Annotated in this window: 57 protein-coding genes and 1 tRNA gene (1 of these 58 running past the window's edge); 28 read left to right on the top strand and 30 right to left on the bottom strand. The window is 64.6% G+C overall.

Annotated elements, in window-relative coordinates; translation table 11 throughout:
• Positions 1-79: the 3' end of an EAL and HDOD domain-containing protein gene (locus ACP59X_RS00290; protein WP_428563469.1), read on the top strand. Its footprint begins 1,199 nt before the window's first position; 79 of the gene's 1,278 nt are visible here — the last part of the coding sequence; the start codon falls outside the window, past its left edge; the stop codon is at positions 77-79.
• Between the two features lie 29 nt (positions 80-108).
• Here ACP59X_RS00290 and ACP59X_RS00285 read toward each other — a convergent pair whose 3' ends face one another.
• Positions 109-519 (bottom strand): response regulator, encoded by a 411-nt coding sequence (locus ACP59X_RS00285; RefSeq protein ID WP_428563467.1) that lies wholly within the window; start codon positions 517-519, stop codon positions 109-111.
• A 182-nt stretch (positions 520-701) separates the two neighbouring features.
• On the opposite strand from ACP59X_RS00285, the gene ACP59X_RS00280 reads away from it, so the two are divergent.
• The 13 genes from ACP59X_RS00280 to ACP59X_RS00220 all read left to right on the top strand — a co-directional run bounded on the left by ACP59X_RS00280 (position 702) and on the right by ACP59X_RS00220 (position 14,308).
• Positions 702-778, top strand: a tRNA-Arg gene (locus ACP59X_RS00280).
• Between the two features lie 529 nt (positions 779-1,307).
• Positions 1,308-2,798: a DUF202 domain-containing protein gene (locus tag ACP59X_RS00275; RefSeq protein ID WP_428563465.1), complete on the top strand. Its 1,491-nt coding sequence runs from the start codon at positions 1,308-1,310 to the stop codon at positions 2,796-2,798.
• Positions 2,788-3,837: a GspE/PulE/PilB domain-containing protein gene (locus ACP59X_RS00270; RefSeq protein ID WP_428563463.1), complete on the top strand. Its 1,050-nt coding sequence runs from the start codon at positions 2,788-2,790 to the stop codon at positions 3,835-3,837. Before ACP59X_RS00275 ends, ACP59X_RS00270 begins: the two co-directional genes overlap by 11 nt.
• On the top strand, positions 3,834-5,252 hold the full coding sequence (locus tag ACP59X_RS00265) for a sensor histidine kinase (RefSeq protein WP_428563462.1): 1,419 nt from the start codon (positions 3,834-3,836) through the stop codon (positions 5,250-5,252). Before ACP59X_RS00270 ends, ACP59X_RS00265 begins: the two co-directional genes overlap by 4 nt.
• Positions 5,233-5,628, top strand: a complete 396-nt coding sequence (locus ACP59X_RS00260) for a response regulator (protein ID WP_428563460.1) — start codon at positions 5,233-5,235, stop codon at positions 5,626-5,628. The genes ACP59X_RS00265 and ACP59X_RS00260 overlap by 20 nt, the downstream gene beginning before the upstream one ends.
• A 141-nt stretch (positions 5,629-5,769) precedes the next feature.
• Positions 5,770-6,174 (top strand): hypothetical protein, encoded by a 405-nt coding sequence (locus ACP59X_RS00255; RefSeq protein WP_428563458.1) that lies wholly within the window; start codon positions 5,770-5,772, stop codon positions 6,172-6,174.
• Between the two features lie 206 nt (positions 6,175-6,380).
• A complete protein-coding gene (locus ACP59X_RS00250) occupies positions 6,381-7,112 on the top strand; it encodes a class I SAM-dependent methyltransferase (protein WP_428563456.1) in 732 nt (243 codons plus the stop codon).
• Positions 7,113-7,203: 91 nt separating this feature from the next.
• On the top strand, positions 7,204-8,469 hold the full coding sequence (gene hisS, locus ACP59X_RS00245) for a histidine--tRNA ligase (protein WP_428563454.1): 1,266 nt from the start codon (positions 7,204-7,206) through the stop codon (positions 8,467-8,469).
• A 191-nt stretch (positions 8,470-8,660) separates the two neighbouring features.
• On the top strand, positions 8,661-10,472 hold the full coding sequence (gene aspS / locus ACP59X_RS00240; RefSeq protein ID WP_428563452.1) for an aspartate--tRNA ligase: 1,812 nt from the start codon (positions 8,661-8,663) through the stop codon (positions 10,470-10,472).
• Positions 10,473-10,477: 5 nt separating this feature from the next.
• Positions 10,478-11,002 carry a peptide deformylase gene (gene def / locus ACP59X_RS00235; RefSeq protein ID WP_428563450.1) on the top strand — a complete coding sequence of 175 codons (525 nt, stop codon included), beginning with the start codon at positions 10,478-10,480 and terminating at the stop codon, positions 11,000-11,002.
• Positions 11,003-11,013: 11 nt separating this feature from the next.
• Positions 11,014-11,988 carry a methionyl-tRNA formyltransferase gene (gene fmt / locus ACP59X_RS00230; RefSeq protein ID WP_428570008.1) on the top strand — a complete coding sequence of 325 codons (975 nt, stop codon included), beginning with the start codon at positions 11,014-11,016 and terminating at the stop codon, positions 11,986-11,988.
• 128 nt (positions 11,989-12,116) lie between these two features.
• Entirely contained in the window at positions 12,117-12,962 is an 846-nt protein-coding gene (locus ACP59X_RS00225; protein WP_428563448.1) for a DUF116 domain-containing protein, read from the top strand.
• Positions 12,959-14,308, top strand: a complete 1,350-nt coding sequence (locus ACP59X_RS00220; protein WP_428563446.1) for a transcription antitermination factor NusB — start codon at positions 12,959-12,961, stop codon at positions 14,306-14,308. Before ACP59X_RS00225 ends, ACP59X_RS00220 begins: the two co-directional genes overlap by 4 nt.
• 181 nt (positions 14,309-14,489) lie before the next feature.
• Here ACP59X_RS00220 and ACP59X_RS00215 read toward each other — a convergent pair whose 3' ends face one another.
• From ACP59X_RS00215 to ACP59X_RS00205, 3 genes are all read right to left on the bottom strand, one after another.
• Positions 14,490-14,813, bottom strand: coding sequence for a DMT family transporter (locus ACP59X_RS00215; protein ID WP_428563444.1), 324 nt, complete (start codon positions 14,811-14,813; stop codon positions 14,490-14,492).
• 11 nt (positions 14,814-14,824) lie between these two features.
• The gene (locus tag ACP59X_RS00210) at positions 14,825-15,676 is read right to left on the bottom strand and encodes a hypothetical protein (RefSeq protein WP_428563442.1); all 852 of its coding nucleotides are present in this window, start codon (positions 15,674-15,676) and stop codon (positions 14,825-14,827) included.
• Positions 15,677-15,743: 67 nt separating this feature from the next.
• Positions 15,744-17,174, bottom strand: coding sequence for a diguanylate cyclase (locus ACP59X_RS00205; RefSeq protein ID WP_428563440.1), 1,431 nt, complete (start codon positions 17,172-17,174; stop codon positions 15,744-15,746).
• 207 nt (positions 17,175-17,381) lie between these two features.
• On the opposite strand from ACP59X_RS00205, the gene ACP59X_RS00200 reads away from it, so the two are divergent.
• Complete coding sequence (locus tag ACP59X_RS00200) at positions 17,382-19,436, top strand: methyl-accepting chemotaxis protein (RefSeq protein ID WP_428563438.1); 2,055 nt, start codon at positions 17,382-17,384, stop codon at positions 19,434-19,436.
• Between the two features lie 93 nt (positions 19,437-19,529).
• Here the strand turns inward: ACP59X_RS00200 and ACP59X_RS00195 are convergent, their stop codons facing one another.
• Positions 19,530-20,363, bottom strand: coding sequence for an XRE family transcriptional regulator (locus ACP59X_RS00195; protein ID WP_428563436.1), 834 nt, complete (start codon positions 20,361-20,363; stop codon positions 19,530-19,532).
• A 139-nt stretch (positions 20,364-20,502) separates the two neighbouring features.
• Between ACP59X_RS00195 and ACP59X_RS00190 the strand changes: the two genes are divergently transcribed.
• Complete coding sequence (locus ACP59X_RS00190) at positions 20,503-20,757, top strand: Mor transcription activator family protein (protein ID WP_428563434.1); 255 nt, start codon at positions 20,503-20,505, stop codon at positions 20,755-20,757.
• Between the two features lie 6 nt (positions 20,758-20,763).
• Here ACP59X_RS00190 and ACP59X_RS00185 read toward each other — a convergent pair whose 3' ends face one another.
• Positions 20,764-22,446, bottom strand: a complete 1,683-nt coding sequence (locus tag ACP59X_RS00185; RefSeq protein ID WP_428563432.1) for a response regulator — start codon at positions 22,444-22,446, stop codon at positions 20,764-20,766.
• A 235-nt stretch (positions 22,447-22,681) separates the two neighbouring features.
• Positions 22,682-23,032 carry a hypothetical protein gene (locus ACP59X_RS00180; protein ID WP_428563430.1) on the bottom strand — a complete coding sequence of 117 codons (351 nt, stop codon included), beginning with the start codon at positions 23,030-23,032 and terminating at the stop codon, positions 22,682-22,684.
• A 170-nt stretch (positions 23,033-23,202) separates the two neighbouring features.
• On the opposite strand from ACP59X_RS00180, the gene ACP59X_RS00175 reads away from it, so the two are divergent.
• The 5 genes from ACP59X_RS00175 to ACP59X_RS00155 are packed head-to-tail and all read left to right on the top strand — an operon-like array spanning position 23,203 to position 24,727.
• The gene (locus ACP59X_RS00175) at positions 23,203-23,448 is read left to right on the top strand and encodes a hypothetical protein (RefSeq protein WP_428563428.1); all 246 of its coding nucleotides are present in this window, start codon (positions 23,203-23,205) and stop codon (positions 23,446-23,448) included.
• Positions 23,445-23,684 (top strand): hypothetical protein, encoded by a 240-nt coding sequence (locus ACP59X_RS00170; protein WP_428563426.1) that lies wholly within the window; start codon positions 23,445-23,447, stop codon positions 23,682-23,684. The genes ACP59X_RS00175 and ACP59X_RS00170 overlap by 4 nt, the downstream gene beginning before the upstream one ends.
• Complete coding sequence (locus ACP59X_RS00165; RefSeq protein ID WP_428563424.1) at positions 23,674-23,943, top strand: hypothetical protein; 270 nt, start codon at positions 23,674-23,676, stop codon at positions 23,941-23,943. The genes ACP59X_RS00170 and ACP59X_RS00165 overlap by 11 nt, the downstream gene beginning before the upstream one ends.
• 39 nt (positions 23,944-23,982) lie before the next feature.
• Complete coding sequence (locus ACP59X_RS00160) at positions 23,983-24,105, top strand: hypothetical protein (protein ID WP_428563422.1); 123 nt, start codon at positions 23,983-23,985, stop codon at positions 24,103-24,105.
• Between the two features lie 46 nt (positions 24,106-24,151).
• Positions 24,152-24,727 carry a terminase small subunit gene (locus ACP59X_RS00155; RefSeq protein WP_428563420.1) on the top strand — a complete coding sequence of 192 codons (576 nt, stop codon included), beginning with the start codon at positions 24,152-24,154 and terminating at the stop codon, positions 24,725-24,727.
• Here the strand turns inward: ACP59X_RS00155 and ACP59X_RS00150 are convergent.
• Entirely contained in the window at positions 24,724-25,053 is a 330-nt protein-coding gene (locus tag ACP59X_RS00150) for a hypothetical protein (protein ID WP_428563418.1), read from the bottom strand. The two genes, ACP59X_RS00155 and ACP59X_RS00150, sit on opposite strands and share 4 nt — an antisense overlap.
• Before the next feature lie 118 nt (positions 25,054-25,171).
• Between ACP59X_RS00150 and ACP59X_RS00145 the strand changes: the two genes are divergently transcribed.
• The 4 genes from ACP59X_RS00145 (at position 25,172) to ACP59X_RS00130 (ending at position 28,452) form a co-directional block, all read left to right on the top strand.
• Complete coding sequence (locus ACP59X_RS00145) at positions 25,172-26,638, top strand: terminase large subunit domain-containing protein (RefSeq protein WP_428563416.1); 1,467 nt, start codon at positions 25,172-25,174, stop codon at positions 26,636-26,638.
• 229 nt (positions 26,639-26,867) lie between these two features.
• Complete coding sequence (locus ACP59X_RS00140) at positions 26,868-27,332, top strand: periplasmic heavy metal sensor (protein WP_428563414.1); 465 nt, start codon at positions 26,868-26,870, stop codon at positions 27,330-27,332.
• 63 nt (positions 27,333-27,395) lie between these two features.
• The gene (locus ACP59X_RS00135) at positions 27,396-27,644 is read left to right on the top strand and encodes an SHOCT domain-containing protein (RefSeq protein ID WP_428563412.1); all 249 of its coding nucleotides are present in this window, start codon (positions 27,396-27,398) and stop codon (positions 27,642-27,644) included.
• A gap of 193 nt (positions 27,645-27,837) precedes the next feature.
• Positions 27,838-28,452, top strand: a complete 615-nt coding sequence (locus ACP59X_RS00130; protein ID WP_428563410.1) for a tetratricopeptide repeat protein — start codon at positions 27,838-27,840, stop codon at positions 28,450-28,452.
• Positions 28,453-28,694: 242 nt separating this feature from the next.
• Here the strand turns inward: ACP59X_RS00130 and ilvD are convergent, their stop codons facing one another.
• A complete protein-coding gene (gene ilvD, locus ACP59X_RS00125) occupies positions 28,695-30,371 on the bottom strand; it encodes a dihydroxy-acid dehydratase (RefSeq protein WP_428563408.1) in 1,677 nt (558 codons plus the stop codon).
• A 230-nt stretch (positions 30,372-30,601) separates the two neighbouring features.
• Here ilvD and ACP59X_RS00120 point away from each other — a divergent pair, with 230 nt between their 5' ends.
• Positions 30,602-31,525, top strand: coding sequence for a glycosyltransferase family protein (locus ACP59X_RS00120; RefSeq protein ID WP_428563406.1), 924 nt, complete (start codon positions 30,602-30,604; stop codon positions 31,523-31,525).
• On the opposite strand, the gene ACP59X_RS00115 is transcribed toward ACP59X_RS00120, so the two are convergent.
• Positions 31,522-32,805, bottom strand: a complete 1,284-nt coding sequence (locus tag ACP59X_RS00115; protein ID WP_428563404.1) for an NAD(P)H-dependent oxidoreductase — start codon at positions 32,803-32,805, stop codon at positions 31,522-31,524. The two genes, ACP59X_RS00120 and ACP59X_RS00115, sit on opposite strands and share 4 nt — an antisense overlap.
• 104 nt (positions 32,806-32,909) lie before the next feature.
• Here ACP59X_RS00115 and ACP59X_RS00110 point away from each other — a divergent pair, with 104 nt between their 5' ends.
• On the top strand, positions 32,910-33,533 hold the full coding sequence (locus ACP59X_RS00110; RefSeq protein WP_428563402.1) for a TetR/AcrR family transcriptional regulator: 624 nt from the start codon (positions 32,910-32,912) through the stop codon (positions 33,531-33,533).
• Here ACP59X_RS00110 and ACP59X_RS00105 read toward each other — a convergent pair.
• From ACP59X_RS00105 to ACP59X_RS00075, 7 genes are all read right to left on the bottom strand, one after another.
• Entirely contained in the window at positions 33,511-33,900 is a 390-nt protein-coding gene (locus ACP59X_RS00105) for a DnaJ family domain-containing protein (protein ID WP_428563400.1), read from the bottom strand. The genes ACP59X_RS00110 and ACP59X_RS00105 overlap by 23 nt on opposite strands.
• An 11-nt stretch (positions 33,901-33,911) precedes the next feature.
• Positions 33,912-34,544: an ABC-type transport auxiliary lipoprotein family protein gene (locus ACP59X_RS00100; protein ID WP_428563398.1), complete on the bottom strand. Its 633-nt coding sequence runs from the start codon at positions 34,542-34,544 to the stop codon at positions 33,912-33,914.
• A 2-nt stretch (positions 34,545-34,546) separates the two neighbouring features.
• Positions 34,547-35,452 carry an MlaD family protein gene (locus tag ACP59X_RS00095; RefSeq protein WP_428563396.1) on the bottom strand — a complete coding sequence of 302 codons (906 nt, stop codon included), beginning with the start codon at positions 35,450-35,452 and terminating at the stop codon, positions 34,547-34,549.
• The gene (locus ACP59X_RS00090; protein WP_428563394.1) at positions 35,452-36,294 is read right to left on the bottom strand and encodes an ABC transporter ATP-binding protein; all 843 of its coding nucleotides are present in this window, start codon (positions 36,292-36,294) and stop codon (positions 35,452-35,454) included. Before ACP59X_RS00090 ends, ACP59X_RS00095 begins: the two co-directional genes overlap by 1 nt.
• Positions 36,295-36,450: 156 nt before the next feature.
• A complete protein-coding gene (locus ACP59X_RS00085) occupies positions 36,451-37,221 on the bottom strand; it encodes an ABC transporter permease (RefSeq protein ID WP_428563392.1) in 771 nt (256 codons plus the stop codon).
• A gap of 11 nt (positions 37,222-37,232) precedes the next feature.
• The gene (locus tag ACP59X_RS00080; RefSeq protein ID WP_428563390.1) at positions 37,233-37,565 is read right to left on the bottom strand and encodes an STAS domain-containing protein; all 333 of its coding nucleotides are present in this window, start codon (positions 37,563-37,565) and stop codon (positions 37,233-37,235) included.
• Positions 37,566-37,656: 91 nt separating this feature from the next.
• Positions 37,657-38,592 carry a ParB/RepB/Spo0J family partition protein gene (locus ACP59X_RS00075; RefSeq protein WP_428563388.1) on the bottom strand — a complete coding sequence of 312 codons (936 nt, stop codon included), beginning with the start codon at positions 38,590-38,592 and terminating at the stop codon, positions 37,657-37,659.
• Between the two features lie 269 nt (positions 38,593-38,861).
• Here ACP59X_RS00075 and ACP59X_RS00070 point away from each other — a divergent pair, with 269 nt between their 5' ends.
• Entirely contained in the window at positions 38,862-39,296 is a 435-nt protein-coding gene (locus ACP59X_RS00070) for a hypothetical protein (RefSeq protein WP_428563386.1), read from the top strand.
• A 122-nt stretch (positions 39,297-39,418) separates the two neighbouring features.
• On the opposite strand, the gene ACP59X_RS00065 is transcribed toward ACP59X_RS00070, so the two are convergent.
• From ACP59X_RS00065 to ACP59X_RS00005, 13 genes are all read right to left on the bottom strand, one after another.
• Positions 39,419-40,192 carry a ParA family protein gene (locus ACP59X_RS00065; RefSeq protein WP_428563384.1) on the bottom strand — a complete coding sequence of 258 codons (774 nt, stop codon included), beginning with the start codon at positions 40,190-40,192 and terminating at the stop codon, positions 39,419-39,421.
• Between the two features lie 85 nt (positions 40,193-40,277).
• Complete coding sequence (locus ACP59X_RS00060; protein WP_428563382.1) at positions 40,278-40,568, bottom strand: GAK system XXXCH domain-containing protein; 291 nt, start codon at positions 40,566-40,568, stop codon at positions 40,278-40,280.
• 76 nt (positions 40,569-40,644) lie between these two features.
• Entirely contained in the window at positions 40,645-41,652 is a 1,008-nt protein-coding gene (locus ACP59X_RS00055; protein ID WP_428563380.1) for an NAD-dependent epimerase, read from the bottom strand.
• 59 nt (positions 41,653-41,711) lie between these two features.
• Positions 41,712-42,572: a slipin family protein gene (locus ACP59X_RS00050; RefSeq protein WP_428563378.1), complete on the bottom strand. Its 861-nt coding sequence runs from the start codon at positions 42,570-42,572 to the stop codon at positions 41,712-41,714.
• Positions 42,573-42,602: 30 nt separating this feature from the next.
• A complete protein-coding gene (locus tag ACP59X_RS00045) occupies positions 42,603-43,934 on the bottom strand; it encodes an NfeD family protein (protein ID WP_465250186.1) in 1,332 nt (443 codons plus the stop codon).
• A complete protein-coding gene (locus ACP59X_RS00040) occupies positions 43,906-44,511 on the bottom strand; it encodes a hypothetical protein (protein ID WP_428563374.1) in 606 nt (201 codons plus the stop codon). Before ACP59X_RS00040 ends, ACP59X_RS00045 begins: the two co-directional genes overlap by 29 nt.
• Positions 44,487-45,707: a bifunctional phosphopantothenoylcysteine decarboxylase/phosphopantothenate--cysteine ligase CoaBC gene (gene coaBC, locus ACP59X_RS00035; protein ID WP_428563372.1), complete on the bottom strand. Its 1,221-nt coding sequence runs from the start codon at positions 45,705-45,707 to the stop codon at positions 44,487-44,489. Before coaBC ends, ACP59X_RS00040 begins: the two co-directional genes overlap by 25 nt.
• Positions 45,708-45,740: 33 nt before the next feature.
• Positions 45,741-46,622 (bottom strand): PilZ domain-containing protein, encoded by an 882-nt coding sequence (locus ACP59X_RS00030; RefSeq protein WP_428563370.1) that lies wholly within the window; start codon positions 46,620-46,622, stop codon positions 45,741-45,743.
• 208 nt (positions 46,623-46,830) lie between these two features.
• Positions 46,831-47,613 (bottom strand): tetratricopeptide repeat protein, encoded by a 783-nt coding sequence (locus ACP59X_RS00025; protein ID WP_428563368.1) that lies wholly within the window; start codon positions 47,611-47,613, stop codon positions 46,831-46,833.
• Positions 47,613-50,069: a DNA gyrase subunit A gene (gene gyrA, locus ACP59X_RS00020; RefSeq protein WP_428563366.1), complete on the bottom strand. Its 2,457-nt coding sequence runs from the start codon at positions 50,067-50,069 to the stop codon at positions 47,613-47,615. The genes ACP59X_RS00025 and gyrA overlap by 1 nt, the downstream gene beginning before the upstream one ends.
• A 235-nt stretch (positions 50,070-50,304) precedes the next feature.
• Positions 50,305-52,719, bottom strand: coding sequence for a DNA topoisomerase (ATP-hydrolyzing) subunit B (gyrB, locus tag ACP59X_RS00015; protein ID WP_428563364.1), 2,415 nt, complete (start codon positions 52,717-52,719; stop codon positions 50,305-50,307).
• A complete protein-coding gene (gene dnaN, locus ACP59X_RS00010; protein WP_428563362.1) occupies positions 52,716-53,906 on the bottom strand; it encodes a DNA polymerase III subunit beta in 1,191 nt (396 codons plus the stop codon). Before dnaN ends, gyrB begins: the two co-directional genes overlap by 4 nt.
• Positions 53,907-54,185: 279 nt before the next feature.
• A complete protein-coding gene (locus ACP59X_RS00005; RefSeq protein ID WP_428563360.1) occupies positions 54,186-55,517 on the bottom strand; it encodes a DnaA/Hda family protein in 1,332 nt (443 codons plus the stop codon).

Here is a 55,517-nt window from a genome sequence, read left to right as displayed (position 1 = left end):
CGCCAGCGAGGCCATGGCCTGGAGCGGCGCCTTTTTCGCCACCCAGTCCGCCGCCCCCGAACCGGCCAAACGCCGCTGACCCCAATGGCGACCCGGTCGCCTGCCCAGCTATTGCGGCCGCAACGGCGGGTCGATGAAGCCGAGCTTGGCCAGTTCGGCAAGCAGGATCTCGCGGCGCAGGGGTTTGGGCAGGTAGGCGTCGGCGCGGCCGTGGAAAAAGGATTCGCTGACGTTTTTCGTATCGGTCAGCACGGAAATCATGATGAGTTTGAAGGGGCTGGCCGATTTGGCCGCCTGCTCCATGCGGCGCAGGGCCAACACAACCTCGTTGCCGTCCATGCCGGGCATGAGGATGTCCATGAACACGGCGTCGAAGGGCTGTTCCTCTTCGAGGGCGGCCTCGAAGGCGGCCATGGCTTCCTGTCCGTCGCCGGCGGTGAGGCATTCGGCATAGGCGGACAGGAAGGTCCGCAAAAAGAGGATGATGCTTTCATCGTCGTCCACGATGAGAAAGCGCATGGGCAATGCTCCGTGTTGTGTCGCCTGGCCGCGGCCCGGACACCGGCGGGTTCACCGAACTCGAACCGGGGTATTTCGTTTTGGCCGGGGAGGCAAGCCTGGCGGCGGGCGCCGGGGATGGGGCGTTGCGACCGGCCGGGCGCCTTGACGGAAACGGCTCGAGCCATTTAGGGATGCCTGACGCGCCCGTAGCTCAGCCGGATAGAGCGTCGGACTTCGAATCCGCAGGCCGGGAGTTCGAATCTCTCCGGGCGCGCCAGTTAACTCTGAAGGGTTCTACGGCAACCCGAGGCTCGTCGGCAGATTGCCCAATCTCATCCCCCATGCCCTCCCCCACACGCACTGTTCAAAATAAGTCCTACCAGATAACAAAAGGGCGTTCCCGATAAGGCGCGATTCGGAGAGGATGCTCTCCGCTGAGCCCCCCCGCGCGACACAAAATTCTCCCCGGCCCCGGCCACCTCGCGGCGCAAATTGTCGCCGCCAGCCACGGCCGATCTCGCGCCGCAACATTGCACCGTCAGCCCGCCGCCCTTGCGGCCTAAAATGGCGTTCCGTGGCCGGCACCTTGCGGCGTATTGCGGCGAGGCTGGTCGTGACGCGCTCCTCCCTCTGGGTATCCCGACCTTGCCTTGGTAGAAAATGCCGATTACGAACGCACGGGCATCAAGCCGTAGGCAGGCGCGCCGTTTCGATGGCAAAAAGCATAACGTATCGACCTGTTAACGCGGAACTGGGTGTATGCGCATCCGCCGTTCGCCGCTGGACGCCGCTGTAGCGAGGGAAGAATGGGCGAAAGCGACTTGGCGCGGGCAATGGAAGCTGCCTCGCGGGACCCGGCGTTCGAGGTCCCTCGGACTTTTCGTAGTCGGGGGGCCTTGTCCGCCATGCGCGAAGGCCTTTGGGTCCCCATCGCCCGCGACGGCGAGACCGTGCTGGTCGCCGCGGCCGACCCGCGGCGCGAGCATCTGGCCCGCGCCGTCGAGGACGCGCTGGGTGCGGGGGCCGCCCGGATCTTCGCGACGCCCCCCGAAACGGTGCGCCGCATCCTCGACAACACCATGGACGTCTGCCCCGGCTTCCCGCCCGAGGCGTCCCGGCTGGAGCTCGCCAAGGTCCGGACCTACCTGGCCGCCCGCCGCTCCTTCCTGTCCGGGTTCCGCACCACGCTGGCCAGGGGCCGCACCGGCCTTTCCATGTTTCGCACCGGGATCGCCTTTCTGACGGTCCTGCTCGTGCTGCTGCGCGTTTTCGGCCTGGGGCCGGCCCTGCCCTTCGAGGCGTTGCTGCTCGGCTCGGGGCTCTTTTTCATCGCGGACGGCATCCTGTGGTATCTGCCGGCCCGGCGCATGTCCCACCGGGGGTTGCCGTCCTGCGTGCCCGATCCGGATCCGGCACTTGGCAACACGGGCGTGCTGTCCGTCTCGGCCGACCTGGCCTGGCCGCGTTTCCGCTGGCTGGCGGCGGTACCGGGCGCCGGGGCCATGCGGGCGGCCTGGGCCACGCTCTCCCCCGCGGCCCGGCGGCGCTTCCTCGCCCTGGACCGCACGGCCCTGGCCCTGGAACGCACCTCCCTGGCCGAACTGCGTTCCATCATGGCCCGGTCGCGCACGGGCCTGGCCCTTGGCCGCACGGGCATCGCCGTGGCCGGCGTCGGCATCGCCATGGTCCGCCAGTTCCACCACGGGCCGTGGGACATCGCCAGCTTCGGGCTCATCGGCCTGGGGGCGGTCATGGCCCTGGAAGGCCTGTCCTGGTATCTGCCGGCCCGGCGCGTCGGCAAGGCCTGCCACGCCGCCCTGTGCCGGGCCGACGCCTGCCCGAGTCCCCGGACCATGGGCCAAGGCCCCGAAGAACCGCATGACCACGACCGCAACGCGCACGGCCCGGGCCTGCTCGGGACCACGGGCCTGGCCCTGGAACGCACCCGCCTGGCCGAGGAACGCAACGTCCTGGCCCGGCTGCGCACCCAGATGGCCCGGGGCCGCACGGGTTTGGCCTTCGTGCGCACGGGGCTTAACGCCGTGGCCGTCGGCCTCGGGCTCCTGGCCTGGTTCGGCACGGCCGCCACGGGCTGGACGGTCTTCAACCTGTGCCTGCTGGCCGGCGGGCTGGTGCTGATCGGCGACGGGCTGCACTGGTATCTGCCCGCGGCGCGGGCGCGACGGCAATCGGGCCTTTGCCTGGACGATTTCGAGCTTGCGGTGCCGGACTACGCCGCGCCCGAGGACACCTGGGGCCGGGCCGGGACCGGATTGGGGGGAGGCCATGCCGCCTGACGACACCGCTTCCTTCCGGTTCGACGAGTCGCGGCGCCTCCCGGCCGACCTGCTCGGCCGCCTGGCCCCGCCGGATTTCGCCCAGGACCGCTGGTTTCCCCTTTGCCGCGACGACGACGGAACCATCGTGGTCGCCCTGGCCGACCTCGACGACGCGGCCGCCCGGGCCGCCGCCGGCCGAGCCCTGACCCAGGGGGCCTTGCGCTTCGTCGCCGCCTCGGCCGAGGACATCGCCCGTCTGGCCGGCGAGTACAAGCCGGCCGTGACCGGCGCGGCCGTGGGCGTGGTGCGCACCAATCTGGCGTATTGGCGCAACACCATGGCCCAGTGGCGCACCCGTCTGGCCTGCTGGCGCACGGACATGGCCATGGGGCGGACCTGGCTTGGGGTTTCGCGTTTCGGCTTCGGGCTCATGGCGCTTGGCAACACGCTCCTGCGCTCGGCCCAGTCCCCGTCGGTCCGCCTGGCCGACGGCGCCTGCCTGGCACTGGGGCTGGGCCTGGCCGGGTTCGCCGCCACGGCCTACCTGCGCCTGCGCCTGTCCAGGCGGCGCCTGCCCGGGGTGCAGACCCTGGTCGAGGTCTCGGCCGCCAGCCTGCAGTTCCTGGAGGAATACCATTTCGTCGAAGCGCCGGGCCGCCGGCGCCCGGCTTCCAAGGGCACCATGCTCGGCCGGCTGGGCGATATGCTGGAAAATCACGCCACCATCCTGGAAATCGCCTCGGGCGCGCCGGAACGCATCCATCTGGCGCGCGAGCGCAACGTCCTGGCCGCCCAGCGCACGGTGTGCGCCTGTTATCGCACCATCGCCGCCCGGGCGCGCACGGGCCTGGCCTTCATCCGGACCGGCGTGGCCGTGCTGAGCCTGGGCATCGGGCTGTTGCGCTATTACGGCGACGGCCCCCTGTCGCTGCTCGACTGGCTGCTGGCCGTGGTCGGCGCGGCCATGGTCGTCGACGGCCTTCTGTGGTATTGGCCGGTGCGTCAGGAGCCGGTCCGCACCCCCAGGTGCATGGACCCGCCGGGGGAGCGGGCGTGAAGATCAAGACCAAGCTGATCGTCGGCAGTTGCACGAGCCTTGCCCTGCTGCTCCTTTTGGCGGTCCTGGCCCGGCACGACATGGACCGGGTGGTGGACAAGCTGCGCTTCGTCGAGGTCCAGGACGACCTCAACGCCGGCTTCCTGGAAATGCGCCTGGCGGAAAAAAACCTCTTCCTGTTCGGGGACAAGGCGGCGCTTCGCGAAATCGCGGCCAAGATCGACGAAACGCGGTCGGTGCTGGCCAAATCCCACGACCGCATCGTCCGGGGGGCCGGGGAGGCCAACGCCCTGGCCCTGATGCGCCACCTCGACGCCTACGCGGCCGCCGTGGAGCGGGCTGCCGCCGACGAGGCGGCCGCAAGCGGCGTGGAGGCGGCCATGCGCGAAACCGGCCGGGCCCTGCGCGAGTTCTCCACCACCCTGGTGTCCCGGGAGCGGGCCCAGGTCAGCGAGATCATCGCCTCCTCCCGCAGCACCATGACCCTGTCCCTGACGGCCGTGGTCTGCACGGCGGTACTGGGCGCGCCGCTGCTGTTTCGCAAGGTGCTGGTGTCGCTGGCCAAGGTGGAGCGCCTGGCCGGGGCCATCGCCGACGGCAAGTTCGAAAGCATCGAGGAGCCCGGCAGCCACGACGAGCTGGATTCCGTCATCCGGGCCGTCAACACCATGTCCGAGCGCCTGGGCTCCCGCGAGGCCGAGATCCTGCAGTCGAAAAAGCTGGCCTCGCTCGGCACCCTGACCGCCGGCGTGGCCCACGAGATCACCAACCCGGTCAACAACATCTCCATGATCGCCGAAACCTTCGAGGCCATGGCCGACGAACTGCCGCCGGCCGAACGCCTGGGGATGGTGCGCCAGATCCAGAAGGAATGCGGGCGCATCCACGGCATCGTGACCAATCTCCTCGACTTCTCCAAGCCCAAGGCCGCCAGCATGCGCCCGGTCGGCATCAACGCGATGGTCACCGACACCTTGCCGCTGGTGCGCAACATGCTGCACGTCTCCAACATCGACCTGCGCCTCGACCTCGCCCCCCAGGAAGCCCTCGTCCTGGCCGATACCGCCCAGATGCACCAGGTGCTCGTCAACCTCATCACCAACGCCATCCAGTCCATGCGCCCCGGCGGCGAGTTGCGCGTGTCCACGAGCCTGGCGGCGCACACCGCGCGCATCGTCATCGCGGACAACGGCCGGGGCATCGCTCCCGACGCCCTGCCCCACATCTTCGACCCGTTTTTCAGTACCAAGGGCACCGAGGGCACGGGGCTCGGCCTTTCGGTCAGCTACGGCATCATCAAAAACCACGGGGGACGGCTGCGCGTGGAAAGCACGGTGGGAGCGGGGACCACCTGCTTTGTCGAATTGACGGCCATCGCCCCGACGGAGGCTTCCCATGAACACGCAACCGGTTAGGATCATGGTCATCGACGACGAAAAGGTCGTCGGCGACATGCTGCGCATCCACCTGGCCAAGCAGGGGTTCACGGTGGAAACGTTCCTGGACGCTCCGGCCGCCCTGCGGCGGCTGGCCGAGGAGCGCTTCGCCCTGATCATCACGGATTTCAAGATGAAGGGCATGGATGGGATGGAGCTGCTCAAGATCGTCAAGAGCGACTATCCGCATGTCCACGTGATCATGATCACGGCCTTCGCCCATTTGGACACGGCCATCGAGGCTTTTCGCGGGCAGGTGCACGATTTTTTCCCGAAGCCTTTCAAGATCAAGGAATTGCTTGCCTCCGTGAACCGCGCGCTGGAGCGCGACGAGACTTCTTCCCCGCAAGCCTGAACGTGCTGGCGCGATATCCCATGGCCGGGCGGCGACACGGCCCCCCCTCGCCGCCGCGTTGACGCCCGTGGCCGACACGGCTAAGAGGGGCGAAGTCGGCGGAAGACGCCGCCCGCAACACAGCAGCCAAGGAGCCTTTCCATGCGACGCGCCCTTTTGCTCGCGGCAGCGGTTTTTCTGCTTGCCGGATGCGCCGGTTCCGCCGCCTCCCGAGCGGAGCTGGCCGGCGAGCCCACGGTCTACGCCAAGGTCCTCAAGGAGCCCGATCCGCTGCTTGTGGGCTGCTACCACCGCTCGCGGCCCTCGGAGTACAACCGCCCCAACACCTACAGCTATTGCCTGGTCAAAAAGGGCGGCCAATACGCCGTGTATTACGACTGGCGCGACGGCAAGTCCCTGGAGGAACACAAGGGCTGGATGGCGTTTACCATCAACGGCGACCGCATGACCAGCGACACCGAGCCGAGCACCTACCTCGTCAAGGACGGCCGGGTCTGGCACAGTTACGCCGGCCGCGACACGCTGCATCCCATGCTGCCCCAGTAGGCGCGGCGGCCGCCGGGCTGCCGGCCCGGGCCGGAATGCCGCACCGGCCGCCGTCCGCAGTGTTCGTTTCGCGGCCGCCGGCGCGGCGGCCGGCCGATCCGGTCCGGCGTCCGCTTGGGCGCCCCCGGGCTCACGGGCCCGGCGACCGGGCCCGTACGTTGCGATGTGAGAGGAAGGAGGGCCGCTTCGCGGCAGGCAAAAGCACCATGTGGGACAGCCAAACCGCACAGCGCTATGACGCCTGGTTCCAGACGCCGCCCGGGGCGTTCGCCCTTGCGCGCGAAATACGGCTCATCGAACGCCTGACCGCGGGCTGGCCGCGGCGGGGGCAGCGGCTGCTGGAAATCGGCTGCGGCACGGGCATCTTCCTCGAGGTCCTGCACGGCGCCGGCTTCGACGTCACGGGCCTGGACCTCTCCCCGCCCATGCTCGAGGCGGCCCGCCGCCGCCTGGGCGCCAAGGCCGACCTGCACCTGGGCGACGCCGGCCACCTGCCCTTCGACGACAAGGCCTTCGAGTTCGGCGTGCTCCTGACCGTCCTGGAATTCTGCCCCGATCCGGCCCTGGTGTTGCGCGAGGCCGCCCGGGTGACCAAAAAAGCCCTGCTGGTCGGCCACCTCAATCCGTTTTCCTGCTACGGCCTGGCCGTGCGCCTGTGTCCGGGCCGCTCCCGGGGAGCGCTTGCCCGGGCCAGGTGGTTTTCGCCCTGGGCCATGGGCCGGCTTTTCCGCAAGGCCCTGGGCCGGCGCCCGGCGCGCACCGGCTGCGTCCTGCCCGGCCCCATGGCTTCCTGGCGCGAGCAGGCCCCCTGGCGCCTGCTCAACGCCCCCATCCTGTCCCTGCCCGTGGGCGCCTTTTGCGCCAGCGTCGTGAACCTCACCGACGAGCCGGTCATGACCCCCCTGCCGGCCTTCAAGCCCAAGGCCTGCATGGGCTAGGCCACGGCCTTTTGACATCACGGGCCGTCTCGTCTACTCTCGTGTGCCTTTCCCAATAACGCGGCCCTGCGCCACCCCCGGACCACGCTCCATGGACAAGATACAGAAGATAAAAGGCTTCGCCGACCTGTTTCCGCCGGATTCCGGCGTCTTCTCCTTCATCGAAGGCACGGCCCGCGACGTTTTCGCCCGCTACGGCTACAAGGAATTGCGCCTGCCGGTCCTCGAACGCACCGAACTGTTCGCCCGTTCCATCGGCGAGGAGACGGATGTGGTGCAAAAGGAGATGTACACCTTCCCGGACCGCAAGGGCCGCTCCCTGACGCTGCGCCCCGAGGCCACGGCCGGGGTCATGCGGGCGGTCATCGAGGACAAGCGCGCCGGCGAAGGGCTGCTCAAGTATTTCGCCTACGGCCCCATGTTCCGCTACGAACGGCCGCAAAAGGGCCGCATGCGCCAGTTCCACCAGATCGACGTCGAGGCCGTGGGCTCCCCCGACGCCCTGCTCGACGCCGAGGTCCTGCTCATGCTCGACGAGTACCTGCGGGCGCTGGGGCTGGACAACCTCACGGTGGAACTCAATTCCCTGGGCTGCCGGGCATGCCGGCCGGTCTTCCTCGACGTGCTGCGCGAATTTTTAAAGGGCATGCACAAGGAACACCTGTGCGAGGACTGCCTGCGCCGCAAGCTCACCAACCCCCTGCGCGTGCTCGATTGCAAGGTGCCCCAGTGCAAGGAGTTCACGGCCGACGCGCCGAAAATCACCGACCACCTCTGCCCGGAGTGCGCCGCGCACTTCGCCGTGGTCAAGGGTGTGCTGGACGCGGCCGGGCTGCGCTATACGCTGAGCCCCCGGCTCGTGCGCGGGCTTGACTACTACGTGCGCACCACCTTCGAGATCGTCTCCGGCGACATCGGCGCCCAGTCCTCGGTGGCCGGCGGCGGGCGCTACGACGGCCTGACGGCGTCGCTCGGCGGGCCGGACGTGCCGGGCGTGGGTTTTGCCTGCGGCATGGAGCGCCTGGCCCTGCTCATCGACCGCGACCTGGAGGTCGCCCCGGATTTCTTCCTGGCCGTGCTCGACGCCTCGGGCCTGGCCCTGGGCCTGCTGCTGGCCCAGGGCCTTCGCCGGGCCGGTTTTGCCGGCGAGGCGCCCTTTGCCCCGCGCAGCGTCAAAAGCCAGATGCGCGCCGCCGACAAGTCCGGCGCCCGCTTCTGCCTGGTGCTCGGCACCGACGAGCTGGCCGCCGGCACGGTGGTGGTCAAGGACATGCGGGCCGGCGGCCAGGAAACCGTGGCCCAGGACCTGCTCGAAGCGTATTTGCGGGCGCGTTTGGAAGAAGCCAAGGGCGAGTAGGCGGGCTGGGTTGAAAACCGGGGCTGCGCCCCAGGCCCCGCCGGGGGGATCATCCCCCCCGGACCCCCTGAATGGGGGCCGGTTGCTGCTTGCGGGAATGCCCGGCATCGGGCGCAAAGAAGAACAAAAGGCCAGGGGAAAAGCCGGTTGTGACGGTTTTTCCCCGCCTTCGTGAAAAAAGGATGCATTCCATGAGCGAGACGCTTGTCCTCGACAGGCTGGATGACTGGCGGCGCAGCCACGATTGCGGCGCGCTTCGGGCCTCGGATGTCGGCAGCGAAGTCTGCCTGATGGGCTGGGCCCAGTTTCGCCGCGACCACGGCGGGCTGATCTTCATCGACCTGCGCGACCGCGGCGGGCTGACCCAGGTCGTCTTCTGCCCCGAGGGCAGCCAGGCTGCCCTGGAGCGCGCCCACGTCCTGCGCGTGGAATACGTGCTGGCCGTGCGCGGCCGCGTGCGCGCCCGGCCCGAAGGCATGGCCAACCCCACCATGCCCACGGGCGAGGTCGAAGTGGAGGTGACGGAATTCAAGCTCTTAAATACCGCCGCCACGCCGCCCTTCCCCATCGAGGACCGCATCGACGCCTCGGAACTGCTGCGGCTCAAGTACCGCTACCTGGACCTGCGCCGGCCCAAGCTCGCCGCCAACTTCCTGCTGCGCAACAAGGCCGTCCAGAGCATCCGCCGCTACCTCGACGGCCTGGGGTTTCTGGAAATCGAAACCCCGGTCCTGACCAAGTCCACGCCCGAGGGCGCCCGCGACTTCCTGGTGCCAAGCCGCCTCAGCAACGGTTCGTTCTACGCCCTGCCCCAGTCGCCCCAGCTGTTCAAGCAATTGCTCATGATGTCGGGATTTGACCGCTACTACCAGGTGGTCAAGTGCTTCCGCGACGAGGACCTGCGGGCCGACCGCCAGCCGGAATTCACCCAGGTCGATATCGAGATGAGCTTCGTGGACGAGGAGCAGGTCATGGGCATGGCCGAAAACATGGTGCGCACCATGTTTCGGGAAGCCGCCGCCGTGGCCCTGCCCGAGGCCTTCCCGCGCATGACCTTCGCCGAGGCCATCCGGGACTACGGCCTGGACAAGCCGGACATCCGCTTCGGCCTCAAGCTCGTCGACGTCAGCGCCGTGGTGCGCGAAAGCCAGTTCCAGGTCTTTGCCAAGGCCGAACTGGTCAAGGGCATCCGCGTGGCCGGCGGCGCGGCCCTGTCGCGCAAGGAGATCGACGACCTCACGGAATTCGTGAAGATCTACGGGGCCAAGGGCCTGGCCTGGATCAAGATCAAGGACGACGAATGGCAGTCGCCCTTCGCCAAGTTCCTGTCCGAGGCCGAAAAGGCCGGCCTGACCGAGGCCTTCGGCCTGGAAGTCGGGGACATCGTCTTTTTCCAGGCCGGCGCCGCCGACATGGTCAACACCGCCCTGGGCTATCTGCGCATCCAGCTCGGCGAGCGCTTCGGGCTCATCCCCGAGGGTACCTTCGCCCCGGTGTGGGTCACGGACTTTCCGCTGCTGGAATACGACCCCGAGGCCAAACGCTACGCCGCCCGCCACCATCCCTTCACCGCGCCCCAGCCCGGCAACCTGGAGAAACTGGCCGACGACCCGGCCGGCGCCCTGTCCCGGGCCTACGACCTGGTTTTAAACGGCAGCGAGATCGGCGGCGGCTCCATCCGCATCCACGACCGCGAAACCCAGAAGGCCATGTTCGCCGTGCTCGGCATCGGGGCCGAGGAGGCCGAGGAGAAGTTCGGCTTCCTGCTGCGCGCCCTGGAGTACGGCGCCCCGCCCCACGGCGGCATTGCCTTTGGCCTGGACCGCCTTATCATGATCCTTGCCGGCGCGAAATCCATCCGCGACGTCATCGCCTTCCCCAAGACCCAGAAGGCCATGTGCCTTTTGACCGAAGCGCCGGGGGAAGTGTCGCTTGGCCAACTGCGGGAGCTTGGCATCAAGCTGCGGTCGCGGGACAAGGACAAGGACAAGGACAAGGCGTAAGACTCATGCCTCTCGAGATATTGAAGTATCCGCATCCGGTCCTGGCGCGGCTGGCCGTGCCCGTGGCCGCCATCACCCCGGAGGTCCGGGAGCTGGCCGACGGCATGGCCGAGGCCATGTACGCCAACCAGGGCATCGGCCTGGCCGCGCCCCAGGTGGGCCATTCCCTGCGCCTGATCGTCATCGACTTGTCCGGGCCGGACAAGCGCGAAGGGCGCATCACCCTGGTCAATCCCGTCATCACCGCCGCCAGCGGCGAACAGGAGGACGAGGAAGGCTGCCTGTCCGTGCGCGAGTACCGCACCAACGTGCGCCGGGCGGCCCATGTCACGGTCAAGGCCCTGGACCTGGACGGCAAGGAGATGGAAATCGAGGCCGACGGCCTTTTCGCCGTCTGCCTCCAGCACGAGATCGACCACTTAAACGGCGTGCTTTTCATCGACCGCATCAGCCGCCTCAAACGCGCCATGTACGACAAGCGGGTGAAACGATGGACCAGACAGCGGGAAACGGCGGACCAGGAAAGCTAAACGCCGTCTTCATGGGCACGCCCCAGTTCGCGGCCACGGTCCTCGAACACGTGCTGGCAAGCGACGACGTGGCCGTGTCCGCGGTCTACACCCAGCCCGACCGGCCCTGCGGCCGGGGCAAGAAGTGCCTGCCCGGGCCGGTCAAGATGCTGGCCCTCGACGCCGGCCTGCCCATCCACCAGCCCGAGACCTTCAAGGACCCGGCCGAAGTGGCCCGGCTGGCCGCCTATGCCCCCGACGTGCTGCTCGTGGCCGCCTACGGCATGATCCTGCCGCAAGCCGTGCTCGACATCCCGCGCCTTATGCCCCTTAACGTCCACGCCTCGCTGCTGCCGGCCTGGCGCGGGGCGGCACCCATCGAGCGGGCCATCGCCGCCGGCGATACGCTCACCGGCGTGACCATCATGCGCATGGTGGCCGCCCTGGACGCCGGCCCCATGATCCTGCAGCGCGTGCTGGCCATCGGCCAAAACGACACGGCCGGCGAGCTGCGGGCCGAACTGGCCGACCTCGGCGGGCGCCTGCTCACCCACACCCTCAAGCGCCTGCGCACCGGCGGCGTGCCCATGGTGGAGCAGGACCCGGACAAGGTCACCTACGCCAGGAAGATCGACAAGGCCGAGGCGCTGGTCGACTGGAACCGGCCGGCGGCCGAGGTCCACAACCTCATCCGGGCCATGACGCCCCATCCGGGCGCCTTTTTCTTCTGGAAACCCGCCCCGGACAGGGAGGCGCTGCGCATCATCGCCCATCCCGGCCGGGTGGGCTGCCCCCTGCCCCCCGGGGCCAGGCCCGGCGATATCCTGGGCCTGCTGGAATGCCATCTGGGCGTGGCCTGCGCCGACGCCGTCTATTTCATCCCCACGGTCGTCCCGGCCGGCAAGCGGCCCATGGATGCCAAGGCTTTTTCCTGCGGCTACCTCGGCAAATGCGACGACGACGCCATGGCCGTGTGCGGCCCGCCGGGCACGGGTGGGGCCGTTTGAGTGCCGCATCCGCGAAAGCCGTGGCCGTTTGTTGAGGGCAAGACCGAAATTGACTTTTTTCTTAAAAAATACGCGCGTATTTTTTAAGGGACACAACACGAGGCCCGTCGGAAGGGACCAACGCATTGGTGGAACGTAACGAACCCTCGCGCAAGCGCCTGTTCATCGGCTTGCTGTGCGGCACGGGCCTGGCCGTGTGCGCCGTCCTGGCGCTGGTCTGGATCGTGCCCTACATCGGCCTGGCCAACATCCATCCCCTGGTGCCCTGGGTGCTGGGCGCCTTTTTCGCCGCCGCCATCCTGCTCGTCTTGTGGGCCACCCTGGGCCTGGCCATCAGCGTCGCCCTGGCCCGGCCGTTTCTGGGCTCGGACCATCTGCGCGGGGTCATGGCCAAGGTCTTCTTGCCGCTGATGACCATCTTCGCCCGGCTGTTTCGGCTGTCCAAAAGCCGGGTGCGGGGTTCCTTCATCAAGGTCAACAACGAGATGGTGGCCGCCGAGAACCGGCGCTACGACCCGTCCCAGATCCTGGTGCTCCTGCCGCACTGCCTGCAATCGAGCCGCTGCCTGCACCGGCTCACCTACGACATCAACAACTGCAAGCGCTGCGGCCAGTGCCCGGTGGACGGGCTCATCAGCCTGTCCGAGGCCTACGGCGTGCACATCGCCATCGCAACAGGCGGCACCATCGCCCGCCGCATCGTGGTGCAAAAACGGCCCCGGCTCATCCTGGCCGTGGCCTGCGAACGCGACCTGACCAGCGGCATCCAGGATACCTATCCCATCCCGGTCTACGGCGTGCTCAACGAACGGCCCAACGGCCCCTGCCTGGACACCCGGGTGGCCCTGCCGCACCTGGAGGGCGCCTTGCGCTTTTTCCTGGTCAACGGCGAGGCCCAAAACCCCCTGTTCGATCGGTTTGCCGGGTTGGCGCCCCTGGGCAAGCCGGCTTCCGCCCTGGGTGGCCCCCGTTGAGCAGGGAAGGGCAGGCCGGCATCCCGCCGGCACGCGCCATCGCCCTGGCCGTCCTTGGCCGCGTCCTGCCCGATCCGACGCGGCCGCCCCGGGGGCCGGGCGCCGGGCAGGATGTCCAGGCCGCCCTGGATGCCGCCCTGGACACCCCGGGCCTCGACCCGCGCGACCGGGGCCTGGCCACGGAACTCGTCTACGGCTACCTGCGCCTGCGCGGCCGGCTGGAATACATCCTGTCGCGGTTCCTCAAAAACCCAGACGCCGTGCCCATGCCTGTCGGCCGGGTGCTTGCCTTGGCTGCCTACGAGATCCTTTTTTGCTCCAAGGTGCCGGCCTATGCCTCGGTGGACTGGGCCGTTTCGGCCGTGCGCAAGCGGGGCGGCAAGGGCCTTTCGGGCATGGCCAACGCCGTGCTGCGCCGCATCGCCGCCGATCCGAGCGTCCTGGCCGATCCGGGTTTTTATTGCCGCGACCGCTGCACCGAACAGGAATTTCTAAGCCGCTTCTATGCCTGCCCCGAGTGGATCGTGGCCATGTGGCTGCGCGACGGCGGCCGGGAGGCGGCCGAGGCCCATCTGCGGGCCCAGATCGAACCGGCGCCCCTGGGGCTTCGGGTCAACGCGACCAAACCCGGCGCCCGGGAACTCTTCGACGCCCTGGCCGGGCTGCCCGAGTGCACGGTGGCGGATTTTCCCACCCTGGCCCTGCCGGCCGGCAGCGACACCACGCCGGCCGGGGTGGACCTCGGCGCCGCCCTGGCCGCCGGGCGCCTGTCGCGCCAGTCCGCCGCCGCCCAACTGGTCCTGGCCAGGCTTGGCCGCGACGGCTGGCCCGAACCCGTTTTCGACGCCTGCGCCGGCCGGGGCGGCAAGACGCTGGCCCTGGCCGAGGCCGGGAAACATGTTTTCGCCGGCGACATGCATGCCGCCAAGCTTTCCGGCCTGTCCAGGGAAGCCCACCGCCTGGGCCTGCCGCCCATCGCCGCCTTTCGGGCCTCGGCCACGCGCATGCCCCTGGCCCGGGCGCCGGGGACGATCCTCCTCGACGCCCCCTGTTCGGGGCTGGGCGTGCTGTCGCGGCGGCCCGACGCCAAATGGCGCCGCCGCCCCGAGGACCTGGCCGGCCTCGTGCGCCTCCAGCGGGCCATGCTGGAGGCCGCCTACGCCAACCTGGCCCCGGGCGGGCGCCTCGTCTACGTGACCTGCACCACCAATCCGGCGGAAAACGAGCAGGCCGTGGACCGCCTCGGCAGCCGCCACCGGGAACTCGTGCTCGAAGCCGAGGTGCCGGCCGTGGCCGAAGCGGGCCTTGGCGAGGCCTTCTACGGCGCGGTGCTCAAGAAACCTTAAGCGGCCTGCGCCGCCTCCTTGGGCCAGCTGCAGCGCCCTGGGCCAAATCACATGGGGCCTGCGCCCACCGCCGAACGCCCCGATCGCCCCGTTTTTCCGGCAGGAACACCTTGCGCGCGCCCGTTCGCACGCGATGTTTCCAGGCGGCGGTCTTCGCGGCGGGGGAGAGGAGGGGGCTTGGTCAGGACGCGAGCTTGAGCGTGGCCACGCCGGCAACGATGAGCCCGACCCCGGCCAGGCGGGAGAGGCTCGCGGCGTCGCCATAGGCCAGCACGCCCACGGCAAAGGCCCCGGCCGCGCCGATGCCCGTCCAGACGGCATAGGCCGTACCCATGGGGATGACGCGCTGGGCCAGATAGAGGAACAGGCCGCTGGCGGCCATGCAGCACACGGCCAAGCCGACGCCCGGGCCCAGGCGCCACGGGGCCTGGGCCAGCTTGAGGCCGATGGGCCAGCCGATTTCGAACAATCCAGCCAGAAACAGGAAAACCCAGGCGTTTCCCATGACAAGGCTCCTTATGCGTGCGGCGGGGAAGGGGGTTCCGGGGCAGGGGGGCAAAAAGCGTCCATGTCCGCGGCCGTTCCGGCGAAATGCAGGAAATAGGCGCCAGCGTAACACGCGGCCAGGCAGCGGGCCTTGAGGTCGGCGAACCGGTCCGGCCGCTCCCGCCAGGCCGCCTGAAAGCCCGGGTCGGCCAGGAAGGGGTAGTGGGCGAACAGGGCGGTGGACCAGAGGGTATTGAAGCGGGGATCGAGCCAGCGCACCGGCGAACCGCGCAGCAGATGCCAGCTCAACGGGCGCATTTCGAACAGCATCCCCCGGCTGTCCGGCTGTCGGCCCTCGGCGTAGGCCGCCTCCATCAGCGGGGCATGGGCCTCGGGGGAAAGCACCAGCACCCCGGTCTGGACGACCCGATCCGGGCCGTTCGCGTAGCCATAGCGGCCGTAAAAGGCCTCGGCCGTGGCCTCGGCGGCGGCGGTGACGCCGTGGCGTTCCTGATAGGCCCGTATGGCCGCGGCCGCCTGGGCGAAGACCTCGGGCGTGGGGCTGGCGAAATGGTCCACCGCGCCAAAGGCTTCGGGCGCCACGTCGGCAAAGACGCTCGGCGCGCCGGGGCGCACCACGATATCCGCGTCGAGCCAGGCCACTTGGCCGCAGGCTCGCAGCCTGGGATGGCGAAAGAGCAGGCATTTCTGCCAGGCCGGCGAACGCGACCGGCCGACGTCCGAATCGTCGAGCAGCCTGTCGAGGACCACCAGGGACAGGCCATGGGCCTTGGCGTAGGCCCGCAGGGCCGGGGCGGCGTGGGCGGCGAAACGGCGCCGGCAGGCCTCGCCGACGACCAGGGTGACCAGGGCGCGTCGCATGGTGCGGTCCGCATACCCCAAGCGGCGGTCAAGGGCCAGCCCGGGGGCAGCGGGGCGGCCGACGGGCCTAGAGGACGCAAACCTTGTTGCGGCCGCCTTCCTTGCAACGGTACAGGGCGGCGTCGGCCCTGGCCAGCAGCGCATCGGCCGATTCGCCGGGGAGGTGGGCGGCCACGCCGGCGCTGATGGAATGGTGCCGACCGGGTTCGAAATCGTAAGCCGCCACGGCGGCCCGGATGCGCTCGGCCAGCTGCACCGCCTGTTCCAGGTCGGTCTCCGGACACAACACCAGGAACTCCTCGCCGCCGATGCGGCCGGCCAGGTCGCAGGAACGCACGGCCTCCCGCAGGATCCGGCCGAAGGCGACGAGGAACCGGTCCCCGCCCTGGTGGCCCAGGCGGTCGTTGACGGATTTGAAGTGATCGATATCGAGGATGATGACGGCAAAGGGCCGGTGGTAGCGGGTGGCCCGCTGCAACTCCTCGTCGAGGCGGTCCATGACCTGGCGGCGGTTGGGCAGGTCGGTCAGCAGGTCGGTGCGCGACAGGCGCATCAGCTCGGCATTGTATTTTTTCAGCTTGTAATTCCAGGCAAAGCCCAGGCCAGCCACCAGGGCGAAGGCCAGGCCGATTTTCAGCGCCAGCGCCTTGTCCAGGCCGGTCTGCACGTTGATGGCCACGTGCTCGTTGACGATGCGGCCCCGTTCCTGGGGGGTGATGGAAACCACGCCCTTGTCGAGGATGCCGCGCAGCACCGGCTCCGATCGCACCACGCCCAGACGGAGGTTGTTGGCGTAGTTGGGCAGCCGGCCGGCGATCTTGAGGTTAAAAAGCCCTTCCTTCTTGATGGTGTAGGCGGCGATGATAAGCGAGCGCATGGTCATGTCGGCCTTGCGGTCCGAAACCATGTTGAGGGCGTCCATTTCCGAGTCCGTGGTCACGATCCTGAGGTTGGGGTACTCGGACCGGACGCGTTCCTCCATGGAGGTGCCGCGCGGGAAGACGATGGACTCGCCCGTAAGCCCGGCCGGGTCGTCGATGAAGGGATGTTCCTCCCGGGTGATGAACACGTTGGAGTCGTTGAAGACGGGTGCGGTGAATAGCAGCCACTCGTTTCTTGCCGGCGTCTCGTTGAGGAAGCTTAGGACCTGGCAGCGCCCGTCCTTGGAAGCCTCCAGGCTTTCGTCCCAGTCGGTGGTGGGAACGAGCCGGAAGGTGACGCCGGTGCGCTCGGACACCAGCCGCAGCAAATCGGCGGCAATGCCCTCGTGCTCGCCCTGGCTGTTGATGCTTTCAAACGGCACCCAGTCCGGGTCCACGCACAGGCGCACCGGGCCATGGTTCTGCACATAGGCCTGTTCCTCGGCCGTAAGCGCCACCTGCTGGGCCCTGCCTGGCCGGCAGGCCAGGCAAAAAACGACAACAACCATCGCCGCGACCAGCCCGTATTGCCTGCGGGCCAGGCGGTTCGACCGGCGACGTATGCCCGTGCTTGCCATGCTCGTTTCCCCGAATCCGACGCAATGCCGCCTTTGACTTACTCGAGTATCGCCAGAGGGCAGGGGAGGCAACCCCGTTTTCCCCATTCCAATCGTTGCCACGGGAAAAATATCCGGCTGTGGACACGATACGGCTTTCATGGCACTCTTTAAGGCCCGCCGTTGCGTTCTCACGGCCATCTCGCAACCTCGTTAGGAGGGAACGGTATGCGCCTGTCACTGCACGCCAAGTTCTTCACACCCATCCTCGCCCTGGTCGTCCTCGGCATGGCCGTCCTGGTAACCCTCAACGAGCGCGCCTCCAAACAAGCCCTGGAGCATGTCGAAGGCCAGGCCATGGTCCTGTTGTGCCAGTCCATGGCCAAGGACATTTCCGGGACCGTGCGCGCCAACCTGGGCATTCTCGGCAGTTTCGCCAAACTGCCTCTCCTGGCCGCCGCCGCCTCGGGCGAACACACCGCTGCGGCCAACGAACTGCTCACCATCATGAGCCGGGGCATGCCGGGCGCGGACTACGCCAACATCTTCAACGCCCAAGGCGTCTCCACGGCCTCGAGCAATCCGAACACCATCGGCAAGATCAACGTGGCGGACCGCGACTACTTCGGCCAAGTCATCGGCCAGGGCAGGGCCGACGTGATCTCCAAGGCCATCGTCAGCCGCACCACTGGCAAGGCCGCCATCGTCCTGGCCCAGCCCCTGCGCGACGCCTCGGGCCGGCTCGTGGGCTTGGTCAACACCGGCATGGACCTGGAGTCCCTGACCAACGACCTCGCCGCCACCAAGATCGGCCAGACGGGCTACGCCTTCATCCTCGACGGCCAGGGCATGGTCCTGGCCCATCCGGACAAGTCCCTGCTCATGCAAGGCGATTTCGCGCAAAGCGAAACCGGGAAGCGCATCCTGGCCGTCACCGGCACGGGCGTGATCGCCTACACGGACGCAAGCGGCCCCCATCTGGCCGCAGTGACGCGCGAGCCCAGGACCGGCTGGTTTTTCGTGGTCGAGTCCCCGGTTCGGGAGTTCCAGTCCTTTGCCGACGCCGCCACGAGGCAAAACATCCTTATCGCCGTGGCCTTCACCGTGGCCATGGTCCTCGCCATCGTGACGGTGCTGCGGCTGTCCGTGCTGCGGGGGCTGCGCCGGTGCATGGCTTTTTCCGCCGCCGTGGCCCGGGGCGATCTGGACCACGAACTGGACATCCGCTCCGGGGACGAGCTGCAAACCCTGGCCGAGTCCCTGACGGCCATGAGCCGCAGCATCCGGGCCTACCTGGACGAGGCCAAGGCCAAGGGCGACGAGGCCCAGGCCCAGGCCGCCCGCGCCACCCAGGCCCTCGACGAAGCCCGGCAGGCCCAGGCCGAGGCGGCCCAGGCCCAGACCCGGGGCCTGCTTCTGGCCGCCGACCGGCTGCAGGGTGTCATGCAGGCCCTGGCCGACGGCTCGGCCCAGCTGGCCTCGGAGGTGTCCGCCGTGGTCGCTTCGGTGGAGGAACAGGAACACCGCACGGCGGAAACAGCCACGTCCATGGAGGAAATGAACGCCACCGTGCTCGAGGTGGCCCGCAACGCCGCCCAGGCCGCGATCAAGGCCGGCGAGGCCAGGACCCGGGCCGAGGACGGCCGCGACGTGGTGGAGCAGTCCCTGGCGGCCATCAGCCGGGTGGAGGCGGTCTCCCGGGAGGTCAAGGTCGGCATGGATGCCCTGGGCGAAAAGGCCCAGGCCGTGGGCGCCATCATGAACGTGATTTCGGACATCGCCGACCAGACCAACCTGCTGGCCTTAAACGCGGCCATCGAGGCGGCCCGGGCAGGGGAAGCGGGCAGGGGATTCGCGGTGGTGGCCGACGAGGTCCGCAAGCTGGCCGAAAAGACCATGACCGCCACCAAGGAAGTGGGGGCGTCCATCAGCGCCATCCAGGCCGGCGTGCAGGAAAGCCGGGCCAAGGTGGACGAGGCGGCCCAGGCGGTGGTGCGGGCCACGGAACTGGCCAGCGCCTCGGGGGAGGCCTTGCGGGCCATCGTGACCCTGGTGGACAACACGAGTTCCCAGGTGCAGGGCATCGCCACGGCCGCCGAGGAGCAGTCGGCGGCCAGCGAGGAGATCAGCAAGGCCGAGGAGGACGTCAGCCGCCTGTCGGCGGACATCGCCCGGGGCATGCGCGAATCGTCCGGCGTGGTGGACAACATGGGCCGTCAGGTGGAGGCGCTGGAAGAGATGGTGGCGGCGTTTCGTCAGAACTGCATCGGCGAGGAATGCTGAGGCGTCCCCTGGCCCGGGGTATGCCCTTGGCCAGGTCAAAATATTCCTTAATTGGAATAATCGAGATACTTATATTCCTTGTTGCCCCGGGCGTCAGTCCAATTCCTTGGCCGTCCAGATGCAACGGCCGATGATTTCGAAATCGTCCGCATCGGCGACAAGCAGCAAATTGGGGTCGTTGTCCGAAGCCACGCACAAATGGCCGTCGCGATCCACCAAACGCTTGATGTACATCTGGCCGTTATAGCGCAGGTAGTAGATCTTGTTTTTGACGAACTGTCGCCGCCCCTCGTCCACAAGCACCACACTGCCGTCGGGGATGGTCGGCTCCATACTGTCGCCAAAGGCCCGGATGACGGTCATGTATTCCGGATTGCCCTTGGACCGGATCCATTCCGTGCGAAAACTCAGATAGGTCAGCGTCCGGTCGCCGGTCTCCGTCGACCCGCCGCCCATGGACCCCGTGGCCTCGCGCAGCGGTACCTCGGTGTACTGGAGCTGCTGGGCCTCCCGGGTCCGGATGTCGCGCAGAAGTGCCTGCAGGGCCGTAGCCTCCCCGCCGAGCCCGGCCTGGCGGCCCGATTCCCCGCCATAGCGCGACTCCCGGACATGGTAGCGCCGGGAAAGCGGCCCCTCCGGCACATAGTCCTGGCTCTCCAGCTGCTTGTGGCCCAGGGCGATCATTTCCTCGTAGGAAAGGTCGAAAAATTCCGCGAAACGACGCCGCACCGCCGACTTGGGCGACTGCTTGCCGGCCAGGATCTTGCTGACATACCCCTGGGAAACCCCGGCAAAGGCGGCCAGATCCCCCTGATTGGGGTTTCCCCTGCCTACCAGTTCCACCAGCGCCTTCCAGAAACACCGATCTTCCTCGGTGCGCAGGGCCGGTCCATCGGGCGGCAACTCAGCCAGGGATGGTCGGATCATGACGCCTCTTGTGCCCTAGGTGGAGGGGGAATGTCCATTCCTTTTTAGGAATATTATTCTTGACAAGTATTCCTAATAGGAATACTTATGGAATCCAGCAAGACCCTTTCTGCCAAGCCAAACCCGTGGAGACGGTTCCATGCGCGAAGCCGAATTGGAGGAGAGACTGGCGGCCAGCCTGGGCGAGCCCGCCGCCCGGGCGGCCGTGGATGCCCTCATCGCCGAGTGGGGCGGCTGCCGCCTCGATATCCCCAACGGGGCCACGGCCCGCAAACGCCGCCGGGACAGCGAAATCCGGCGCATGTACCGCGCCGGCGTCGACCTGTTCGCCCTGCGCGACCAGTTCGGCCTTTCCGACCGCCATCTGCGCCGTATTGTCGCCAGCACCCACTGACGCGCCTTATTTGGCCATGGCCCGTTCCATGGCCGCGGCCAACTCCCCGGGCTCGAACGGCTTGGCCACGTATTCGTCCATGCCGGCCTCCAGCCCCCGCTCCCGGTCCGCGTCCATGGCATAGGCCGTCAGCGCCACCACCGGGATGGAGGCCACCGCATCCGCCACCTGGCCCGACCGGATCAGCCGGGTGGCTTCCAGGCCGTTTAAGCGCGGCATCTGGATGTCCATAAGCACCAGGTCGAAGGGCTCCCGAGCCAGCATGACCAGCGCCTCGCGCCCATCCGCGGCGGTTTTCACCTGATGCCCGAGCTTTTGCAAGGCGCGCACGGTGTAAATGCGGTTGACGGGCTCGTCCTCGGCCAAAAGGATGCGCAGGGACGTCGGGCCGCCCAGGCGCGGCCCGACCACCTCCGGCCGTGGGCGCGGCGGGCTGTCGGCAGGCAGGCCGCAGGTCACGGTCAGCACGAAGGTGCTGCCCTGCCCGGGCGTGGATTCCAGGGCGATGTCGCCGTCCATGAGCCGGGCCAACCGCCGAGCCACGGTCAAGCCGACCCCGGCACCGTCGTACTGCTTCGTCAGCCGGTCCTCGCCGATGCCGAAAGGCTCAAAAAGGCTGGCTTGCACCTCGGGCGCGATGCCCACCCCCGTATCCGCCACCGTGACGCGGATGCGGGCCTGCCCCGGGGCAGCCCCGTCCGGCCCGGCCTCGCCCGGGGCGAAGCGCGCCGTGACGGACCCTTTTCGGGTATGCTTGAAGGCGTTGCCGAGCAGCGTGATACACATCTGCCGCAGGCGATGGGGATCGGCGATCACCCGGGCGGGCAGCCGCGCATCGAAATGATAGATGAAGGTAAAGGGCCGCATGCGGCTTTGGCTGACGAAATTGCGCAGAAGCGGCAGCAGTTCGTCCTGCAGGTCGAAAGCCACCGGGTGCAGGGCCATCCGGCCGCTTTCCACCGTGGATAGATCGAGCAGTTCGTCGACGATGTCCCGTAAAATACCGGCGGACTGCCGGATCACGGTCAGGTGCTCCCGGGTTTCGCCCTCCGCGGCACCGTCCAGCAGCAGTTGGGACAGGCCGATGATGCCGTTTAGGGGCGTGCGCAACTCGTGGCTGATGTTGGCCACGAACTGCGCCTTGGCCGCGCTCGCCGCGGCCGCGGCCTGTTTGGTGGCCAGCAGGTCCGCTTCCAGGCGCTTGGTGCCGGTCAAGTCCGCGAAAGCCAGGACATGGCGCGCCCCATCCGCCCCGACGCGCCTGAACTGGCAGTGCGCGTCGAGCACCCCGCCATCGCTGCGCCGCAGCCCGTATGTACCGACATGCCCGCCGCTGGCCGCCATGTCCGGTGCCGCCGCCTGGAGAAAGGCCTGCCGCGCGTGCGGCCCGGGAAACAGCAAGGCGACGTCCCGCCCCAGGAGCGCCTCGGGCGTATAGCCGAGCATCATTGCGCCCTGGTTGTTGCTTTTTTCGATGCGGCCGTTGCGTTCCAGGACCAGGCCGATGAGGGCATTGTCGAACAGGGCTTCCGCCTCGGCTGCGGGCAATGCCTCGCAACCGGGCGCCTCCCCGTCGCCGCCACGGGCGAGCGGCCGGGACTGCGCCTGGCCGGCCGTTTCCCGCGCGGATGGGTGCTGTTGCCCGTTGCCAGGCCGCGTCTCGTCGTCGTCCTGAACGCACGCCGTCATGGCTTGCCCCCCGGATCACCCAACGGTTCGGTACGAGTGCCAGCCAGCATACCCCCAGCACGGCGCCCCCGCAAGGACATGGCCCCGATTTCCGTCTTTCCCAGGGTCATTTCTGGCGATTCCGGTCGGCCGGGCCGGCCGCCTCGGGCGGCAGACCCCGCCGGGCCGGGCTTGTAGCCCGAGGCGGCGCGGCACAGGGCCCGCTGGCAGGTGGGGCGCTCGCGGTGAGGCGCCGTCAGGACCCGTCGCGACGCCGGCAAAACTGGTCGCACAGGTCCCAGGCGCGTTCGAGGATGCCGGCGCAGCCGTTCATCAGGTTGTCGACGTAGAGGGCATCGTAGGTTTGCCGGCACATGGCCAGGCAGCTTGGCAGGTCGGCCGGCGGCGAAGCCAACTCCGCGCGGTAGCGTTGGCAGATGGGGTCGGAAAGGCAGCTCCCGGGGGTCGGCAGGGCGGAGCAGTAGCCGTAATAGTCCGAAACCGTCATGACAGGCGGTTTGTCGCCGCCGTCCTGACGCATCCCCTGGCCGGCGCAGCCGGCCAACCATGCGACAAGGCCCACCACAACGAAGCAACGCAAGGACATGCCTTCCTCCTTCCCGGCCATCTGCTGGACAGGATGCCCAAGGCGCAATTCCTTGTAAAGCCCTCCGATTTGAAAATGTCCTTTGCTCTAACATGTTTTTTTATTTTGACATAGACTGGCTTGTTCTTGTCCGCCTTCCATGGTCACTTGGCTTTCAAGGAAGGTGCAACATGCAAACGCAATCGAACTTGCCAGCCTTTTCCAACGACATAAGCAGCGCGGTCCTGTCCAGCTACGCCAACATCGCCGAGGACGGCACCATCTGTTTCGTGTCCGACAAGATCTACCGCGCCTGCGACGTCTGCGGCACGGTCTTCGTCGGTTCGGCCTACCGTGCGGCCTTCGCCGGGCCGCCGACCTGTCCGTTCTGCGGTGCCCTGGCTTGCGCTCCCGTGGTCAGGGGGCGGCTGTCGTGAACACCCTCGACAAATTCCTGTCCCGCAAACTGTTGGCCGCCGCCTGCTCCATCGCCGTCATCGCCGTCAACCGCAAATGGACGCTAGGCCTTAGCGATGAAGATATCCGGTCCGTCACCGATATCGCCCTGGCCACCATCGGTTCCCAGGCCGGCATCGACCTGGCCGAACGGGTGCTGCCCCTGGTTGGCCGCAAACCCGCCGCCACACCGGACGGAGGCCCGCATGGCGCCTGATCAGGCCTTCTTGCCCCTCTGGATGTCCTTCCTGATCGGGCTGGTCCTCTTTTTTACCCGCAAATGGGTGGCTGACGTGGCCAGGGCCATCGACTCCCTGGAAGAACGCCTGCGCCTTTTGGAAAAATCCCAGGCCGAATGCCGTCTGGAGTTGGCCAAGGGCTATCCCACCCGGCCCGAATTGGAACGCCTGGTGGAACGCCTGGAAAACCACGCCACCCGCCTGACCATCCTCGAGGAACGCGATCTGGCCGCCTAAGCCCCCTTTCCACGTGTTTTCCCCGCCAAGGAGCCGAGCATGCCCCATGCCCTGTCCGGACCCGTCAGCCTCGATGCGCTTTCCGCCCTCAATCCCCATCTGTCCCTGGCCGACATCCTGGCCCTGTGGAGCTGGGCCGGCCCGTCCCGGCGCATCCATTGAACCGGAGCAGCCGCACCCGTAGCCTAACCTTCTCCGGAGCATCGCCATGCCTGCCAAATCCGATCCCAAACGGCTCACCGACCGCCAGCGGCGGTTCGTGGAGGAATACCTTGTCGACCTCAAGGCGGGTGCGGCCGCCATCCGGGCCGGCTACAGCGAAAAAAGCGCCGAAACACTCGGGGCGCGCCTGCGAAACCTTCCCCATGTGCGCGACGCCATCGAAGCGGCCATGACCAGGCGCAGCCGCCGCACCGGCATCACCCAGGACCGGGTGGTGGCGGAACTGGCCCGCATCGCCTTTGCCGACATCCGTGATTTCGTGGACTGGGACGAAAGCGGCGTGACCCTGCGCGCCGCCCGGGAACTCGGCCCGCAACAGACCGCCTGTGTGGCGGAAATCGTGGAAACCCCCGGCAAGGGGCTGCGCATCAAGCTCCACGGCAAGCCCCAAGCCCTGGCCGCCTTGTCGCGGCATCTGGGCACGCGCGACAAACCTGCCGCGGACACCCCCCAGCCAACGTCCATCACCGTGATCACCAGCGTCCCGCCGCCGGACCCGGCCCCTTTGCTCGACGATGCGGCCTGTCCCGCAGACCGGGCAGGGGAGGGGAGTTCGACCTAGATTGCCGGCGCGCCTTGTTCCCAGGCCGGGCCATCCGCCACGGCGCACATGCGTTGCGTGCCCTTGCCATCCGTGGCGCAACCGCGGTCCCGGGCGACGTTGCGGCGGCTTGCTTCCCGCTCCTGCTGGCGCAGCAGCACCATGCGCATCAGGCAATCCGAGCCGGTCCGCTGCCCGGCCACAGGTGCCAACCGGGCAGCGGCCAACACCCGGCCATACGCGCCAAGCCCTGTCTGCGGACGGCGCATGACGCTGCCGCCCAGCAGCGCGGCCACCACCAATGCCCCCAAAAACAGCATCAGCCCAGCTCGCGGACGCGTTTCCATCGCACCAATCCTCCGCAATCGTTCCTTGTCTTGCCTCTTCGGCACTGCCCAAACCGTGCCATATAAAAATATTAATCATATATGCTTGTTATGAAATCCTCTTTCCGGCAGGAGTCCCATGGCGCGCTATTTTAACGACATTTCGGAACCTCCCGCGACCATTTCCCTGGACTATGTCCCGCAACCCCGCCAGGCGGCCTTGCACGCCTGTCCGGCCAACGAAATCCTGTTCGGCGGCGCGGCCGGCCCCGGCAAAAGCCATGCCCTGCGCTTCGAGGGCCTGCTGTCCTGCCTGCGCGTGCCGGGTTTGCAAGCCTATTTTTTTCGCCGCACCCTTCCCGAACTGGAACGCAATCACATCCTGCCGTCCTTGTCCCAGTTTCCCCCGGCTTTGTGCCGTTATGTTGCCTCAAGGCGTGCTTTCGAATTTCGAAACGGCTCCCGCATGACCTTTTGCAGCTGCCATCGCGAGGCGGACGTGTTTGCCTACCAGGGCGTGGAAATCCATTTGCTGCTCATCGACGAACTGACGCATTTCACGGAATTTCAGTATGACTACCTGCGCGGCCGCCTGCGCTGCGCCCTGGACGTGCCGCCGCCTTACCGCCACAAGATCCCGGGCATTGTCTGCGCCTCCAATCCTGGCGGCCCCGGGCACGCCTTCGTCAAGGCCCGCTTCGTGGACTTTTCCCCGCCTGCGGTGCCCAAACGCGCACCTGACGCCGAGGGGGGGATGGTGCGCTGCTTCATCCCGGCCAAACTGGCCGACAATCCCATTTTGCTCTCCCGCGACCCCCATTATGCCAAACGCCTGGAAGCTTTGCCCGAACCCTACCGATCGGCCTACCGCGACGGCGACTGGGACATCTTCCTCGGACAGGCTTTCGCCTTTTCCAGGCGCCATCATGTCGTCCCGCCCCGGCCGATTCCTTCGGACGCGCCGCTTTTCATGACCTTTGACTGGGGCTACGGCGCCCCTTTTTCCGTGGGCTGGTGGTGGGTGGATGCCGACGGGCGGCTGTTGCGCTTTGCCGAGTGGTACGGCTGGAACGGCCAGCCCAACCAGGGGTTGCGCTTGACCGATTCCCGCATCGCCGCCGGCATCGTGGAAAAGGAACAGCGCCTGGGTATTGCGGGGCGGGCCATGACCCGCCTGGCCGGGCCGGACTGTTTCGCCAAAAAGCCGGATTACCGGGGCGGCGGCCAGGGCCCGAGCACGGCCGAAACCTTTGCCGCGGCTGGGCTGTACCTGGTGCCTGGCGACCCCAGCCGCACGGCCAAGATCCGCCAGTTCCACGAGCGCCTGCGGCCTCGAAGCCACAGCCTGCCCATGCTCGTTGTCTACGATGTCTGCGAACAGTTCATCCGCACCATTCCCGCGCTTTCCACCGACCGGCACAATGTCGAGGACATCGACACCCATGCCGAGGACCACATCTATGACGAGGCCTGCCATGTCTGCATGGCCCGCCCCTTGGCCTCCCCTTTGACGGAGAAAACCAAACCGGCCGCGGCCCGCATTATCGACTCCCTGACAGCCGACGGCACCTGCGCCGATCCCTTCCCTGCTCCCCCCGATGTATAGTTTTCTTACGGCCAGGAAATTCTCTTGGGACCAGGTGTATGCATTCTAGTCACCGAACGTTCCTCGTTGCAGATCATTTCTCCTAACAATCTTAAATCATTTTATTTATAATTTGGCATGGAACATGCAAATGAGGGGTAACCGCCGCAGTGATGGGCCATGCAGCATCTTGGCCCAGGCGGCAAGACGAACCCATTCGGCTTTGGCCGACAAACCCTGGAGGATTTCCATGCAAGGCAAGACGTTCGGCATCGTTTTGGCGGCTATGGCGACTGTTGCGCTGACCGCTTCCCTGGCCCTGGCCCGCCCCGGCGGTGGTCCCGGCGGCGGCCCCGGAGCCGGCGGTTGCCCCGGCTATGGCGCCGGCATGATGGCCAAACTGACCCCTGAACAGCAGGCCGCCTTTACCAAGCTGCATGACGCGTTTGCCGCCAAGACCGCCCAACTGCGCGCCGACCTGGGCGTCAAGCGGGCCGAACTCAACGCCCTGGTCGTTCTCCAGAACACTGACCAGGCCAAAATCACGGCCCTGACCAAGCAGATTGGCGACCTGGAAGGCCAGCTGCTGGCGGAAAAGACCCAGTTCCGCATCCAGGTGGCCAAGGAGATCGGACCCAATGTCATGGGCGGCGGGTATCACCGTGGGATGATGGGTGGTGGCTACGGGCCGTGCGCCGGCGGCGGCTGCCAGTAGCACCTTGCCGGGGCCGGACATGGGTTCGGCCCCGTTTCCGTGAAAAGCACGTGGAGCATCGCCGTGGAACTCGCCGGAATCCCACATTCGATCTTCGGCATACCACTGGATGCTCTTCTGGTTTCGGCCGTACTCCTCTTTTTGTTGCTTGTTGTCGGCCTGGGCGTTCGCCGGCAGCACCATCACCAGCGCCGACAAACCTCTGCCAAAGCCGACCGTGACGACGCCTTGCGCCTGTTACGCAGCCGCTTGGAATGTGGAGCCATTTCCCAAACGGAATTCGAACGGTTGCGCCGTTCCCTTGAGTCCTGATCGTATCCCTTGCAATCGATGCGGCGGGCCTTTACCCCGCATTGTCTGCATACAGCGCGCGACCCCACCCTCTTTGCGCGCCCCAAGCCCGAAGCGGTCCCCGCCGCTTCGGGCTTTCAACGAACCGATGACATTCGTTCGCGACGTTGCTAGGTTCCGGCCGACACGTTCCCGGACCGCCTAAGGAGACCCCATGCGTGCAAACAGCCATGCCCCGGTCATGAGCCGCAGCGCCGCCATTTTGGGCATTGTTTTGGCCCTGCTGGTCGGCTTTTTCCTCGGATTCACCGTTCACGGGCTCGTCGGTGGCAAAGCCGCGCCTACCCAGGCTTCCCAGCCCACGGCCCAAATGCCGCCGCCCTCGGCCGCGCCCGAACCCAACCCCGCCCTGGCCGACCGCATCAAGGCCCTGGAAAAACAGACCCAGCTCGAACCGGCCAACAGTGCCGCCTGGACGGAACTGGGCAACCTCTATTTCGATACCCACCAGCCCGAACAGGCCATCAAGGCCTACGAGAAATCCCTGACCCTCGATCCCCGCCAGCCCGATGTGCTGACCGACCAGGGCGTCATGTACCGGGAGATCGGCCAATTCGACAAAGCCCTCAACGCCTTTGACAAGGCCCTGGCCATCACGCCCGGCCACGTCATCGCCTCGTTCAATAAAAGCATCGTGCTGACCCACGACAAGAACGACAAGGCCGGCGCCTTGGCCGTGCTCAAGGCCCTGGCGCTGAAAAACCCCAATGCCAAGCTACCCGACGGCCATACCGTCACGGAAGCCATTCAGGAGCTTTCCGGCAAATAATGGCACCTTGCCTCCTGCTCATAAAACAACGCCCCTCCCGGCCGCTTGGCTGGGAGGGGCGTTTTCGTTTCCAATTCCCAGCCGTTTGGCCGGGAGAGGTGTCTTCGTTCCCATTTCCGGCCCCTTGGCCGTGAGAGGCATCTTCGTTCCCATTCCCGTCGCTTGGACGGGAGAGGCGTCTTTGCACCCATTTCCGGCCGCTTGGCCGGGTGAGACGTTGTCGTTTCCGTCGACGCGGGCGGCTACTTTGCGGCCGGGTCCTTGTAGACCGCGCCCTGGGCGGCGGATTTGACCAGGGAGGCATAGCGGCGCAGCAGGGGGGAAGGGATGTCCTTTTGAGGCGCCACATGGCTTTGACGGCGCGCTTCCAGCTCGGCGGCGTCCACCCACAATTCCAGACCGCGCCCGGGGATGTCGATGGCGATGACATCGCCGTCGCGCACCAGCGCAATAGGCCCGCCGTCGGCCGCCTCGGGCGAGACGTGGCCGATGGCCGCGCCGCGCGTGCCGCCGCTGAACCGGCCGTCGGTAATCAGCGCCACGGTTTCGCCCAGGCCCATGCCCATGATGTTGGAGGTGGGGGAGAGCATCTCGCGCATGCCCGGCCCGCCTTGGGGACCTTCGTAGCGGATGACCACCACGTCGCCGGGCTTGATTTCCCCGCCGAGGATGGCCGCGTTGGCCGCTTCCTCGCCGTCGAAGACCCGGGCCGGGCCGGTGTGGCGCATCATGGCCGGGGCCACGGCCGACTGCTTGACCACGGCCCCTTCGGGGGCCAGGCTGCCGCGCAGGATGGCGATGCCGCCCTCGTTGGCGTAGGGCTCCTTGGCCCGGATGACATCGAAGTTTTTGACCCGGGCCTTGAGGTCCCTCAGGTTCTCGCCGAGCGTCTTGCCCGTGACGGTCAGCACGTCGAGGTGGAGCAGGCCTTTTTCGGCCAGCACGCTCATGACGGCCGGGATGCCGCCGGCGCGCTCCAGGTCGTCGAGGTAGTGGTGGCCGGCCGGGGAGAGCTTGCACAGGTTGGGGGTCTTGCGGGAAATCGTGTCGAAGATGTCGAGTGTCAGCGGCAAGCCGGCCTCGGCGAACACCGCCGGCAAATGGAGCACGGTGTTGGTGGAGCAGCCCAGGGCCATGTCCATGGTCACGGCGTTTTCCAGGCTTTTTTCCGTGACGATGTCGCGGGGGCGGATATTGTTGGCCAGCAGGTCCATGACGCGCATGCCCGCTTTTTTCGCCAGGCGCACGCGCTTGGCCGTGACGGCCGGGATGGTGCCGTTGCCCGGCAGGCCCAGGCCCACGGATTCGGACAGGCAGTTCATGGAATTGGCCGTGAACATGCCCGAACAGGAGCCGCAACCCGGACAGGCGTTTTCTTCGAGCTCCTCAAGCTTTTCCTGGTCGATGCCGCCGCGCTTGAATTTGCCCACGGCCTCGAACACGTCGATGAGGTCGCACGAGCCTTCGCTGGTCGTTCCGGCCAGCATGGGCCCGCCGCTGACGATGACCGCAGGGATGTTGAGCCGCAGCATGGCCATGAGCATGCCCGGCACGACCTTGTCGCAGTTGGGGATGCACACCAGGGCGTCGAAGGGGTGGGCCATGGCCATGATCTCGATGGAATCGGCGATGATCTCGCGGCTGACCAGCGAATAGTGCATGCCGGCGTGGTTCATGGCCAGCCCGTCGCACACGCCGATGACCGGGAAGATCATGGGCGTGCCGCCGGCCAGGCGGATGCCGGCCTTGACGGCTTCGGCGATGGTGTTCAAGTGGATATGGCCGGGCACGACCTCGTTGGCGGAATTGACCACGCCGATAAGCGGCCGTTCCATTTCCTCCCGAGTCAGGCCCAGGGCGTAGAGCAGGGACCGGTGGGGGGCTTTTTCCAGTCCGGATTTGAATTGCGAGCTGCGCATGGCGGTATCCTTGGTGCGATTGGCTTCGGCGACATGCCGAGGCGGGAAGTTTTCCACACGCGGGCGGCTTCTGGCAAGTTTCCCGCGTCGGCTTGCGCCGTTTCCCGGCCGGGACCGGTCCTGACGCCATGCGCATCGTCAATCTGCATCACACGGGATTCGTTGACACTTTCAGAGCGTTAGGCCATGACGTCCTGTCGCTTGGCGCCGACCCCGGTTGTGACATTCGCTTGACCGAACCCCTTTCCGCCCGTCGATTTTCGGCCTTGCTTGCGGGCCGCGGCTTCGTCCCCGATCTCGTCTTCTGGTACGACGCCTGCCAGATACCCTGGATTTTCGGCTTCGAAACCGCACCGGCGGTCGTTATCGGCTATTCCGTGGATCAGTACATGCATCCCTGGCACATGCCCTACAGCGCCGGTTTCGACGCCGTCTGCGTGGCCCAGAAGGACTATCTCCCCCTGTTCGCCTCCTCACCACAGGGCCGTTCGGTCCACTGGCTGCCGCTTTTTTGCGACCCCGCCCGCGCGGCCGACCCGGGTCAGCCCCGCGATATCCCGGTTTCCTTTGTCGGCACCCTGGACGGCCGCGTCAATGCCGGACGCAAACCCTTTTTGCGGGCCTTTCGCAAAAAAGCCCCCCTGGTCATGGCGTCCGGCGATTTTGCCCCGGTATTTGCCCGCAGCCGCCTGGTACTCAACCAGAGCGCGGCCGGGGAAATCAATTTCCGGGTCTTCGAGGCCATGGCCTGCGGCGCGGCCCTTTTGACCGAAGCGATCGGCAACGGCTTGACCGACCTGTTTACCCCGGGCCAGGACCTGCTCACCTATCGGCGCGGCGATGCGGCCGAGGCCGCCCGCCTGGCCTTGCGGGCCCTTGCGGACCCCAACTTGGCGGACATCGCCGTAGCGGGGCAGGGGAAGGTGCTCTCCCGGCACACGGTCCAAGCCAGGGCCAAGACCATCCTGGCCCTGGCCAGCCGCCTGGCCGCATCGGGCGCCCCGGCCAGTCGGGTACACCAGCTCGCGGCCGTGCGCGCCGAAGTCCGCAAGGCCTACGCCATGCTGGCCACGGACGAACAGTTGCCCCTAAAGGACGCCGACCGCCGCTTTTTCCTTTCGTTAAGCCAGGATCAGCCCATACGGACCATTTAAGCCATTTTGGCCGTCTCATCGGCGTAGGGCCTGGCATAGCCGTCGATACCGCCCTTGTCGGCCCGAAGGGATCGCGTCCAGGCCCGACTGGCCATGGCCAGGTACAGCCAGGACGGCACGGGGCAGGGCACCTCGCTATTTCGTACCGCCACGGCATCAGCTTCCTGCTCGGCGACCAGCAACGCGGCTTTGGCGTCCAGGGCTTTTCGCGCCTTGCGGCCGAGCCAGCCCAGCTTGTCCAAATCCTTGCCCTCGTAGAGGCCACCACCGCCGATGGAACAGCCACCCAGCCAGGTAAACGAGGCTTCCCGGGCAAAATGGCGGCAGATCTCCAGGGACGCATCGTTGTTGACCGCTTCCGGAAAACCGCACTGGGCCACGGCCATGAACCGTTGCCGGCGAGGTGGCGCGATTTCCCCGCGCCTGGCCGCAATCCTCTCCAGCACGGACACGAGATGGCCCGGCAACTGGTCGGCATAAAGCGGGTAGATAAGGGCCACCCCGTCCGCTTCGTCAAGGCTCTCGGCCAGTCGAGAAAACATCTGTCCGTCCGTATACGCAGCCAACGCATGCACCCGGGAAACAGCTGCTCCGGCTTCTTCCATTTTCTTGTGCAAATACGATTCAAATACCGAGGAATGGCTTTTCGATTTTTTGGGCGAACCATTGATCAATGTTATTTTTTGTCGTCTTTTTACCTTCTTCAATGCCTCTTCGCCCAAAGTTGCTTCCACCTGCGCCCGCATTTCCATCAGCGTCTGCGAGCCGTTAAGGACGACCGCCATGTGCCGGCGGGAAAGCATATTCGCCGCATTCCTGGCCACCACGCCTCGAAATGTTGTTTCGAGCTCCGCATCAGGCCGCGGCAGCCAGCCAATGCCCACCATATCTGGCGTCTGCGCGTATCTGACCAAATGACGCGTCCGCCCGTTTACTTTCTGGAAAAAGGGCAGGAGTACCGGCAAGACCCCCCGTTCAAGCGGTATTTTCAGTGCGCTGGCATAGCCGCCGAAGGATACCGGCGACAGAAGCACGATGGTAGGCGCGCGGGCGATGCGCGCGCACAGCTCTCTGGCGGGATCGTTGCCCCTGCATATACCAGGCGTTTGCACCCAGCAGCCGAAACAACCCTTGCATGGCGAAACATCGCACCTTTCTAGAACGATGCTATCACAATCGACCCCCTTGGCCCTGATCGCATCACCTACAACGGCGCGCACCGCATCCATGCCTTGCGTGTTTTCCGGCAACGCATCCAGAACAAGCCATGTGTCCCCCATTGCCGCATCCTCCGATCTCGCGTATGTTGCTAACAGCAACATAGCTTAATACCCTATGTTGTCATTGTCAACATTACGTTGCGAAAAAGCGCCGCCGAGGCTCCATGTCCCCATCTCCCTATCATCACGGTAATCTTCGCCAAGCTCTCCTTGATGCCGGCGAGCGGCTTTTGGAATCGGAAGGCACAGAGGCCCTCAGCCTGCGCGCTTTGGCCCGGGAGACCAGCGTCAGCCACGCCGCGCCCTACCGGCATTTTACCGACAAGGCCGATCTGCTTGCCGCCTTGGCGGTACGCGGCTTTACGCGCCTCACCCATGCCCTGGGCATCTGCGCCCGAGAGCATCCCGAAGACCCCCGGGCGCGTTATTTCGCTTCCTGCCGACGCTACATCGAACTTGGCCGCAAGCATCCCGCCATGTACAGGCTGATGTTCGGCCAGCGCCCATGCGGCGTCGGCGAACAACCGGAGTTGATCGAAGCCGGGCGCGCCGCGTTCGAAGCACTGCTTGCCTCCCTTGCCAGCAGCAAGGCGGCCGGCATTTTCCGGGACGAACCTGTGGAGCGCCTGGCCATGGCAGTCTGGGCCATGGTCCACGGGCTTACTGAACTGGCCATTGCCGGGCGGCTCGCGCCGTGCGGCGAGGATCGGGAAGAGGGCAGGGCGGTGAGCGAATCGGCCTGCGAATTGTTGCTGCGTGGCCTGCTTATTTCGGATCGCGGCTCTTGACGGACACGCGCTCCACGACCTTCTGGTAATAGACCTGGTCCTTTTCCAGGTCCACGGGCCGGCGGCGCCGGGCATTGACCTTGGTCACGAGGAAATTGAGCTTTTGCATCTGGCGGTAGCGTTCCTGCTCGTCGGTAGCCGCCGCGAGCAGTTCCGTGGCCGTGACGATCTCTTTTTCCTCCAGCAACTCCTGGGGCACATACCCGGCGTTCTTGAGGATCTTATAGGCCATGCGCAGGTCTTCCGGGATCAATGACTCGTCCTCGTAGACGATTTTCCTGCCCTGGCCTTCGAGGTTGTCGAACTCCCCCCGGTTCATGGCCTCGGCGATGCGTTGCTCGGCAATGAATGCGACCGCCCGCAGCATGGCGTCCCCCTTTACTGGGCCAAGGCTTTTTGCAGCTTGGGCATGCCGCCGTCGAGCCATTCCACCACCTTGGGCACGATGCGGCCCAGGGCGTTGGATGCGGCGGCGGCGACGGTTTGGCCGTTGAAGTTCTCCAGCGGATAATAGGCATTGAAATCGCCCGAGGAAACCCGGGTGGTCAGGTTCCTGGTCCACAGGTCCAGGTGCACCGAGACCACGAACCGGCCGCCCTCGGTCTCCTCGACGTTAAACGCCGTGACCTGGCCGGTGAGCACCGCCTCGTGGGCCACGCGCGGCTGATAGTCCACCGGGGTCAGGCCCGTGGACTGGCATTCGATGCCCTGGCGCAGGGCCCGGCCGACCACGTCCTGGGGCGGGCCTTCCCAATAGTATTCGAGGCTGGCCGTGAGCACCCGGTCGCGGGCGGTCAGCACGGCGGTGCGGTCCAGGTTCTCCAGGGCCGTCAGCCCCTTGAAACCGAGCGGCAGCCGATGCTGAGCGCCGGTTTCGCCGGGGCAGGGGACCCCGTCGAGTTCCACCCGCAAATAGCGTGGGGGGGGCGGCGGTTTGCCGAAACACCCGGCCAGGCTGGCCGCGACAAGCAGGCCCACCAGACAACGCCAGCCGAATTGCACGATAGTCATGCCTATTTTCCCGTGGACGGCCGCAACAACTCCCAGGGCCGCTCGCGCAGCCGACCGGAAAGCTCCTTGATCTCGCGACTGGTCCGGTTGAGATTTTTGAGAATGTCCTCCAACTGTTCCTGATCGTAGGCAAACCCCTGGCGCACGTCGCCGATGAGCCCGCCCACGCTGTCACCCTGCTTGCGGAAATTCGTCAACGTCTTGGTCAACTCGGTTTCCAGGCTGGTTACGGCCTTTTCCATGCGGCGCAGGGTTTTGTCCAGGCTGTCCGCGGCCGTGCCGCCCTTGGCCGAAAGCGTTTCCCAGTTGCGGCGGAAATCGTTGGCCGCCAGGCGCAGGTCCGCCACCAACTGGGGTGTCCCTTCCAGGGCCCGCTTGAGGGATTCGGTATTTTCGGGGGTGAAAAGCTTGGCGATATTATCCGCGATATCGTTGATCTTGGGCCGGACGTCATCGAGCATTTCCCCGGCCTTGGCCGCCAGTTCCTGCATGTCCATGGTGGAAACCGCCGGCAGGTCGGCCCCCGGTGCCAGGCGCGGGCCGGGTTCCCCCCGCAGCTCCAGCAGCACGTAATAATCGCCCACCAGCCCCTTTTGCGCGATGCGGGCCACCGTGCCCGTGTAGAGCGGAAAGCCCTTGCGGACATCAATGTCCACGGCGATGCGCCGGGGATTGGTCGGATCCAGGTCAATGGCGGCCACCCGGCCGATGTCCAACCCGGCGTATTTGACGGTCCGCCCCGGGCTCAAATCCTTGACCGAAGTGAAATAGATACGGAATTTGTCGTATTTGACCCAAAACCAATTGCCGCCGAGCACCACCATGAACGCGCCGAGGATACACAACCCCAGAAACAGCGTTCCAATGGCCTTGGCGTATTCGGACTTGCTCGCCCGTGCCGACAGCATCAGGCCCTCCCTAGCTCGCCGGGGCCGGCAGGCCCCGGATGACGCCCGGCGACCAGTTCGGCCCAGGTCCCGGGCAACACCTTGCTTTCCCGTGACGGCATCCGCCCCAGGAACTGGCGGATAAAGAGGTCGTCGCAGGCAGCCAAGGCGGGCAGGCTGCCCTCGAACAGCATCCGCCCGTCGCGCAGCACCACCACATGGTCGGCGATGGCGTAGAGGCTGGCCAGATCGTGGGTGACCACGACAATGGTCATGTCAAAGGTGGCCTTGAGCTCCAGCACCAACTGGTCCATGTCCGCGGCCGTGACCGGGTCGAGGCCCGAGGTCGGCTCGTCGCACAACAGCACCGCCGGATCGAGGGCCATGGCCCTGGCCAGCCCGGCCCGCTTGCGCATGCCGCCCGACAGTTCACTGGGAAAATAGTCCATGAAGTCGGCCAGCCCCACCAGGCGCAGCTTGAGGTGCACCACTTCCTCGATGAGCGAATCCGACAGGTCGGTGTGTTCGCGAAGGGGCAGGGCGATGTTCTCCCCCAGGCGCATGGAACCGAGCAGCGCCCCATCCTGGAAGAGTACGCCCATGCGGCGGCGCATGGCCAGCCGCTCGGCCGCGTCCATGGCGGCCATGTCCCGGCCATTCAGGGCGATGCTGCCGGACTGGATGGGCACAAGGCCGATGATGTTGCGCAGCAGCGTCGATTTGCCACAGCCCGAGCCGCCGAGGATCACGCTGATGCGGCCGCCGGGCAGCACCGTGCGCACGCCGGAGAGCACTGTGCGCTCGCCGTAGCCCACACTCACGTCGCGCAAGGCGATTTCCGGCGACTCCAGGCGGCCAGACACGGCAACACTCCTTTTTGACCATGGCAGCGGCAAAACGGGGAACGGCAGTCGCACCTCCGGCGGCCGCACCCCATCGCGCCCGCGACAACACACCCTTACCGGGTACGGCCCAGGCAGCCCAACATCCGGTGTCGGCTGTGCCGTATTTTTCCCAACTCATCGGAACATATAATTGAGGGCCGTAAAAAACAAATCCAAAAGGATCATGAAAAAAATGGATTGCACCACCGCCCGGGTGGTGCGCCGGCCCACGTCGGCCGCGCCTTCCCGGGCCAGCAAGCCCTGCCAGCAGGATATCAGCGTGATGGCGACGCCGAAGCCCGCGCTTTTGACCAGCCCCGACGCGATGTCGCGCAGGGTCAGGAAATGGGCGGTTTGCAGGAAATAGGCCTTGCCCGACAGCCCCAAGGCCAGGGTGGAAAAAATGCCGCCGGCGCTGATGCCCACGCCATCGCACCACAAGGTGAGCAGGGGGGCCATGACGGCCATGGCCACGAACTTCGGCCAGATCAGGAAGCGGACCGGGTCGATGCCCATGACCTCCAAGGCGTCGATTTCCTCGGAGATGCGCATGGTGGCGATCTCGGCGGTAAAGGCCGCCCCGGCCCGGCCGGCCAGGATCAGGCAGGTCAACAGCGGCCCCAGTTCCGTGGCGATGGAAAAGCCGACCAGATTGGCCACATAGCTGAGCGCGCCGACCTTTTCCAGCTGGGTGGCCGATTGCAGGGCCAGGATGATGCCCACGCAGGCGGCGATGACGCTGATGATGCCCAGCGAATCGGCACCGATCCAGGAGAGGTGGGACCACAGGCGCGAACGCTGGTAGGCCTTGGAACGGCGCCAGAAACGGAGGCTGGACCGGATGCAGCCCCAAAGGCGCATGACGAGCCAGACAAACACCCCGGTATCGCTGGCAGCCCCCGGCATCGCGCGGCGTCCTATTCCGGCAACCCGAACATCTCGCCGAGCTGGGTGAGATGGAGCAGTTTGCGCACCTGCGAGCCGATGGTACGGATGCGCACGGTCCGGTTTTTTTCCAGCAACTGCTTGCGCAGTTCCAGCAGCAGCGCCAGGCCGGAGCTATCAATATAGGCCAGGTCGGCCATATCCAGGACGACCTCGCCGGTTGTGCCGCCCAGGAGTTCCCACAGCCGCTCCCGGACCCGCGGCGTCACCGAAAAATCGATTTCGCCCGCAAAGACCACCACACCGGGCACCTCCCCGGCGGTCAAACGCCAGCCGACAGCCTGTTGCCCCTTGGATTCGCTCAAATCCGTCCCAGCCTTTCCGGCGCCCCCGAAGCGCCGCGCTCCACCGTCCTACTTCGGGACCGGGGTACCGGACCCCATCGCCCACCGCTTGTCAGACACCGTCGCCGTCCGCCACGACCAGCCCGGACAGACCGAAATGATCGAGCAACCCCTCCAGTTCGCGGCGCGAACTGAAATGGAACGTGATGCGGCCATGGTCCACCGAACCCGCGGCCTTGGCCATGACCCCGGCCCGCTGCGTCAGCACGCCTTCGAGGTCGGCCAGCAGCTTATCCGGCGCGGCTTTGGTTTTCTCCCGTCGGGTCGTGGCCGAGGGGGTTTTTTCCGAAGCCACCGGCAACACGCCATGGGCCTTGACGTGGTTGGCCGCGTCCTCGGCCTCGCGCACGCTCAAGCCCTGCTCCACGATCCGCCGCCACAAAGCCTCGCGCAGCCCGGCCTCGGCCACGGCCAAAAGCGCCCGGGCATGGCCGGCCGTGAGCTGGCCCCCGGACACATCGGCCTGCATGGCCTCGGGCAATTGCAGCAGGCGCAGGGCATTGGCCACGGCCGGGCGACTCTTGCCCACGGTCCTGGCCAAGACTTCCTGGCTCAGGCCGAAACGCGTGGTCAGCAGGTGAAACCCGGTGGCCTCTTCCATGGGATTGAGATTCTCGCGCTGGAGGTTTTCGACCAGGGCCAGGGCCAGGCCCTGCTCGTCGTCCACATCGCGCACGATGACCGGGATCTCGGTCAACCCGGCCAATTTTGCCGCGCGCCAGCGACGTTCGCCGGCCACGATCTCGTGACTCACCCCGTCCGTGCCGGCCACGGGCCGCACCAGCACCGGCTGCAACAAACCCTGCTCCCGGATCGAATCGGCCAACTCGGCCAAGGCCCCAGGTTCGAACACCCGCCTGGGCTGATCGGGATTGGCCCGGATGACACCCAGCGGCAGGCTGACGGAACTTTCCCGCGATTGCTCTTCACGATAACCGCCGAGCAGGGCATCGAGGCCCCGGCCCAGTCCTTTTTGGGCTTGCGCCATGCAGGCTCTTCCTTCTTCGCAACGTTGGCCGTGGTGCACACCCGGCCGCATTGCCTTCTCTTACCCGTTTACCGCGTCGTTGTCGCGGGCAAAGCAACGGGACCGGGCGACGGATCGGTGACGTTTTTCCTGGTCCCGTTTTCATGGGCGGCCCTGCGACCGTCTCTTGTCGCGTCCCTTGACGCGCCCGGCCCATGCGCTACCATATGCGACGGGCGGTTGCCCAGCACCGCGCCCCTCTCCCAACGACCCGCAACCAGGAGCAATTCGTGCCCCCGATTTCCTCGCATTTCCTGGAACTGTTCGATGCCGCCGGCCAGGCCCGCGGCGTCCACATCAGTGCCGAACTGTGGTCGCGCATCCGGGACAAGGCCTTGCCGATCCTGGAACGCGCCCTGTACGAACTGGACCCGTCCTGTCGGCCCCAACCCGAGGAGAGGCCCGAGCCGGTTGCCGAATGGGAATCCCTGCTCGCCTATTGGGATTTCACCTATCCCCCGGCCTACGATGTGGCCTGTGCCCACTGCGGCGCGTCCACGCCGGACTGGCGCGCCGACGAACCCCGCAGGTTCCGCCTGCGCGGCGCCAACCTGGGAGGACTCGTAACCTTCCAGTGCCAGTCGTGCAAGTCCTTGATCCTCAAAAAACATTTCAAGAAACATCTGACCGTGGAATGCCTTCCCTACGTGGAACGGTGTTCCTGATCCCCGGCCCTTTACGCGATCATTCCCTTTTGAAAAGACCGCTTCTCCAACCCAGGCAACGCCCTTTGTACACAAAAAAAGGCCGCCTCCTTCCGGAAGCGGCCTTTTTGTCGGGGCGCCCTTCAATTCCCGGCCGGCCGGCGTCGGACGACTTCCTGGGCCAGGGACAGATAGGCTTCGGCGCCGCGTGATTTGATATCATGGGTGAGCACGGGCTTGCCGTAACTCGGGGCTTCGGACAGGCGGATGTTGCGGGGAATGAGCGTCTGGAAATAGAGCTTGGGAAAACACTTCCAGACTTCCCGCTTGACGTGGCGATTGAGCTTGTTACGCCCGTCGTACATGGTCAGGACCACGCCCAGCAGGGCCAGGCGGTTGTTGAACCGTTTGCGCACGAGGTCGTAGGTCCGCAGCAACTGGGCGATGCCTTCCAGGGCGTAGTATTCGCACTGCAGCGGCACAAGCATTTCCGTGGCCGCGCACAGGGCGTTGAGGGTCACCAGGCCCAGGGACGGCGGGCAGTCGAGCAGGATGTAGTCGTATGCGTCGACCAGGCCCTGGACGAGCGTGCGCAGATAGTATTCACGGCCGGGCTTGTCCACGAGTTCGATATCCGCGGCCACGAGGTCCGGTCCGGACGGCAGCACCTTGAGGCAGGGCAACTCCGTGCCCAGCACGGCCTGACTGGCCCGCTCGGGTTCGTAGAGCACGGAATAGAGGTTGTCGCGGACTTTTTCCGGATAGATGGACAATCCGCTGCCGGCATTGGCTTGCGGGTCGCAGTCGATGAGCAGGGTTTTTTTTTCCATGACCGCCAGGGAAGCGGCCAGATTCACGGCGGTGGTCGTTTTGCCCACGCCGCCTTTCTGGTTGGCGATGACGATGACCCGGGCCATGTATCGACTCCTTGGCCGCTACCGGCCCTTTTCCCAGTGACCGGGTCCGCGCGCCCCCTGTTTCACGTGAAACAGGCCGACGGGTCTAGTCGCGGAACATCCGGTGGCAAAAGGATTGGGCATCGTCCAAGGATTCGACGAGCATGACACAGTCTTCCACATCGCCCTTTTTGACGGCGTTGAGGAGTTGGCCGGCAAGATGCGAAAAATCCTCAGCTTCGTCCACCCAATCCTCATCGGCAAGCTGATGGAGTTTGCGGGCCAAACGGACGAGTCGATTGACCGACGCCTCGTCAGGCAGACTCGCTTCCGCGACCTGGTTCTGGATATGCGTGAAAACAGTTTCGAGATCACGTTTCGTGGTCTGGAATTCCATCTCCCGAGTCCGTCCTTGAGGCGGTTTGTGAAGTTTTCCCAAGTTCGATTAGAGGACCGACGCCATCCTGTCAACATCATTGCAGGTAATATTCACGGTACCAGTCGATGAAACGGGCGATACCCGTTTCCAAGGGGGTAGCCGGTTGGAAACCCACATCCCGGACAAGATCGTCCACATTGGCCCGGGTGGCCGGTACATCGCCCGGTTGCAGGGGCATCATTTCCATGATGGCTTTCTTGCCCAGGGCCTCCTCGATGCATTCGATGAAGCGCAAAAGGGAAACACTGGTATTATTGCCAATATTATAGAGCCGATACGGTGCGACACTGGTGCTCGGATCGGGCTGGGCCGGGTTCCAATCGGGATTGGGCGCAGCGGTATTGAGGGTAACGCGGACCACACCTTCGACTATGTCATCGATATAGGTGAAGTCACGTTCCATGCGGCCATGATTGAAAACCTGGATGGGTTCGCCCGCCAAAATGGCCTTGGTGAACAGAAACAAGGCCATATCCGGCCGGCCCCAGGGGCCGTAGACCGTGAAAAAGCGCAGCCCGGTACAGGGAAGGCCAAACAAATAACTGTAGGAGTGGGCCATCAACTCGTTGGATTTCTTGGAAGCGGCATAGAGGCTGATGGGATGGTCCACATTGTCGTGGACCGAAAAAGGCATGGACGTGTTGAGCCCGTAGACGGAACTGGAAGAAGCGAAGACGAAATGCTTTACCGCATGTTGCCGGCAATTTTCCAGGATGTTGAAATAGCCCATCACATTGGCGTTCATGTAGTCGTCGGGATGGGTCAAGCTGTGGCGGACGCCGGCCTGGGCGGCCAGGTTGACCACATGCGTAAAGCCGCCCTTGTCGAAAATCGCGTTGATGGCTGCCCGATCGGCCATCTCGGCCTGAATAAAGGAAAAGTGGGCATTCTGGGACAACATGGCAATACGGTCTTTTTTCAAAGCGACGGAATAATACGGGCTCAAATTGTCAAGGCCGGTAACAGAAAAGCCCATGGAAAGAAAACGGCGACACAGATGAAAGCCGATAAAGCCGGCCGCGCCGGTGACAAGGATGTTCATGGTTCCTTTTGCTGACGAAAAAAAACGCGCGCGATCGGCCTTACCGGAAAGATCGCGGGTCAGATTCGCGCATCGCCGTCTTGGAGTGGGCTTGTAGGCTCAGGCTCCGTTGCTGGGGTGGAAGTCCGCATGGGGTCTGCCGCAGCCGGGGGGGACTGCTGGGCAACCCCCTCGACACGGCCCGGAACATGAAAAAAAGAGCGGATAAAATCAAGTGGAATAGGCAAGATTGTGGCGGCCTGACTTTCCGAAGCCATCTCGCGCATGGTCTGTAAGTACCGTAATTGCAGGGCTTCCGGGCGAACGGCGATGATCTCGGCGGCCTGGGCCAGGCGGCGGGAAGCCTGGTATTCGCCTTCGGCGTTGATGATCTTGGCCCGTCGTTCCCGTTCGGCTTCGGCCTGCTTGGCCATGGCGCGTTGCATTTCCTGGGGCAAATCAATGTATTTGAGTTCGACGTTAGCGACCTTGATGCCCCAGGGGCCGGCGTGCAGGTCCAAAATACTTTGAACCTGCTCGTTTACCTTGTCGCGATGCGCAAGAATCTCGTCGAGCTCAACGCCACCACAGACACTGCGTAATGTTGTCTGCGAAATTTGTGAGGTTGCATACATGTAATCCTCGACTTCGAGGATAGCTTTGATCGGTTCAATGACGCGAAAATAGACAACAGCGTTGACCTTGATGCTGACATTATCACGGGTAATGACATCCTGGTTCGGAACATCCATGGCAAATGTCCGCAAGGATACTTTTGTCATGCGGTCAATGACTGGAAAAAGAAGGATCAGGCCAGGGCCTTTGGCGCCGATGACCCGGCCTAGGCGAAAGACCACACCACGCTCGTATTCATTGAGCACGCGCAACGAAGTGACGATGAGAAAGGCCACTATGGCGAGAATGGGAAGCAGGGCCAGCATGGGCACCTCCTTTACGGGCCGCGACAGCCTTCAGGGTTGCGGAAACGGTGCCACCACGAGCACCATATCCTGTATGGACACAATGCGGACGGTATCGCCGGCAACGACGGGCCGGTTGCCGGCAGCGTCCGCATCCAACACAGCATCCCATAATTCGCCGCGAACAAACACCTTGCCTTGCGAGCCTTCCCAATGGCGCACCTGCGCGGCCTGCCCTGGCAAGGCTTCGCGTCCGGTCCGGGGTTTTTGGCGTTGGGCCTTGGCCAGAAGCCAACCAGCCCCGGCCAGGATAAGGCTTACGCCAATAACGGTAGGGCTGACCAGGCCAAGGGAAAGAGGTTCGGCGCCTTGGCCGTCAAAAAGCAGCAGCGACCCGGTAAAAAGGGCGGCCAAGCCGGCGAGGCTGAGCAGGCCATAACTGGTAATGTGGATTTCCAGGAGAAAAAGGCCGGCGCCGAAAAAAAGCAGCAGCAGGCCGGTGGCATTGGTCGGCAGGATGGACAAGGCGTAAAGCGCCGGCAGCAGGCACAGTCCGCCGACGACCCCAGGGAGGACGGCCCCGGGGGTGGTCAGTTCGAAAAAGAGGCCGGCTACGCCGACCAGCAGCAGGATATAAGCTATTTGCGGATCAAGGAGCCAGGACAAGAGTGTATGGCGCAGGCCGGCATCGAAGGGTTCAAAACGCACCTGGGAGCCTTGAAAACGCATGAGGCCATCCGCCGTGGCCAAGCCACGCTTGCCGAGTTGCTGGGCATAATCCTCGGGACTGATGGCCAGGAAATCGACCACGCGCTCCCTGACCGCTTCGGCAGCCGTCAAACTGGCGGCTTCGCTCACCGAGCGTTGATACCAGGCGGCGTTGCGGCCCGTGGCCTCGGCCAGGGAACGAACCAGGCTTTGCAGATCGTTGCGAATCTTGGCGTCGAGTGTTTTCCCCAAATCCCCGCCGCCAAGGCCCACCGGCGAGGCCGAACCGATGGTCGTTTCCGGGGCCATGGCCGCGAATGGGGAAGCGGCAACGAGAAATACGCCCGCCGAAGCGGTATGGGCGCCGGATGGGCCAATCCAGACCGCTACCGGCACAGGGCTTTGGCGGATGGATTTGACCATGCGCCGCATGATGTCCACGCTGCCACCGGGCGTGTCCAAGCGCAGTAAAATGAAAGCGGCGGACATGTCCTGGGCCTTGCGCAGGGCCTGGTCCAGGGCGTCGGCCTGAAGGGGCGTCAAGGCGGTGTCGATGGACAGGCTCAGGACAGGGACCGGACCGACGTTGAGCGCAACAGGTTGTGCCGCGCAGGGAAGAGGCAGAAGGAGGCAACAAAGGACAAAGCTACACGGAACCCAGAATCGATGCCACATGGTCCCAGACCTCCTTGTCGCCTTCAAGCAAGACATTCGGGTCAGGCAGGTAGCGCGTATTTTCCGGAAGCAGCCCTGGTGCCAAAGGCGTCAGGCGGCTTGCGGCGCCATCTCCAAAAACAGCCAACAAACGCGGGCGCAAAAGGCGCAACCCGGACAAAAAAAGGGAAAGGGAAAGGGCGGGATCGGATTCCCGAGGCAAGCAAACCGGCCAAAAAGCCAACAGGTTTTTTCCAGCCAGGCCGCTGTCCGTAAAAAGGCGCCGCCACATAGGCCCACGCCGCGGGTCGGGGTTGCCCGTCAAGTCGTCGCCCAAGGCGGCGTAGGTGAGCACCACGCGGGGCTGGGCTGGGGCCTTGGCAAAAAAAGCCGGCCAGGGAGCCGGCCAGGTAGCGGGGTCATCGGCAACCGTCGTCAAGACGGGCACAGCAGGGGGCACCTGCTCCTGGGCAAAGGAAGGTGGCGCGACGGAAGCAACCGCAGCCAGGTCGGGATCGCAGTAGAAGTACCGAACCCCGGCCAATTGCCAGATGCGCAGCCGTTCCGGCACGTCTAGGATGGAATCGTGAAGTCCCATATCTTCCAGGCCATTTCCGTTTTAGCCAAGGATTCCCAGGTTTCCTGACGGCCCGTTGCGGAAAAAATCATGGCCTCGTTTCGCGGGGAAGCGAAGCCGCTCTCCGGCCGACCAATGGGATTGGCTACGATCACGTCACAGTGTTTGCGCGTCAGTTTGCCTTGGGCATTGGCAGCCAAATCATCCGTTTCCGCGCAAAACCCCACAAGGATCTGCCCTGCGCGCTTGGCCTCGCCCATGGCTTGTAAAATATCACGCGTCGGTAAAAAGACCAGAGGGGATTGGCCGTTTGCCGTTTCCTTTTTGAATTTGCCGCCGCCGGGGTGGGGGAGGGGGCTGAAATCGGCCACGGCCGCAGTCATGACCCCCATGTCACTTTGCGGCCAGACTTCCAGGCAAGCCTCGTACATCTGGGCTGCGCTGGTGACGGAAACGACCGGGATGTCGGCGGGAAACCACCAGGAAACCGGCCCGCTGACAACCGTGACCGCAGCGCCGCGCAGCCAGGCGGCCATGGCAAGGCAGGCGCCCATCAGCCCGGTCGAGGGATTGGACCAGAACCGGGCGGCATCGAAATATTCGCGTGTGGGGCCAAGGCTCACCAGCACGCGTTTGCCAGCCATGTCCTGGGAGGTCAGTGCTTTGAGGATGGCCGTGACAATGGCGTTGTCTTCGGCCAGGCGGCCCTGGCCCGATTCCCCGCAAGCCATTTCGCCGCAATCCGGGGCGATGCCGACGGCGCCGCGCGAGACAAGGGTGTTCCAATTGGCCTGGGTGGCTGCCGCCCGCCACAGCCTGGGATTCATGGCCGGGGCAAGAAGCAGAGGACCCTCGAAGGCCAAAACCTGGCAGGAAAGCAGGTCATCGGCCAAGCCATGAGCCAGTTTCGCCAGGGTATTGGCCGTGGCCGGCACAACGGCATACACGTCGGCGGCCTGGGCCGGGGCCAGATGGGCAAAATGAGCGGCCTCGGGGGCAAACATGTCGTATTGCACCGGATCGGCGCCCAAGGCTTCGAAGGACAGGGGTGTGACAAACCGGGTGGCGGCCTCGGTCAGCGTAATGCCCACACTGGCACCGCTGGCCAGGATGCGCCGCATCAAGGAAAGCGTCTTGAAGGCGGCAATGGAACCGGTGACGCCAAAATGCACACGCCGGCCGTGATAGCCGGTAAAATCGCAATGGGCGTGAGACATGGGAATTCCGTCGTGCCGGTAATCCGGGAGGGGTCAGCCGGAGATACCTTTGTTGCGATACAGGTTGACATGCCACTGATAAATACGCTGGGCAAGATCATCGATGACGTTGTCTTCGATCTTGGACCATTCGACTTTGCCGGATTCCGGTTGGCGTACGCCATTGGCGACAAACTCGAGGCCCAAAATAATATCACCGCTGACGGGATTGGGCTGAATATTGTTGACTTTGCAGACAAGCCAATATTCATGGCGTATTTTAGGGATGATTTCGGAAAAAGTGGTAAAAAGGATAAATCGATGCCCTTTCTGGGGCGCAATGCCTTGTTCTTTCAGCAAGGCCTTTCGAAGCGTGATACGGAGGCCACCTGCGGAAAGATTTTCGATACTTGCATGGGTCGACTTGAAGTGACTGAGGCCTACGGTGGGTTTTGCGATATCAAACCCCCCGCTGGAATCATATTTCCATAAAGCGATATGCGCAAATTGCTGTAAATCCGGCTTCATGCGCAAGCTTTTACGTCGCTGCGCGCCTTGAAGATGCGTCGGAAAAGAAACAGCTATTTGCGGAGGTTTATCAGCAAGATTTTTGACTCGTAAAATAGTGGATTGGAAATTATAAAAAATTTCCCGGTGACGATCATCACGTTCCACGATTTTGAGAAAGCAGGTCAATGGTTGACCGATAAATCGGTCCTTCAGACTGGAAACACCGCTCAATTCCAAGATGATACCATTTGTATTCAAAGCCAGGATGGTACCACTGACGCCAGAAAGATTTGTCAAAGTTTGGTCGAACTGAATATGGATCTTTGATCGTTGTAAAAGGGCCAAATCGAGAATTGCGGCATTTTTTTGCCGTTGTTGTTCTTCTTCACGGGAAGAAATATTTTTTCGGAAAAGATCCAAAACCATAATAGCTTCCAATGGTAGAAAACAAGAACACTTTACTCAAGAAATAGTAATACTCAATATTATTCTACAGAAAATCAACTCGCCCAGGAGAAAATTTCAAAGTTTCAAACACTTCTACAATGGTAAAAACTCTCAAGCCGAAAGCAACCTTCCTTGAAGACTCCTTCATGACAAAAAAGGCATCCAGCCATTTTGAACGAGTCCTCATTTATTGCAAGTGCCGCAGTCGAATCTGAACCGCCAACGGGTTGGGATAATATGCTAATATCTTGTGATAGATGCTTTTTGCTTGCGTCCTGTCCAGCCGGTTTTCCAGCAACATGGCCAGCAAAAAACCAGCCTGGCCTTGGGATGCCGGTGGGGCTGCGGGATCCTCGTAAAGCTCATGCAAAAGAGATTCCGCTTCGGCCAATTGGTTTTGCTGCACAAACAACCGGGCCAAGGATAGTGAACAGTCAAACCGGGGTGGGCCGGAAGGCAGTGTTTGACGGCAGGTGCGCAAAAGACCGAGGGCAGTGCCGGGATGCCCGGCTTGGAGGCTAGCCTGGGAAAATTCCTGAAAAAGGGCAGCCGATAAAGAGGGATCCAAGGGGGGGTCGGCTAAGAGTTGGCTGTACGACCGGGCTGCGGCGTCATACTCATGCATTTGGAGCCGCAACCGAGCAATACGCAGGCGAAACTGGCGCGAAAGTTCCGGGTTGGCTTCAAATTCCAGCAAACCGGTTTCCAGAAGCGTGACTGTTTTCTCCGGGGTATTGCGGACGTATTGATTGATATCCGCGAGCCGTTGCCAGGCCTCGGCTCGGAAAGGCCCCTTGGCATGTGTTTGCAAATAGTGCTGATACAATTCCTCGGCCTGCAAATACGCGCCGTGCAAAAACGCATTGCGCGCCGGTTCGAGGGCCAAAGCTTCGCGTGTGCTCGCATCGTGTTGGCATGCGGCCTGGCACAAAAGCAAAAGCACCAGGCCGCAGGCCATGGCTGCCCGCATCAGGAAGCGTCGGTGGGCGTGCATTGGTTGAGGTCACTGGGATCGACCAGATCGAATCCGGTAACCGTGGCCTCGTCTTCCATACGCACCAGCATGACGCCCTGGGTGGCCCGGCCGACGGAACTGATGCCGGAAACGGAAAGGCGAATGATCTTGTTGGCCGAAGTCAGCAACAACAGTTCGTCGTCCGCGGTGACCATGACCGCGCCGATGACCTGGCCGGTTTTCGGGGTGACGCGCATGTTGATGACGCCAAAGCCGCCCCGGCTGCGCAAGGGGTAATGCTCGATGGAGGTCCGTTTGCCGTAGCCGTTGGCCGAGATGGTCAGTACTTCATCGCGGCCCTTGCCGGACATGATGACGCCGGCCGCCACACGGTCGGCGCCCTTGAGCGCGATACCCTTGACGCCGGCCGCCGCCCGACCCGTGGGGCGTATGGCGGCAATGCGGAAACGGTTGGACAGACCGTGCTGGGTGGCCAACAGGACTTCGGCGTTTTCATCGATCTCCTTGACCGTCAAAAGCTCGTCGCCCTCTTTCAAGGTCACGGCAATGATGCCCGTGCTGCGGCAGTTCTTGTAGAGGTCGGTGCAGGAGCGCTTGACCATGCCGCGCTTGGTGACAAACAGGAAGTAGCGCTCGAAAGAGAACTCGCGAATGGCCAGGGCCGTGGCCACGAACTCTTCCTTGTCCATGGGCAGCAGGTTGGCGATATGCGCCCCCTTGGCCGTGCGCTGGCCTTCGGGGATCTGGTGCACGGGCAGCATGAACATGCGGCCGAGGTTGGTAAATAATAGCAACTGCTGGTGGTTGGTGGTGGCGCAAAAGGACTGGACAAAGTCGTCGCCCGAGGTGGAAACTCCGGCCACGCCCTTGCCGCCGCGTTTTTGCTGCTGGTAGTTGTCGATCTTCGTGCGCTTGATGTAGCCGCGACGGGAAAGGGTAATGACCACATCCTCGTCGGGGATGAGGTCCAGGATGTTGATGCCTTCCAGGTCTTCGAGGATCTCGGTCTTGCGCGGCGTGGCGTAGCGGTCCTTGAGTTCCTTGATTTCGTCGCGGATGACGCCCCGGAGCACTTCCTCGTTTTCGAGGATCGAGCGCAGGTACTCGATGAGCTTGATGAGTTCGTTGTACTCGTCGATGAGCTTTTGGCGCTCCAGGTTGGTCAGCCGTTGCAGGCGCATGTCCAAAATGGCCTGGGCCTGGCGCTCGGACAGTTCGAAGCGTTCCATCAAGCGTTCCCGGGCTTCTTGCACGGTCTTGGAAGCGCGGATGATGGAGACGACCTCGTCGATGTTGTCCAGGGCAATGCGCAGGCCTTCGAGGATGTGGGCACGCTCCTCGGACTTGCGCAGGTCGAAGGCCGTGCGGCGCAGGATGACTTCCCGGCGGTGGGACAGGAAGTGCTCCAGGACCTGCTTCAAATTGAGCAGGGCCGGCCGGTTGTCGGCCACCACCAGCATGTTGATGCCAAACGACGTTTCCAGCGGCGTATACTTGTACAGGGCATTGACGACGATGTCCGGGATGATGCCCTTTTTAAGGTCGAGGACAATACGGATGCCCCGGCGGTCGGATTCGTCGCGCAGGTCGGACACACCCTCGATACGGTGATCGTTTATAAGCGCGGCGATCTTTTCCACCAGCGAGGACTTGTTGAGCGCATACGGTATCTCGCGGATGACAATGGCCTGCAGGTCCTTCTTGCGCTCTTCGATCTCGACCTTGCCCCGGATTTTGATGCTGCCCCGACCGGTGGTGTAGGCCTCGACGAGGCCCTTGCCGCCGTAGATGGCCGCGCCGGTGGGGAAATCCGGCCCCTTGACCAGACCGGTCAGTTCGCGGACGTCGCAGTGTGGGTTGTCGAGCTGATGGAGCAGGCCGTCGCACAGTTCGCCCAGGTTGTGTGGCGGGATGTTGGTGGCCATGCCCACGGCGATGCCCGAGGAGCCGTTTAGCAGCAGGTTGGGCACCTTGGTCGGCAGGACCTGCGGCTCATTGAGCGAATTGTCGTAGTTGGGCCGGTAGTCGACGGTTTCCTTATCGATGTCGGCCAGGAATTCGCCGGCCAGGCGGGACATGCGCACTTCGGTGTACCGCATGGCCGCCGCGGCATCGCCGTCGATGGAGCCGAAGTTGCCCTGGCCGTCCACGATGGGGTCGCGCATGGAGAAATCCTGGGCCATGCGCACCAAGGCATCGTATACGGACTGGTCGCCGTGGGGGTGGTATTTACCGATGACATCACCGACGACGCGGGCGGATTTCTTGTAGGGCCGGTTGTAGGAGTTGGACAACTCGTGCATGGCGAAAAGGATGCGCCGATGCACGGGTTTGAGCCCGTCGCGCACGTCCGGGATGGCCCGGCCGATGATGACGCTCAAGGAGTATTCCAGGTAGGACTTCTTGAGCTCTTCCTCGATGTTGATCACATTGCTCACGGTTCGCTCCATGGATATGCGCGCTGCGCCGCTATGCTATGCGCTGATGCGCTGATGCCTCCGGCGGCCAAGGGCTTTGCCCCTGGACCCCACCGGGGGGGATCATCCCCACCGGACCCCCTGGAAAGGGGGCGAAGTGGGCGATGCAACCTGACTTGGTTCGCGTACCATCACCCCATTGAAAGTCTTGAGAAGGGGGTTTGGGGGAAACCTTTCTCCAGAAAGGTTTCCCCCAAATCTTCCTCTTCTAAATATCCAACTCGCGCACGGACAAGGCGTTGCGTTCGATGAACGTGCGGCGGCCTTCGACCTTTTCGCCCATGAGCTGGTCGAAGATGTCGTTGGCTTCGCCGGCATCCTCGATGGTCACCTTGAGGAAGCTGCGTTTTTCCGGGTTCATGGTGGTTTCCCAGAGCTGTTCCGGGTTCATCTCACCCAAGCCCTTGTAACGCTGGATATTGATCCCCTTCAAGGCATCGTCCATCACCGCCTTGTATAAATCGAAGAAGCCGGTCACTTCGCGGCCTTCCTCCTTGCGCACGATGCGCAAGGGGAGTTCCGGGCAGTCGGCCAGGAGTTGCCCGTACGTCTCGTGGGCCCGGCGGTAGATCTTGGAACTGAAAAACTCCACGGCGATGCGGTGCCTGGCCTGGGAGGGGCTGATGAACACGGCGTAGAGGCGCTTTTCCTCGTCCATCTCCTCGGTTTCGATCTCCACGGCAAAGCCCTTTTCCGCCATGTAGGCCGAAATCCCGTCAGGCAGGGCCTCGCCAGCGAAATCCGAGGGCGTGAGGCGGACATAGCCGAGCAAGGCGGTCAGCAGGTCGTCGGGCAGGCCGTAGCTAGCCGCTTCGTGGACGCGGGCCTCGAGGAAGCGGATGCGATCGAGGAGATCGGTCAACACCTGGCCGGCAAAGGCTTTTTCGCCGGAAAATACCGTCACGTCCTGGCCTATGCGGCCCATGAGGAACGAGGAAAGTTCCTCGTCGTCCTTGATGAAGCGCTCGAAATCGCCCTTGAAGACACGGTACAGGGGCGGCTGGGCAATGTAGACGTAGCCGTTTTCAATGAGCTTTTCGTAGCGGCGGAAAAAGAAGGTCAAAAGCAGGGTGCGGATGTGCGCCCCGTCCACGTCGGCGTCGGTCATGATGACGATCTTGTGGTAGCGCAAGCGGGCGTAGTTTTCCGCTTCCTTCTCTTCGCTTTCGTCATCGCCCATGGTCGGCGTGGGTCCCATGGCCGTGATGAGGTTGCGTATCTCCTTGTTGCCAAGCATCTTGTCGGTGCGGGTGCGCTCCACGTTGAGGATCTTGCCGCGAAGGGGCAGGATGGCCTGGAAGCGCGGGTCGCGCCCCTGCTTGGCCGAGCCGCCGGCCGAGTCGCCCTCGACGATGAACAGTTCCGATTCCTCGGGGTTCTTGCTCTGGCAGTCGGCCAGCTTGCCGGGCAGCGAATGGTCGGACAGCGCCCCCTTGCGCCGCACCAGTTCCTTGGCCTTGCGGGCCGCTTCGCGGGCCCGGGCCGCATCCACGGCCTTTTCGACAATGGCTTTGGCGTCCTTGGGGTTTTCCTCGAAGTGGACGTTGATGGCTTCGAAGACGACCTTGGCCACGATGCCGGCCACTTCGGAGTTGCCGAGCTTGGTCTTGGTCTGGCCTTCGAACTGGGGGCCGGGAAGCTTGACGGAAATGACGGCGGTAAGCCCTTCGCGCACGTCGTCGCCGGTGAGTTTCTGTTTGAACTTCTTGGGGATGTCGGCTTTTTCGATATAGGCGTTGATCGCCCGGGTCAGCGCCGTCTTGAAACCGGCCAGGTGGGTGCCGCCTTCGCGGGTGCGGATGTTGTTGGCGAAGGTGAGGACTTCTTCCTTGTAATTGGCATTGTATTGCAGGGCGAAGTCCGTAACCACGCCGTCGATTTCGCCCAGGCCCTCGATGATGTCGTGGATGGTCTGTTCGCCGGCATTGAGGTCGGCCACGAAGCGCTTGAGCCCGCCGTCGAAGCGGTAGGTCACGCGTTCGCTGGTGCGTTCGTCGCGGAAGTCGATTTCGAGGCCTCGGTTGAGATAGGCCAGTTCCTCGAAACGCTTGGCCAGGGTCTCGTGGGAGAACTGGTTGGTCTCGAAGATTTCCTCGTCGGGCTTGAAGCGGATGGTGGTGCCGGTGGATTCGGCCTCGCCGATGACGGTGACGGGCGTGACCGGCACGCCGCGCTCGTAGCGCTGGTGGTGCTTCTTGCCGTCGCGGCGCACCGTGACTTCGAGGTATTCCGACAGGGCGTTGACCACGGAGACGCCCACGCCGTGCAGGCCGCCGGACACCTTGTAGGTGTCGTTGTCGAACTTGCCGCCGGCGTGCAGCACGGTCATGACGACCTCGACGGCCGGCCGGCCCTCCTTGGGGTGCATGTCCACGGGGATGCCGCGGCCGTTGTCGGTCACGGTCACGGAGTTGTCCAGGTGGATGGCCACGCCGATGCGGTCGCAGTAGCCGGCCATGGACTCGTCGATGGAGTTGTCCACGACCTCGTAGACCAAATGATGCAGGCCCCGGCCGTCGGTGGAACCGATGTACATGGCCGGGCGTTTGCGCACGGCCGAGAGGCCTTCCAGGACGGTGATGGAACTGGCGTCGTAGGCCTGGGGCGTCTTCTCCTGACTCATGCGATGTCTTCCTCGCTATAGTACGTCTCTTCCACGATTTTCATGGGCATGATGATGACCAGGCTGTCGGCGTCTTCTTCCCCGGTAATGCCGCAGGGCCCCTCGGCCCCGGTCAGGGTCAGGGTCACCTTGGCCGAACCGAAATGGCCGAGGATATCGATGATGTCCTTGGTGGGGAAGGCCACCTTGTCCAGGCTCCCGGCGAAGGCGCACTCCAGGGTTTCGCTGGCTTCGCCGGCTTCCTGGCCCTGGCTGCGCAGGGACAGCTCGGATGGGCCTTCGAACAGGAAATAGGCGCAACGGTTGTTGTCGGTGTTGAAAATGGCCACGCGCTCCAGGGCGTCCACCAGTTCCAGGCGGTCGATGGTCAGAGTCGAAACGTCGTCGGTTTTGAGCTTGGAAACGAAGGTGTTGTAGTCCGGGTACTGGTAGTAGCTCAAGGGCAGGCTGAAGGTCTCGATCTTGGGGGTGGCTGTTTCGTCGGCCGGGTCTTTTTGCTGGGAGCGGAAAAACAGCCGCTTCTGGCTGATGGCCAGTTCGATCTCGTCGGCCGTGAGCCAGCGTTTGAGTTCGGCCACGTATTTTTTCTGGATGAGGATGCCTTCGGCCGGCAGCAGGGCGTGGATGTCGTCGTTTAAAAAGCCGACCAGGGAAAACTGGTGGCCGTTTAGGCCGCAGACTTCGACCCGGGCCTCGCCGGCCGGGCGCAGGTACATGCAGGCCATGGCCTCCATGGTATCCTCGTCGGAAATGCAATAGGCCACCCGGTCGAGCAGCTCCTGGAGGAAGTCGCCGGACCAGGTCACGGCTGCCTCGTCCGGGAAGGGGGCGAAGCTCTGGAACCAGTTGCGGTCGGACACGGGCAGCTTGTAGCGCCGGGATCCCTGCTTGATGAGCAGGTTGCCCGAGGCGGCATCGAGGGTCAGGCCGATCTCGCCCGGCGGGAGCTTGCGCACGAGTTCGAAGAAGTTCTTGCCCTGTACGCCGCACAGGCCTTCCTCGGTCACCTTGGCCGCGTACTGGCCGGTGAATTCCAGGCTCGAGTCCGTGGACAGGATGCGCAGGACGCCCTGGGCGGCTTCGAGCCAGATGGTGCGCAGGAAGGCGGCACCGGTCTTGGCCGGGATGATGGCCGAGGATTTTTGCAGGCCGTCGATGATGTCGTTTCGAAAGACCTTCAGTTGCATGGGCGTCTCCTTAACCAGCGCTGCCGCGCGGCGTTGTTGCGTAGGATGCCGGGCGTAAAGCCTCCGGCGGCCAAAGGGCTCGCGCCTTCTGGGCTCCCGAACCGGGAAATCGGGCGGGGGAAGATTCTTCTCTTATAAAAAATGGAACTCTTTTTGTGGGATCAATAGAGGGGGCCCCGTATGTCACTTTTTCGGTTAACATAGTGTTATCGTACATGAAAAAAGGAAACTTCCCGGGAACGGGCAAGGCGCGAAGGGATGGCGCGTCTTGCCTTGGCCTCAAGCCGGGCCGCCTTGGCGGCATTTTTTCGCCAACTGCCGGAAAAGAAGTTTCGTTTCTCGGTTATCATCCTGCAATTTTTGAAATTTTCGGATCGAATACAGCACCGTGCTGTGGTCCTTGCCGCCAAAGACCTTGCCCAGGGCCGGGTAAGACATGCCAAGCAGCGTGCGGCACAGGGCCATGGCCGCCTGGCGGGCGAAGACCAGTTCCTTGCGCCGGGAGGTGCCGGTGATATCGGCCACGGGCAGCCCGAAATGCTCGGCGCACACGGCCAGCACGCGCTCGGGCGACAGTTCCGGCATGGCCTGGTCCTCGGTGAGGCGGATATGGCGGGCGAATTCCGCCTCGGTCAGGTCCCGGCCGGTGTGGCGGCAGTAGGCCTCGATGCGCAGCAGCACGCCCTCGAGCTGGCGGAAGCCCTCGAAGCGGCTGGCAAGGGTGGCAACCTGGTCCCGGGACAGGCCCAGGCGCTTGTCCCGGCTGGCCTGCTCCACACAGGCCAGGCGCACGTCCAGGTCCGGGGACTTCAAATGAACCATGAGCCCCCACTCCAGGCGGGACTTGAGCGACGCCCCGAAAAAGCCGCAGGCCGCCACCCGCTCGCGGCTGGTAAAAACCATCTGCTTGCCGGCGTCGTGGAAGGCATTGAACAAAAAGACCAGCTCCTGTTCCAGTTCCGGCGTGCGCCGCAGGTCCGTCAGTTCGTCGACGAACAGCCAATCGCTGCCGGCGATGGCGCTGCGGGTTTCGTGGCGGTTTTGGCCGGCGTCGGCGAAGCGGTTCTGGATGTCGGCGATGGAGCCGAAAAAGACGGCGTTGCCGGATTTGGCCCGCGAGGCGGCATTGGCCATGGCCCGCAGCAAATGGGTCTTGCCCGAGCCCGGCGGCCCGCAAATAAGGAACGGGTTGTAGCGGACCTCGGCGCCCTGGGCCACTTCCCGGGCCAGGGCCAGGGGGAAGTGGTTCTTTTCGTTGGCCAGGAAGGTGTCGAAGGTGAAGCGGTGGCCAAAGGGGAATTCCCGGGCGGCGACCAGGCCGGGCAGGGGATGGCTCGCCTGGCCGTTGCCGCCGGGGGTTTCGTAGCGCACGGCGAAGGAAGGCCCGAAAAAGCGGCGGACCTCTTTTTCGAACAGGTCCTTGGCCGAGGCTTCGAACCAGGCGGCGAAATAGGCGTGGGGGAAACGCACGTAACAGGACTGGTCCGACGGGCTGACCGAAAGGTCGAGCGGATCGAACCAGCGGCGCAGATCCTGCTCGGGGCAGGTCCGCGACAAATGCTGGCGGAAATCGTTTTCGAGCACGCCGCCGCCGGATGCGGTCATGGGCAT

Source organism: Solidesulfovibrio sp. DCME, from assembly GCF_049995385.1.
Taxonomy (GTDB): domain Bacteria; phylum Desulfobacterota; class Desulfovibrionia; order Desulfovibrionales; family Desulfovibrionaceae; genus Solidesulfovibrio.
This window is presented reverse-complemented; position numbering and strand designations above follow the sequence as displayed.

Excerpts from the sequence above, each read along its gene's own strand:
- ACP59X_RS00285 (WP_428563467.1), bottom strand. The coding sequence starts at position 519 with ATGCGCTTTCTCATCGTGGACGACGATGAAAGCATCATCCTCTTTTTG.
- ACP59X_RS00275 (WP_428563465.1), top strand. The coding sequence starts at position 1,308 with ATGGGCGAAAGCGACTTGGCGCGGGCAATGGAAGCTGCCTCGCGGGAC.
- ACP59X_RS00270 (WP_428563463.1), top strand. The coding sequence starts at position 2,788 with ATGCCGCCTGACGACACCGCTTCCTTCCGGTTCGACGAGTCGCGGCGC.
- ACP59X_RS00260 (WP_428563460.1), top strand. The coding sequence starts at position 5,233 with ATGAACACGCAACCGGTTAGGATCATGGTCATCGACGACGAAAAGGTC.
- ACP59X_RS00255 (WP_428563458.1), top strand. The coding sequence starts at position 5,770 with ATGCGACGCGCCCTTTTGCTCGCGGCAGCGGTTTTTCTGCTTGCCGGA.
- ACP59X_RS00250 (WP_428563456.1), top strand. The coding sequence starts at position 6,381 with ATGTGGGACAGCCAAACCGCACAGCGCTATGACGCCTGGTTCCAGACG.
- hisS (WP_428563454.1), top strand. The coding sequence starts at position 7,204 with ATGGACAAGATACAGAAGATAAAAGGCTTCGCCGACCTGTTTCCGCCG.
- aspS (WP_428563452.1), top strand. The coding sequence starts at position 8,661 with ATGAGCGAGACGCTTGTCCTCGACAGGCTGGATGACTGGCGGCGCAGC.
- def (WP_428563450.1), top strand. The coding sequence starts at position 10,478 with ATGCCTCTCGAGATATTGAAGTATCCGCATCCGGTCCTGGCGCGGCTG.
- fmt (WP_428570008.1), top strand. The coding sequence starts at position 11,014 with ATGGGCACGCCCCAGTTCGCGGCCACGGTCCTCGAACACGTGCTGGCA.
- ACP59X_RS00215 (WP_428563444.1), bottom strand. The coding sequence starts at position 14,813 with ATGGGAAACGCCTGGGTTTTCCTGTTTCTGGCTGGATTGTTCGAAATC.
- ACP59X_RS00210 (WP_428563442.1), bottom strand. The coding sequence starts at position 15,676 with ATGCGACGCGCCCTGGTCACCCTGGTCGTCGGCGAGGCCTGCCGGCGC.
- ACP59X_RS00205 (WP_428563440.1), bottom strand. The coding sequence starts at position 17,174 with ATGGCAAGCACGGGCATACGTCGCCGGTCGAACCGCCTGGCCCGCAGG.
- ACP59X_RS00200 (WP_428563438.1), top strand. The coding sequence starts at position 17,382 with ATGCGCCTGTCACTGCACGCCAAGTTCTTCACACCCATCCTCGCCCTG.
- ACP59X_RS00195 (WP_428563436.1), bottom strand. The coding sequence starts at position 20,363 with ATGATCCGACCATCCCTGGCTGAGTTGCCGCCCGATGGACCGGCCCTG.
- ACP59X_RS00190 (WP_428563434.1), top strand. The coding sequence starts at position 20,503 with ATGCGCGAAGCCGAATTGGAGGAGAGACTGGCGGCCAGCCTGGGCGAG.
- ACP59X_RS00185 (WP_428563432.1), bottom strand. The coding sequence starts at position 22,446 with ATGACGGCGTGCGTTCAGGACGACGACGAGACGCGGCCTGGCAACGGG.
- ACP59X_RS00180 (WP_428563430.1), bottom strand. The coding sequence starts at position 23,032 with ATGTCCTTGCGTTGCTTCGTTGTGGTGGGCCTTGTCGCATGGTTGGCC.
- ACP59X_RS00175 (WP_428563428.1), top strand. The coding sequence starts at position 23,203 with ATGCAAACGCAATCGAACTTGCCAGCCTTTTCCAACGACATAAGCAGC.
- ACP59X_RS00165 (WP_428563424.1), top strand. The coding sequence starts at position 23,674 with ATGGCGCCTGATCAGGCCTTCTTGCCCCTCTGGATGTCCTTCCTGATC.
- ACP59X_RS00160 (WP_428563422.1), top strand. The coding sequence starts at position 23,983 with ATGCCCCATGCCCTGTCCGGACCCGTCAGCCTCGATGCGCTTTCCGCC.
- ACP59X_RS00155 (WP_428563420.1), top strand. The coding sequence starts at position 24,152 with ATGCCTGCCAAATCCGATCCCAAACGGCTCACCGACCGCCAGCGGCGG.
- ACP59X_RS00150 (WP_428563418.1), bottom strand. The coding sequence starts at position 25,053 with ATGGAAACGCGTCCGCGAGCTGGGCTGATGCTGTTTTTGGGGGCATTG.
- ACP59X_RS00145 (WP_428563416.1), top strand. The coding sequence starts at position 25,172 with ATGGCGCGCTATTTTAACGACATTTCGGAACCTCCCGCGACCATTTCC.
- ACP59X_RS00140 (WP_428563414.1), top strand. The coding sequence starts at position 26,868 with ATGCAAGGCAAGACGTTCGGCATCGTTTTGGCGGCTATGGCGACTGTT.
- ACP59X_RS00130 (WP_428563410.1), top strand. The coding sequence starts at position 27,838 with ATGCGTGCAAACAGCCATGCCCCGGTCATGAGCCGCAGCGCCGCCATT.
- ilvD (WP_428563408.1), bottom strand. The coding sequence starts at position 30,371 with ATGCGCAGCTCGCAATTCAAATCCGGACTGGAAAAAGCCCCCCACCGG.
- ACP59X_RS00115 (WP_428563404.1), bottom strand. The coding sequence starts at position 32,805 with ATGGGGGACACATGGCTTGTTCTGGATGCGTTGCCGGAAAACACGCAA.
- ACP59X_RS00110 (WP_428563402.1), top strand. The coding sequence starts at position 32,910 with ATGTCCCCATCTCCCTATCATCACGGTAATCTTCGCCAAGCTCTCCTT.
- ACP59X_RS00105 (WP_428563400.1), bottom strand. The coding sequence starts at position 33,900 with ATGCTGCGGGCGGTCGCATTCATTGCCGAGCAACGCATCGCCGAGGCC.
- ACP59X_RS00100 (WP_428563398.1), bottom strand. The coding sequence starts at position 34,544 with ATGACTATCGTGCAATTCGGCTGGCGTTGTCTGGTGGGCCTGCTTGTC.
- ACP59X_RS00095 (WP_428563396.1), bottom strand. The coding sequence starts at position 35,452 with ATGCTGTCGGCACGGGCGAGCAAGTCCGAATACGCCAAGGCCATTGGA.
- ACP59X_RS00085 (WP_428563392.1), bottom strand. The coding sequence starts at position 37,221 with ATGCCGGGGGCTGCCAGCGATACCGGGGTGTTTGTCTGGCTCGTCATG.
- ACP59X_RS00075 (WP_428563388.1), bottom strand. The coding sequence starts at position 38,592 with ATGGCGCAAGCCCAAAAAGGACTGGGCCGGGGCCTCGATGCCCTGCTC.
- ACP59X_RS00065 (WP_428563384.1), bottom strand. The coding sequence starts at position 40,192 with ATGGCCCGGGTCATCGTCATCGCCAACCAGAAAGGCGGCGTGGGCAAA.
- ACP59X_RS00060 (WP_428563382.1), bottom strand. The coding sequence starts at position 40,568 with ATGGAATTCCAGACCACGAAACGTGATCTCGAAACTGTTTTCACGCAT.
- ACP59X_RS00055 (WP_428563380.1), bottom strand. The coding sequence starts at position 41,652 with ATGAACATCCTTGTCACCGGCGCGGCCGGCTTTATCGGCTTTCATCTG.
- ACP59X_RS00050 (WP_428563378.1), bottom strand. The coding sequence starts at position 42,572 with ATGCTGGCCCTGCTTCCCATTCTCGCCATAGTGGCCTTTCTCATCGTC.
- ACP59X_RS00045 (WP_465250186.1), bottom strand. The coding sequence starts at position 43,934 with ATGTGGCATCGATTCTGGGTTCCGTGTAGCTTTGTCCTTTGTTGCCTC.
- ACP59X_RS00040 (WP_428563374.1), bottom strand. The coding sequence starts at position 44,511 with ATGGGACTTCACGATTCCATCCTAGACGTGCCGGAACGGCTGCGCATC.
- coaBC (WP_428563372.1), bottom strand. The coding sequence starts at position 45,707 with ATGTCTCACGCCCATTGCGATTTTACCGGCTATCACGGCCGGCGTGTG.
- ACP59X_RS00030 (WP_428563370.1), bottom strand. The coding sequence starts at position 46,622 with ATGGTTTTGGATCTTTTCCGAAAAAATATTTCTTCCCGTGAAGAAGAA.
- ACP59X_RS00025 (WP_428563368.1), bottom strand. The coding sequence starts at position 47,613 with ATGCGGGCAGCCATGGCCTGCGGCCTGGTGCTTTTGCTTTTGTGCCAG.
- gyrA (WP_428563366.1), bottom strand. The coding sequence starts at position 50,069 with ATGGAGCGAACCGTGAGCAATGTGATCAACATCGAGGAAGAGCTCAAG.
- gyrB (WP_428563364.1), bottom strand. The coding sequence starts at position 52,719 with ATGAGTCAGGAGAAGACGCCCCAGGCCTACGACGCCAGTTCCATCACC.
- dnaN (WP_428563362.1), bottom strand. The coding sequence starts at position 53,906 with ATGCAACTGAAGGTCTTTCGAAACGACATCATCGACGGCCTGCAAAAA.
- ACP59X_RS00005 (WP_428563360.1), bottom strand. The coding sequence starts at position 55,517 with ATGCCCATGACCGCATCCGGCGGCGGCGTGCTCGAAAACGATTTCCGC.